Origin of the sequence: Streptomyces sp. enrichment culture (genome assembly GCF_964273145.1) — a bacterium.
In the GTDB taxonomy this organism is placed as follows: domain Bacteria; phylum Actinomycetota; class Actinomycetes; order Streptomycetales; family Streptomycetaceae; genus Streptomyces.
In genome coordinates, this window is record NZ_OZ186873.1 from 1,696,969 (window position 1) to 1,751,465 (window position 54,497).

Sequence of the window (54,497 nt, forward strand, 5' to 3'; positions counted from 1 at the left end):
TTCCGCCGTACTACGGGCCTCGGACACATGTGCAAGACTCTGCAAGCACTTGCCATACGTTTCAGCGCCGGGCGATCATCCGTTGCGGACCGGACGCCCGACCACGACATGGGGGATCGCCATGACGCAGCAGCACGCTTCGGGTCGTTCCGCGGCCCGCACCGGGCGTCCGGCCGGTGCGCGGGGGCGGACACGGCCGCTACAGTCCACTGCTGTGACCACACGGCTTTCCGACATCGCCGCCCAGGCGGGGGTGAGCGAAGCGACCGTCAGCCGCGTCCTCAACGGGAAGCCGGGCGTCGCCGCCACCACCCGCCAGTCCGTGCTGGCCGCCCTCGACGTCCTGGGCTACGAGCGCCCCGTGCGGCTGCGGCAGCGCAGCGAGGGCCTGGTGGGCCTGATCACCCCGGAGCTGGAGAACCCCATATTCCCGGCCCTGGCCCAGGTCATCGGGCAGGCGCTGACCCGGCAGGGGTACACCCCCGTCCTGGCCACCCAGACCCCGGGCGGCTCGACGGAGGACGAGCTGACGGAGATGCTCGTCGACCGCGGCGTCGCCGGCATCATCTACGTCTCCGGGCTGCACGCCGACACCACCGCCGACATGCAGCGCTACGAACGGCTGCGCGCGCGGGGCGTGCCGTTCGTCCTGGTCGACGGCTTCTCGCCGAAGGTGCAGGCGCCGTTCATCTCCCCCGACGACCGGGCGGCGATGACCCTGGCCGTCACCCACCTCGTCTCCCTGGGCCACACCCGCATCGGTCTCGCCCTGGGCCCCAAGCGGTTCGTGCCCGTGCAGCGCAAGATCGAGGGCTTCGTGCGCGCCGTGCAGGACCAGCTCCGCCTGGACCCCGCGACGATCGAGTCCGAGCTGATCCAGCACTCCCTCTACACCCTGGAAGGCGGCCAGGCCGCCGCCACGGCGCTCATCGAGCGGAACTGCACGGCGGTGGTGTGCGCCAGCGACATGATGGCGCTCGGCGCGATACGGACGGCCCGGCAGCACGGCCTGGAGGTGCCCCGGGACATCTCCGTCGTCGGCTTCGACGACTCCCCCCTGATCGCCTTCACCGATCCGCCGCTGACCACCGTCCGCAAACCGGTCCCGGCGATGGGCCAGGCGGCGGTGCGCACGCTGCTGGAGGAGATCGGCGGAACTCCTGCACCGCACAGCGAGTTCGTGTTCATGCCGGAGCTGGTGGTGCGCGGTTCCACGGCGTCCGCTCCCGGCAACCGCCCCTGACGGCCCGCCGGATCGTCCTCGGGGCGGAGGACCCGGCGCCCTCCCCCTGCGTGAGGAGGAAACCACGGGCCTCCGGCCGGTGTAGAACATGCGACCGGAACCCGACCGGGGGATGATCGGTGGACGAAGGCTTTTCTGGCAGACTCTGTGCCTATGGGTGAGACGACCGTGACGACTGCGGAAGGCCTGGAAGAGGCCGTTCCACACTCCGTCGCGGACGAAAAGGGGCGAAGTGTACTGCATCGGCTCCGCACCCCGCGCCGGCCCCGCCTCTGGTTCGAGATCCTGCTGATCGCGGTGAGTTACTGGACGTACTCGCTCATCCGCAACGCCGTACCGGAGCAGCGGGCGCAGGCGCTGCGCAACGCCGACTGGATCTGGAAGGCCGAGCACCAGCTCGGCATCGCCGTCGAGCAGGCCGTCAACCACGCCGCGAACTCGGTGACTTGGCTCATCGTCGGCATGAACTACTACTACGCGACCCTGCACTTCGTGGTGACGCTCGGCGTCCTGGTGTGGCTGTACCGCGGCCATCCCGGCCGCTACGCGGCGACCCGCCTGGTCCTCTTCGCCACCACCGGCGTCGCCCTGGTCGGCTACTACCTCTTTCCGCTGGCCCCGCCCCGGCTGATGAACGGCGGCCGCTTCATCGACACCGTCATGGTCCACCAGACCTGGGGATCGATGGCGTCCGGCGACCTGAAGCACATGTCCAACCAGTACGCCGCGATGCCGTCCATGCACATCGGCTGGTCCCTGTGGTGCGGCCTGACGATCTTCGCCCTGGCGACGGTCCCCTGGGTGCGCGTCCTCGGCCTGCTCTACCCCGCGCTCACCCTCGTGGTGATCGTCGCGACGGCCAACCACTTCTGGCTGGACGCGGTCGGCGGCATGCTCTGCCTCGCCTTCGGCTACGCGGTGGCCCGCCTGTGGTACGGCGCCCTCCCCCACGCCCTGCCCCGCCTGGCCCCCGCGACGGCGCCGGCCGGCCCGCCGCTGCCCACGCGCGCCTGACCGCGGAGGCGGGGAGCCGCCGTGGGCGAGTGTCCCGCGGACACGCGGGCGGGCCCGCACGGGCGGACGCGCCGCGGCCTTGAGGCGGCGGGCGCGGGTCGTGGGGTTGCGGCCGGGCGGCCCCGGCAGCGGGCGGGGGGACGGGCCCCGCGGCGGGCTCGTCGCACCCCGCGGCCCGGTCCCCGCCGGTGCCCCGCGGCACGGGTCACCCCCCGTAGAACAGCTCCTCCATGACCCCCCGGGCCCGCCGCGCGGTCCGCCGGTACGCGTCCAGCATGTCCCCCACGTGCCCGGGCCCGTACCCCAGGTACCGCCCCACGGCCGCCAGCTCCCGGCTCTCGGTGGGGAACGTGTCCCCCGCCCGTCCCCGCACCAGCATCACCGCGTTGCGCACCCGCGTCGCCAGCACCCACGCCTCGTCCAGCACCTCCGCGTGCTCCGGCGAGACGAGCCCCGCCCGCCTCGCCGCGGCCAGCGCCTCACGCGTGCGCGTGGTCCGCAGCCCCGCCTCGGCATGGCCGTGCCGCAGCTGCAGCAGCTGCACGGTCCACTCCACGTCGGACAGCCCGCCCGGCCCCAGCTTGGCGTGCAGCTTCGGGTCGGCCCCGCGCGGCAGCCGCTCGGACTCCATCCGCGCCTTCAGCCGCCGTATCTCCCGTACGGCCTCCTCGCCCAGCCCGCCCGCCGGATACCGCAGCGGATCGACGAGCTCGATGAACCGCCGCCCGAGCTCCTCGTCGCCCGCCACCCACTCCGCCCGCAGCAGGGCGTGCGACTCCCACACCAGCGCCCACCGCCGGTAGTACGCCTCGTACGACTTCAGGGTCCGCACCAGCGGCCCGGACTTGCCCTCGGGCCGCAGGCCGGCGTCGACGAGCAGCGGCGGATCGGCGCTCGGCAGCTGGAGCAGCCGCCGCATCTCGGCGACGACCTTGCCGGCGGCCTCCGCGGCCTCCCGTTCGTCGACGCCGTCCCGCGGCTCGTGCACGAACAGCACGTCCGCGTCCGAGCCGTAGCCCAGCTCGTGCCCGCCGAACCGTCCCATGCCGATGATCGCGAACCGGGTCGGCAGGGCGTCCCCCCACCCGTCCCGGACCACCGCCCGCAACGTGCCCGCCAGCGTCGCCGCCGTCAGGTCCGACACCGCCGCCCCGACCCGGTCCACCAGCGCGCCCGGGTCGGCCTCGGCGGGCCGGGCCTCGGTGCCGTAGGAGCCGAGGATGTCGGCGGCGGCCGTGCGGAACAGCTCCCGGCGCCGCACCCCGCGCGCGGCGGTGACCGCCTGCTCCGCCCCGCCGGCGCGTCCGACGGCGGCGAGGATCTCCTGCTCCAGCTGGGCCCGCCCGCGCGGCGCCGGCCCCCCGCCGTCGCCGAGCAGCGCCACGGCCTCGGGCGCCCGCATCAGCAGGTCGGGGGCGAGCCGCCCGGCGGACAGGACGCGGGCGAGGTTCTCGGCGGCGGCGCCCTCGTCGCGCAGCAGCCGCAGGTACCAGGGCGTCTTGCCGAGCGCGTCCGACACCTTGCGGAAGTTGAGCAGTCCGGCGTCCGGGTCGGCGGAATCGGCGAACCAGCCCAGCAGCACCGGCAGCAGGGTGCGCTGGATGGCCGCCTTCCGGGACACGCCGGAGGCCAGCGCCTCCAGGTGCCGCAGCGCGGCGGCCGGGTCGGCGTAGCCGAGGGCGACCAGCCGCTCCCGGGCCGCCTCGGGACTCAGCCGGGCCTCACCGGGCGCGAGCTGGGCGACCGCGTCCAGCAGCGGCCGGTAGAACAGCTTCTCGTGCAGGCGGCGTACGACGGAGGCGTGCCGCCTCCACTCGCGCAGCAGCGTGCCGACCGGGTCGGTGCGCAGGCCCAGGGAGCGGCCGAGCCGGCGCAGGTCGGCCTCGTCCTCGGGGACGAGGTGGGTGCGGCGCAGCCGGTGCAGCTGGATGCGGTGCTCCATGGACCGCAGGAAGCGGTACGCCTCGTCGAGCAGGGCGGCGTCCGCGCGGGCCACGTACCCGCCCGCGGCCAGCGCCTCCAGCGCCTCCAGGGTCGTACGGCTGCGCAGCGAGGCGTCGGCCCGCCCGTGCACCAGCTGCAGCAGCTGCACGGCGAACTCGACGTCCCGCAGGCCCCCCGGCCCCAGCTTGAGCTGGCGGTCGACCTCGGCGGCGGGGATGTTCTCCACCACCCGGCGGCGCATCTTCTGCACGTCGGCGACGAAGTTCTCCCGCTCGGCGGCCTGCCACACCAGCGGCTCGACACCGGCGAGGTAGGCGGCGCCGAGCTCCGGGTCGCCGGCCACCGGACGGGCCTTGAGCAGCGCCTGGAACTCCCAGGTCTTGGCCCAGCGCTGGTAGTAGGCGAGGTGGCTGCTGAGGGTGCGCACCAGCGGGCCGTTCCTGCCCTCGGGGCGGAGATTGGCGTCGACCGGCCAGATGGAGCCCTCGACGGTCGTCTCGGAGCAGATCCGCATCAGGTGGGAGGCGAGCCGGGTGGCGGCGCGCAGCGCCTTGTCCTCGTCGGCGCCGTCGGCGGCCTCGCCGACGAAGACGACGTCGACGTCGGAGACGTAGTTCAGTTCGCGGCCGCCGCACTTGCCCATCGCGATCACCGCGAGCCGGCACAGCGCGGCGTCGTCGGGCGCGGCGGCCTCGGCGATGCGCAGGGCGGCGCGCAGGGTGGCGGTGGCGAGGTCGGCGAGTTCGGCGGCGGTCTCGGCGACGTCGACGGTGCCGCACACGTCGCGGGCGGCGATGGACAGCAGGCAGCGCCGGTAGGCGACGCGCAGCGCGACGGGGTCGTCGGCCCCGGCGAGACAGCGCTCGAACTCCGCCACGCCGGGGTGGAGATCGCGCGGCTCGTAGGTGACCAGGGCGCGCCAGTCCCCGGGATGCCGGGCCAGGTGGTCGGCGAGGGCCTCGCAGGCGCCGAGGACGCCCAGCAGCCGGTCCCGCAGCGGCTTGGCGGAGGTCAGGGTGTCGAGCAGGGTGCGGCGGTCGGTGGGGCCGGGCTGGGCCTCCAGCAGCCGGACCAGGCCGTGCAGCGCGAGGTCGGGGTCGGCGGTGGCGCCGAGCGCTTCGAGCAGCACCGGGTCGTTGCGCAGCGGCGTCAGCTCCGCGCTGTCCAGGAGCCGCTCGGCGGCGGACGGATCGGTGAAGCCGTGCCGCAGCAGTCGCGTGAAGGTGCTGCTCCTGCGCCCCGGCACCGTCATCCCGGCCTCCCGTCGGATCAAGGTCGTACGCGCCTTCGAGCCTAGCGGCAGTAACGGGGGCGGGCTCCCGCGCGGGGGCCGTGAGTTGCGGGGCGGGACCGCTGCGGCCGACGCCGGGCTGCGGCACCGGAAGGAGGGCTGCGGCGTCGTGGCGGAGGGGCGGTTCCCGCGGTCCCGGACCGCGTCCTCGGCCGTTCGGTGGCGCCGCGCCCCGTTTTCGGCTTCGGTGGGGGGAGCCGCTCGGCCGGACGGGCCGGCGGTCCGCGTGACGCCCGACGTCGACGGAGGAACCGCATCATGGACATGACCCTCGAAGTGATCCCGTTGCCGGTCGGCGACATCGACCGGGCCAGGGACTTCTACCGGGACAGGGTCGGCTTCCACGTCGACGTCGACCGGGAGATCATGCCGGGCATGCGGATCGTGCAGATGACGCCCCCGGGCTCGGGCTGCTCGATCGCGCTGGGCGACACGGTCTGGGAGATGGTCAAGGGACCGCGGCCCGCGCCCGGTTCCTACCAGGGCCTCCAGTTGTGCGTCGCCGACATCGAGGCGGCCCGCGCCGAGCTCGTCGCACGGGGCCTGGAGGTCTCCGAACCGGTGCGGTACAGCCCGGACGACGGCGGCACCTTCATGTACTTCACCGACCCGGACGGCAACGGCTGGTCGATCCAGGAGTACCGGCGCCGGGCGACGGAGCCGCTGCACCGGCTGCTGGCGCAGCTGAGGCGGCCCCGGGAGGACTGAGTCCCTCCGGCCGGACCGCCTCGCGGACCGGGGCGGTCAGGGACGCGCCGGGCGCGCCCCGTCCAGGAGCGCGGGGAAGGCCGCCGCTCCCCGGCGGAAGGCGCGGTCGTACGCCTCCGGGGTCAGGGCGGCGCGGACGGCCGCGGTGACGCGGTCGACGTCGGCGCGCTCGGCGGCGGGTAGGGGAGCGCGGACCGAGTCGCGGGCCGCGGCGGCGGCGCCGAGCAGCCGGGCGGCCTCGGCGGGGGCACCGGCCAGGGCCTCGGCTCCGGCGAGGCCCTCGTAGGCGAGGGCGAGGGCGCGCGGGTCGCCGGTGCGGCGGGCGTGGCCGAGGCCCTCCCGGTGGAGTGCGCGGGCGGTGGCGGCGTCCCCCCGCTGTTCGGCGATGAAGCCGAGCTCGGCCAGGATGAACGCCACTCCGTGGTCGCCCTCCCAGCGGCGGCACCAGTCGAGCCAGGCCAGCAGGTGGGTCTCGGCCTCGTCCAGCCTGCCCTGGCGCCGGGCCACGAGCCCCAGGCCGACCTCGGCGAACTCCTCGCCGCGCTGGTGGCCGTGGGACGCGGCCAGCCGCCTGGCACGTTCGTGGAGGTCGGCCGCGCGGTCGAGGTCGCCGGTGAGGGCGGCGGTGCGGCCCAGCCGGGCCAGCATGCGGGAGGCGTCGTTCCACAGTTCGAGCTCCTGGGCGAGCCGGTGGCCCTCCCGGCGCAGGCGCTCGGCCTCCGCGTAGTCGCCGGCCGTCTCGGCCAGGTCGCCGAGGGTGTGGGCGGCGTGCAGCCGGCCCCAGCCGTCGCCGAGCTGCTCGAAGAGCGCGTGCGCCCGGCGGGCGTCCGCGCGGGCGTGGTCGAGTCTGCCCTGGTAGAAGGAGACCTCGGCGCGGACGGAGAGCGCCGCGGCGGTGCCCCAGCGGTCCCCCAGGGCCTCGAAACCGGCGTACGCCCGGTCGGCGAGGGCGAAGGTGAGGGCCGGGTCGCCGAATCCCGTCCTGCTCAGCGCGGTGAACCACCGGGCATGGGCCAGCGCGTACGGGTCGTCGATCGTGTCGTGGAGCCGCAGCACGGCCCGGACGTCGCTCTCGCGCGTGTCGAACAGGAGCAGGGACATGCCCGCGCGCCAGACCCGGACGGCGGCCGTCCGCCCGGGGCTGCCGCCGACCGACAGCGCGAGGTCCAGCGAGCGGCGTGCCTCGGCGAACCGGCCGCGCAGGAACCAGAACCACGCGAGGGCGTCGACCAGTCGCAGTGCCGCGTCGGGCAGGCCGCGGCGGACGGCGTGGGCGAGGGCGGCGCGGAAGTTGGCGGTCTCGGCCTCCAGGTGTTCCAGCCACCGGCGTTGTCCACGGCCCCGCAGGTGCGCGCGGGCGCGTTCCGCGAAGGCGGTGTAGTGGGCGAGGTGGCGGTCGCGGGTGCGCAGGTCGTCCTCGTCGCCGGCTTCGGCGAGCCGCTGCGCGCCGTAGGCGGCGACCGACTCCAGCAGCCGGTAGCGGTCCTGGCGCCGGCTGACCAGGGACCGGTCGACCAGCCGTGCGAGCAGGCCGAGGACGTCCTCGCGGGGCACGCGCTCGTCGGCGCAGACCGCTTCGGCGGCCTGGAGGGTGCAGCCGTCGGCGCACGCGGCCAGGCGGCGCAGCACGATCCGCTCCGGTTCGGTCAGCAGGCTCCAGCTCCAGTCGATGGTCGCGCGCAGGGTGCGCTGGCGCGCGGGGGCCGCGCGCAGGGGTGCGGTGAGCACGCGGAAGCGGTCGTCGAGCCGGGCCGCGAGGTCGGCCACGGGCAGGGCGCGCACGCGTGCGGCGGCCATCTCCAGGGCGAGCGGGAGGCCGTCGAGGCGGCGGCAGATGGTGGCGACGGCCGCGGCGTTGCCCGGTTCGAGGCGGAAGCCGGGGGCGGCGGCGGTGGCGCGGGCGACGAAGAGCCGTACGGCGCCGGATCGTTCCGGCCGGTCCGTGCCGTCCGGGCCGGGCAGGTCGAGGGGGGCGACGGGGTGGAGGCGTTCACCGGCGACGGCGAGGGGCTCCTGGCTGGTGGCCAGCACCCGCAGGGCGGGCGCGGCCCGCAGGAGCCGTGCGGTCAGTTCGGCGACCGGTTCGACGACGTGCTCGCAGTTGTCCAGCACGAGCAGCGTCTCCCGGTCCACGAGGGCGTCGGCGAGCTGGTCGGGCAGGGGGCGTACGGGGGCGCGCAGGTCGTCGCGCAGGCCGAGCACCGCCGCGACGGCCTCGTGCACCTCGGCCGCGGTGCGGGCCGTGGCCAGCTCCACCAGCCACGCGCCGTCCGGGAGTCGTCCGGCGCGGCGGGCCGCGACCTCCAGGGCGAGCCGGGTCTTGCCGACGCCGCCGGCTCCGGTGAGCGTCACCAGCCGCTCGCAGGCGAGCAGCGCGTCGAGCCGCCGTACGTCCTCCGCGCGGCCGATCAGATCCGTCAGCGGCGCCGGCAGGTTGCCGCGTGGCCGGGGCGCGGGGGCGGGTGCGAGGGAGGCGTCCTGGCGCAGGATCGCCGCGTGCAGATCGGTCAGTTCGCGGCCGGGGTCGACGCCGAGGTCGTCGCGCAGCCGTGTGCGCACCTCGTCGAGGCTCGCCAGCGCCTCGTCCTGGCGGCCCGCGAGGTAGAGGGCGCGGACGTGCGCGGCGCGCAGCCGTTCGCGCAGCGGGTGCGCGGCGACGAGGCCGCCCAGCTCGGCCGCGAGGGCCGTGTGGTCGCCGAGGGCCAGACGTGCCTCGGCGAGCTCCTCCAGCGCGGCCAGCCGCCGCTGCCCGAGGCGCCCGGCCTCGGCGCGCGCGAACTCCTCGTCGGCGTGGCCGGCGAACGCCTCCGCGCCCCGCCACAGTCCGGTGGCCTCGGCCAGCAGCCGGGCCTTGGCGCGCGGGTCCCCGGCCGCGGCCCGGGCGCGCTCCAGCAGCGCCTCGAAGCGTCCGGCGTCCACCGCGTCGTCGTCCACCCGCAGCAGGTAGCCCGGCGGCCGGGACTCGATCAGGTCGCGGCCGCCCGGTTCGGCCTCCTCCAGCATGCGCCGCAGCAGCGACACCTTGGAGCGCAGCGTGCGGACGCCGTTCACCGGGGGCCTTTCACCCCACAGGGCCTCGACGAGCCGGTCGACCGGGACGGTGCGGCCCCGGTGCACCAGCAGCGCGGCCAGGAGGGCGCGGACCCTGGCCTCGCGCACCCGGACGGGCCGTCCGTCCGACGTCCACACCTCCAGGGGGCCCAGTACTCCGAAGCGCACCCGGTCACGATACCCACCGCCTCGCCGCAGCCTTTCCGGAGACCGACCGGAACCCCTCCCGCGCACAGTGGGGTCATGACGAACACACCCGACACCGCAACCGTCACCGGCACCGGGCACGAACCCGTCACCGTCATCGGGCTGGGCCTGATGGGCCGGGCCCTGGCCGCCGCCTTCCTCGAGGCGGGCCACCCGACCACCGTGTGGAACCGCACGCCCGCCAAGGCGGAGGAGCTGGTCGCCCGGGGGGCCGTGCTCGCGCCGTCCGTGGCCGACGCCCTGAGGGCCTCTCCCCTGGTCGTCGTCTGCCTCGGCGACACGGCCGCCGTGCGCGAGACGATCCGGCCGCACCGGGCCGAGCTGGCCGGACGGACCTTCGTCAACCTGACCTCCGGGACCGCGCAGGAGGCCCGCGAGATGGCGACGTGGACCACCGCGCACCTGGACGGCGCGATCATGTCGATCCCCGAGACCATCGGCCGTCCGGAGGCGTTCCTGCTGTTCAGCGGGGTTCCGGAGGTGTTCGAACGGCACCGTGACACCCTGAGCCGGCTCGGCGGCGTGACGTTCTTCGGCGCCGATCCCGGCCTCGCGTCCCTGTACGACGTGGCCCTGCTCGGCGTCATGTGGGGCACGCTCAACGCCTTCCTGCACGGAGCCGCGCTGCTGGGCACGGCCAAGGTCGACGCGTCCGCGTTCGCGCCGTTCGCGAACCGGTGGGTGAGCAGCGTGACCGGGTTCATCAGCGCCTACGCCGAGCAGATCGACCGCGGTGCCTACCCGGCCGAGGACGCCGCCCTGGAGACCCACCTGGCCACCATGAAGTACCTGGTGCGGGAGAGCGCCGCCGCCGGGATCGACACCGACTGGCCCGCCCGTATCCAGAGCCTGGCCGAGCGCGCCATCGACGCGGGGCACGCCGGGACGAGCTACGCCAGTCTCGTCGAGGTCTTCCGCGGCCGGGCCTAGACGTGCCGCCCGCCCCGGCCCGCCTCCCGAGGAGCCGAACCGTACGAGCGGTACGGGGAGGGGGGCCGGGCCGGGGCCCTCAGACGCTCTCCCGCCACCCGTTGGTGACCGGCAGCCGCCGGTCCTTGCCGAACCCCTTGGGCGAGATCTTCGTCCCCGGTGGGTACTGCCGGCGCTTGTACTCGGCGGTGTCGACCATCCGGAGCGTCCTGGTGACCAGCTCCCGGTCGAACCCGGCGGCGACGATCTCGTCCGCGCCCCTGTCCCGGTCGACGTACAGCTCCAGGATGGCGTCGAGGACGGGGTAGTCGGGCAGCGAGTCCGTGTCGACCTGCCCCGGGCGCAGCTCCGCGCTCGGCGGCTTGGTGATCGAGTTCTCGGGGATCGGCGGCGTCTGCCCCCGCTCCCGCGCCGCCCGGTTGCGCCACTCGGCCAGCCGGAACACCGAGGTCTTGTAGACGTCCTTGATGGGTCCGTACGCGCCCACCGAGTCGCCGTACAGCGTCGAGTAGCCGACCGCCAGCTCCGACTTGTTGCCGGGGGCGAGCACGAGGTGGCCCTCCTGGTTGGAGAGCGCCATGAGCAGCGTCCCGCGCAGCCGCGACTGGAGGTTCTCCTCCGCCAGTCCGGTCAGGCCCAGGGCGCCCATGTACGCGTCGAACATGGGCTCGATCGACACGGTGCGGTAGTTCAGCCCGGTCCGCCGCGCCAGTTCCGCCGCGTCGTCCCTGGAGTGCGCGGACGAGTACCTCGACGGCATCGACACGCCGTGCACGTTCCGCGCGCCCACCGCGTCGCAGGCGATCGCCGCGACGAGCGCGGAGTCGATCCCGCCGGACAGCCCGACCAGCACCGACCGGAAGCCGTTCTTCTCGACGTACGCCCGCAGGCCCGCGACCAGCGCCGAGTAGACCTCCTCGTCGTCCTCCAGCCGCGGCGCGTGCTCCCCGGCCGGCTCCGGCTCGTAGGCGGGCAGCGGCTGCGGCGACAGCACGACCCGGTCGACGCGCAGCCCGTCGTCCACCACGCCGTCCGGCGCGTCGGGCGCCGCGGCCGGCAGCTCCAGGTCCAGGACCACGCACTCCTCGGCGAACTGCGGGGCGCGCGCCACGACCTGCCCGTCCCGGTCGACGACGATGGAGTCGCCGTCGAAGACCAGGTCGTCCTGTCCGCCGGTCATCGCCAGGTAGGCGGTGGTGCACCCGGCCTCCCGGGCCCGCTTGCGCACCAGTTCCAGCCGGGTGTCGTCCTTGTCGCGCTCGTACGGCGAGGCGTTGATCGACACCAGCAGCCCGGCCCGCGCGGACCGCGCCGCCGGCACCCGCCCCCCGTCCTGCCACAGGTCCTCGCAGACGGCGAACGCCACGTCGATCCCGTGCACCCGCAGCACGGGCATCGTGTCGCCGGGCACGAAGTAGCGGAACTCGTCGAAGACGCCGTAGTTCGGCAGGTGGTGCTTGGCGAAGGCGAGCACCACCTCGCCCCGGTGCAGCACCGCGCCCGCGTTCTGCGGCGCTCCCGCGGGCTGGCCGTACCTCGGCTGGGCGCTCTCGCAGCGGTCGAGGTAGCCGACGACGACCGGCAGCTCCCCCAGGCCCTCCCCGGCCAGCCGCGCGGCCAGCTCCCTCAGGGTGCGGCGGGAGGCCTCCACGAAGGACGACCTGAGGGCCAGGTCCTCGACGGGGTACCCGGTCAGCGCCATCTCCGGGAACACCGCCAGGTGCGCCCCCCGCCCGGCCGAGTGCCGGGTCCAGCGGACGATCGACTCGGCGTTGCGGGCCAGGTCGCCGACGCGGGAGTCGATCTGGTTCAGGGCGAGGCGTAGTTGAGGCACCCGCCCAGTGTAATCGTCAAAGCGACGCGATGTCCTGCGGATGCGGATCCGCACGGCGGGCGCCGCGCGCTCACGGCGCCGGGCGGGCGCCCCGCTCCCGAAGCATCCGCGCCATCAGCTTGATCTCCGACCCCTGCCCGTCCACCATGCCCTGCGCGAGTCGCTTCTCCGCGCCCACCGCGCACCGGGCGGCGCAGGCCTCGGCCATGTGGACGCCGCCCCGGTGGTGCGCGGTCATCAGCTGGAGGTAGTACACCTCCGCCGCCTTCCCGTCGAGCGCGGCCAGCCGCTCCATCTCGGCGTCCGTGGCCATCCCCGGCATCAGCGCTCCGTCCTCCCCGGCGCCGGCCCCGCCCATCCCCATCCACGCCATGGGCGGGCCGGAGGACACCTTCGGCAGCCCCCACAGGTCGAGCCAGCCCAGCAGCATGCCCCGCTGGTTGGCCTGCGTCTGGGCGATGTCGTAGGCGAGGCGCCGCACCTCCTCGTCCCCGGTGCGGTCCCGCACGATGTACGACATCTCCACGGCCTGCTGGTGGTGCACCGCCATGTCCCGCGCGAACCCGGCGTCCGCCGAGTCGGCGGCGGGCACGCGCGCGGCGCCGTCGTCCCCGGCGACCGCGTAGGTGAGCGCGCCGGCCGCGACGAGCACCGCCGCCGCGGCGCCCGCGATCCACCCGGCGTGCCTCACCGCGACAGCCCGCCGGTGCAGGGGGCGCCCGGCTCGGGCGTCTGCTCGCCCTGGACGAACTTCTCGAAGAACGCGTCGACGGCCGGGTCGCTCGCGCCCGTCACCGTGCGCTGGTGCCCCCACGCGGTGAGCATGATCGGGTCCTTCTGCTCGTCGTCGGGGCTCATCAGCGAGTACGGCGTCTTCCTCACCTTGGCCGCCAGCGCCTCGACGTCCGCCTCGGGCGCCCGGTCGGTGTACGTCACCCAGACCGCGCCGTGCTCCAGCGAGTGCACGGCGTTCTCGCGGGGGAGGGCCTCGGTGTAGACGTCGCCGTCGCAGTTCATCCAGACCTGGTTGTGGTCGCCGCCGACCGGGGGCTCGGCCGGGTAGGCCACCTTCTTGGCGACGTGGTTGCGGGAGAGCGTGCCCTCCCACTTGCGCACGCCGTCCTCGCCGGTGACGAAGCGGCCCGCGGCCTTGCCGTCGGCCGCCGCGCCGCCGGGGCCGGGGTCGTCGGACTGCGACCGGACCAGGAAGACCCCGCCGGCGACGAGCCCGGCGGCGACCACGGCGGCGGTCACGACGGCGAGCGTCCGGTTCCGGCGCTCGCGCGCCCGCTCGGCACGCTGCATCTCCTCTATTCGCGCCTTGCGCGTCGCGGTGCTGCTGTTCTTGGCGGAACCCATGGGGTGTGCCCTTCCGGGAACGGGGAGACCGGTGAGTCCGCTGATCGTAAGGGGCCCGGAGGGGTCTGGCGTAGGGTCCGCGTGGGATCCGACGCGGGCGGAACCCGGGAATGGCCCGATCGCACGCCTGCCTCTACGCTGCCGGGGGGCGCCCCGGCCATTACGGTTGCCGGCCCGAGCAGGCAAGATGGCGGCAGAGCGGGACATCCGCCACGAGCACGGCCGCCGGCTCGGTGTTCAGACCGGAGTCGGCCGACCGATCGAGGTCCGCAACGCGCGCGAAACGGCCGTGTGGTGGGATGCCCAGGTGCCCGACCGCCTCCCGCGGTACCGGACAGGCGGCCTGACCAGCAAGGATGGGAAGCGGAAGATGGACAAGCAACAGGAGTTCGTGCTCCGGACACTGGAGGAGCGCGACATCCGGTTCGTACGCCTGTGGTTCACGGACGTGCTGGGCTTCCTCAAGTCCGTCGCCGTGGCCCCGGCCGAACTGGAGCAGGCCTTCGACGAGGGCATCGGCTTCGACGGCTCCGCGATCGAGGGCTTCGCCCGCGTCTACGAGTCCGACATGATCGCCAAGCCGGACCCGTCCACCTTCCAGGTCCTGCCGTGGCGGGCCGAGGCGCCGGGCACGGCCCGCATGTTCTGCGACATCCTCATGCCGGACGGCTCCCCGTCCTTCGCCGACCCGCGCTACGTCCTCAAGCGGGCCCTGGCCCGCGCCTCGGACCAGGGCTTCACCTTCTACACCCACCCCGAGATCGAGTTCTTCCTGCTGAAGGACAAGCCGGTCGACGGCTCGGTGCCGACCCCCGCCGACAACTCGGGCTACTTCGACCACACCCCGCAGAACATCGGCATGGACTTCCGCCGCCAGGCGATCACCATGCTGGAGTCCATGGGCATCTCGGTGGAGTTCTCCCACCACGAGGGCGCCCCCGGCCAGCAGGAGATCGACCTGCGCTACGCGGACGCGCTCTCCACCGCCGACAACATCATGACGTTCCGCCTGGTCATGAAGCAGGTGGCGCTGGAGCAGGGCGTCCAGGCCACCTTCATGCCGAAGCCGTTCTCCGAGCACCCCGGCAGCGGCATGCACACCCACCTGTCCCTCTTCGAGGGCGACCGCAACGCCTTCTACGAGTCGGGCGCCGAGTACCAGCTCTCCAAGGTGGGCCGCTCCTTCATCGCGGGCCTGCTGCGGCACGCCGCCGAGATCTCCGCCGTCACCAACCAGTGGGTGAACTCCTACAAGCGCATCTGGGGCGGCTCCGAGCGCACCGCCGGCGCGGGCGGCGAGGCCCCCTCGTACATCTGCTGGGGCCACAACAACCGCTCGGCCCTGGTCCGCGTGCCCATGTACAAGCCGGGCAAGACCGGCTCGGCCCGCGTCGAGGTCCGCTCCCTGGACTCCGGCGCCAACCCGTACCTGTCCTACGCCGTCCTGCTGGCCGCCGGCCTCAAGGGCATCGAGGAGGGCTACGAGCTCCCGCCGGGCGCCGAGGACGACGTGTGGGCCCTGTCCGACGCCGAGCGCCGCGCCCTGGGCATCGAGCCGCTCCCCCAGAACCTCGGCGAGGCCCTGACCCTGATGGAGCGCAGCGACCTGGTCGCCGAGACCCTCGGCGAGCACGTCTTCGACTTCTTCCTGCGCAACAAGCGCGCCGAGTGGCACGAGTACCGCTCCGAGGTCACCGCCTTCGAACGGCGCAAGAACCTGCCGGTGCTGTAGGCGGGCGGGGTCGGCGGCGCGGTCCGCCGGCCCCGTTCTCGTTCACGGCCGCGGTCGCGGTCGCTGCTCCGACGGTCCGTGCCGGCCGCTGCGGGAGCCACTCGGGGCTCGGCGGCCCGAAGCCGAGTGTGTCCGCCGCCTCAGGCCGTCGCCCCGCTCCGGTCCGGCCCCAGGATCCGGTCGATGTGGTGGTCGAGCGTGCGTCCGGCGGCTTGCGGGGAGCGGTGTCCGAGGGCGATGTCCACTCCGAGGCTGGTAGCGAGCGACCAGCAGATGTCGGCGTCGGTGTGCTCCTCACCGTGAAGCTCGCCGCCGCGCTCCTGCCGGGCCGCGGTGATGAGTCCGGCGGTGAAGGAGAGCAGTTCGTCATCGCCCGGGGCCAGGACCCCGGCCATCGTCGGGTCGGAGACGGCCCGTCCCGCCGCCGCCAGGGAGAACCGCATGAGCCGCATGCTCTCCTCGTCAGGGCTGATCAGGGCATGGAGGCAGGTGCGGAGCACGGTTTCCGGGCTCGTGGTGTCGGCCGCCTTGACGGCGTTCTCGATGTTCGTGTTCACGGCTCGGACGGCCCGGTCGAGCGCGTCGCGGACCAAGGCCTGCATCGAGGGGTAGTAGTGCTGCACATGCCCCATCGAGACGCCCGCCTCGTCGGCCACCTTGCGCAGGGTCACCTGCTCCAGGCCGCCCCGGACCGTGAGCGACCAGACGGCCTCGACCAGGTGTCTCCTGCGTTCCTCGTGGTCCACGATCTTCGGCACGGCGCCTCCTCCACCTTTCACCATGCACCTGCATTGCGAACGGCGCTTCCCCCGCTTTACAGTGCAAGTGCACTGTAACCGTGTCGGCGTCGGCCGCAGCGCAGGGGTGCGGGCGTTCTCCGCCGTGCCGTTTCCGCACGGTGGCGACGTCGCGGGACCGAAGGGCATCGCATGAAGTACGGCCTTCTCGAGGGTCTCGGTGTGGTCCTTCTCGCCCTCGGCGGGCAAGGGGCGATCCGCCTGCTCGTCGACCGTGACGACGCCGGCCTGTTCGGCCGGCTGCCGGGCGGGTTCGCGGTCGGCGTCACGGTCTACGTCCTGGCCGTGGCGATCGGCACGGCCGTCGCGGCCTGGGCCCACCGTGCGGCGAGGACGGCCGGACGCGGCGGCTGACGGGCCGGATCGGCGCCCGGGGCGGCGCGGAACGCCTCGACCGTGTAGGCGGCGAAGCGGCGGGAGGCCGTGAGCCGGTGGGCGGGCGAGGTGTTCGGGCGGGTCGTGCTCGTGCCGTGACCGGGGCGGTCAGTGCTGCGCGGTCATCGCGACGAAGTCTGCCCATGCGGCGGGGGTGAGGGTGAGGCGGGGACCGTCGGGGCGCTTGGAGTCGCGGACGTGGACGGCGGCGCCGGGGGTCGTGGCGACCTCGACGCAGTCGCTGGGATTACTGCTGTCGCTGTAGCTGCTCTTGAACCAGGTCAGATCGGCGGCGTCGGCGGCCGTGCGGTTCATGTCTCCCCCAGCATTTGTTCGATGAAGGCCAGTGACTCACGGGCGGTCAGGGCCTCGGCCCGGATGATGCCATAACGAAGTTCCAGGATCCTCAGCTGACGGGGATCGGAGACCGGGCGGTTGCCGAACTCGTCATCGGCCCGGCCGACCGCCGTGCCGTCCCCGAACTTCAGCACCTGGATCCGCCCTCCCGTTCCCGGGTGGTCCCCGCGGGACGTCGGCATCACCTGGACTTCGACGTGCCGCAGACGTGCGACGTGCAGAAGGTGTTCGAGTTGCCTGCGCAGCACCATCCTGCCCCCGACGGGGCGTCTGAGGGTCACCTCTTCCTGGACAAAACTGAGTTCCGGAGCGGGAACGCGGTCGAAGACCGCCTTGCGGGCCATCCGGGCGGCGACCGCCCGCTCCAGTTCGTCCGCCGACAGGGTCGGCCGCCGCGTGCTCAGGAGCGCTCGCGCGTACTCCTCCGTCTGCAAGAGCCCGTGCAAGTTGTGGCTGCCGTACGAGAGGAGCTCCACCGCCCGGGACTCCAGCTCGGCCAGGTCCCGCACCTTCTTCGGGTACCGGACCTTCGCCACGTCCTCCTTCATCGCCGCGAGCAGCCCGCCCGCGCCCAGTACCTCGTCGGCCCTCTCCAGGTACTCGGGGCGGGGGATGCGCCTGCCGCCCTCGATCTTGTAGACGAGGTCCTCCCCGTACCCGACCGCCGCCCCGAACTCGCCGGCGCGCATCCCCGCCGCCTCCCGGCGCAGTTTCAGTTGCCGTCCCACCGTGGCGACGACGGCCAGGGCCCACTCGTCGTCCGGGTCCACCTCCCAGCCCGGCTCGTCCGCCTCGGCCCCGGGCCGTTCCGTCTCCGCCTCGGCCGTCATCCCGGCCCCCTCTCCGCCGTACCCGCCGTGTCAGGACCCGCCTCACGGTAGAAGGACGGGCCACCCCGCGTGGCGGGATGGCCCGGTCCGGTACCCCGAAGGGTGAGGCGTCAGCGGCGCGCGGTCTGCGGGGACTCCGGGACGTGCCCGGCGACCACGCGTTCCCGCCCGGCCCGCGGGGCCCGCCGGTCGACGGCGTACGCGAGGGCGGCCACCGCGAGGCCGAGGACCGCGAGGGCGGCGCCGGCCAGGGCGGGGGAGGTGACGCCGAAGCCGGCCGCCAGGGCGAGGCCGCCGATCCAGGCGCCGCCGGCGTTGGCCAGGTTGAACGCGGCCTGGTTGGCGGAGGAGGCCAGGGAGGGGGCCGCGGCGGCCTTCTCCATGACCATCAGCTGGAGCGGGGAGCCGGTGACGAAGGCGGCCATGCCGAGCAGGGCGACCGCCAGCGCCGCCGTGACCGGTGTGCGCATCAGCACGGGGAAGAGGGCCAGGACCGCGGCCAGGGACAGCAGGCCGCCGAAGAGCGTGACCCGCAGGGAGTGGTCGGCGAGGCGGCCGCCCAGCAGGTTGCCCGCGGTGGCGCCCACGCCGAACAGGGCCAGCAGCAGGGTGACGCTGGTGTCGGCGTACCCGGCGGTGTCCGTGAGCATCGGCGTGATGTAGCTGTAGGCCGAGAAGAGCGCGCCGAAGCCCGCGACGGTGGTGCCGAGGGCCAGCCAGACGGGCAGGGAGCGCAGGGCGGCCAGTTCGCCGCGCAGGCCCGTGGCGGGGGCGTGGGCGCGGTCGTGGGGGACGAGGAGGGCGAGGGAGGCGATCGCCACCAGGCCGATCGCGCTGACGCCGAGGAAGGTCGCCCGCCAGCCGAGGTGCTGGCCCATGGCGGTGGCCGCGGGCACGCCGACGATGTTGGCGACCGTCAGGCCGAGGAACATCAGGGAGACGGAGCGGGCCTTGCGTTCGGGGGCCACCATGCCGGTGGCGACCACGGCGCCGACGCCGAAGAAGGCGCCGTGCGGCAGGCCGCTGACGAAGCGGGCGGCCAGCAGGGCGCCGTTGCCGGGCGCGACGGCCGACAGGGCGTTGCCCGCCACGAAGAGGGCCATCAGGCCGATGAGGACGGTACGGCGGGACATCCGGGCGGTGACCGCCGCGAGCAGCGGGGCGCCGATGACGACGCCCAGCGCGTACGCCGAGACCAGGTGGCCGGCGGCGGGGATCGAGATGTCCAGGTCGTCCGCGACGTCGGGCAGCAGGCCCATCATCACGAACTCGGTCGTGCCGATGCCGAAGGCGCCCACGGCAAGGGCGAGCAGGGCCAGGGGCATGAAGGGTCGTGCCTTTCGAGAGCGGGGTCCGTACGTTCGTATGTTCCCGTACGGAACAAAGCGTCTCAGGCCGAGTATTCCGCGAGGTTACGGGGCGGTTGCCGTGGGCTACCGGATACGGGGTGACCTGGGGTTTCAGGACGCGGATGTGTCGACCTTCACACGGGCGGCGACCGGGAGGTGGTCGCTGCCGGTGGCCGGCAGGGTCCAGCTGGTCTGCGGCTCGACGCCCGTGACGAGGATCTGGTCGATGCGGGCCATCGGGAACGCCGCCGGCCAGCTGAAGCCGAAGCCGTCGCCGGCCGCGCCCTGCGTGGAACGCAGCTGGGAGGTGATGGCGTTCAGCGCGCGGTCGTTCATGGTGCCGTTGAGGTCGCCCAGGAGGATCTTCCTGTCGAGCGGCTCGTCGGCGATGGCCTCGCCCAGCGCGTTGGCGCTCTTGTCCCGCTGCCGGGCGGTGAAGCCGGCCTCCAGCTTCACCCGGACGGAGGGGAGGTGGGCGACGTAGACGGCGACCGGCCCGGCGGGGGTGGCCACCGTGGCCCGCATCGCGCGCTTCCAGCCCAGGCGGATGTCGACGGCGCCGACGTCGCTCATCGGGTACTTGCTCCACAGCCCGACCGTGCCGACGACCGCGTGGTAGCGGTACGTCGACGCCAGCGCGCCCTCGTAGGTGGGAACCGCGGACGCCTTCAGCTCCTCCAGGGCGAGCACGTCCGCGCCGGAGGCGGCCACGGCCCGGGCGGTGCCGGCGGGGTCCGCGTTGCCGGCGTTGACGTTGTGCGTGGCCACCGTCAGGTCGCCGCCGGCGGCGGTCTTGTCGGCGAACAGGCCGCCGAAAAGGTTCAGCCACACGACCGCCGGGAGCAGGACCGCGATCAGCGCCGTCGCCGAGCGGCGCAGCAGGGCGACCGCCAGGAGGACGGGGACCATCAGGCCCAGCCACGGCAGGAAGGTCTCCGTGAGGCTGCCGAGGTTGCCGACGGCGTTCGGGATGTGGGCGTGCGCCGCCATGACGACCGCGAGGAGGACGGCCACGGCGGCGGTGAACAGGCCGCGGCGCCAGATCCGGCGGTCGCCCCTCCAGCCCCTGGCCAACCGGTCGAACAGGCGCCGAATCCGGGGGCCCCGGTGCTCGGGCCCCGAGCCGCCGTTGTCCGTCTCCGTCATGTACGCCTGCTGCGCCATACCGTCGCCTCACTGCCTGCCGTGCACACCGTCGCCCCCCGTGCCACAAGACCCTAGGGGATGATCGGCTCCGTTCCCGCCGTCCGTGACGGCCGTACGGTCAGGAGGACGTGGATGCCGGTGCGCGGAGTTGCAGCGGACGGTACGACGTGCGGTGCTTGTGACGAAACGCGCACATTCGAGGAGCGGGCCGCCGGTTCGCGCCGGGGGTGCCCTGGTCCTCGCCGGCACGAGGTGCCACCATGGAAGGGATCCGGGGACGCCGTCAGGGCGCCTCGAGATGACGTGAAGGAGCCGTTGCAATGACGCAGCTTTCGGCTGCCCGGAACAAGTCCGCCGACGGCAGCAAGGCGCTGTACGGGGGCAAGGGCACCCGCCGCATCACCGTCCGCGACATCGCCGCCGCCAAGGAGCGCGGCGAGAAGTGGCCGATGCTCACCGCCTACGACGCGATGACCGCGTCCGTGTTCGACGAGGCCGGCATCCCGGTCGTCCTCGTCGGCGACTCGGCGGGCAACTGCCACCTCGGGTACGACACCACCGTGCCCGTCACCCTCGACGAGATGACCATGCTGTCGGCGGCCGTCGTGCGGGGCACCGGGCGTGCCCTGATCGTCGCCGACCTGCCGTTCGGCTCGTACCAGGAGGGGCCGGTGCAGGCGCTGCGCTCGGCGACCCGGCTGGTGAAGGAGGCGGGCGTCGGCGCCGTGAAGCTGGAGGGCGGCGAGCGCTCGCACCCGCAGATCGAACTGCTGGTGGAGTCCGGCATCCCGGTGATGGCCCACATCGGGCTCACCCCGCAGTCCGTCAACGCCATGGGCTACCGCGTCCAGGGGCGCGGCGAGGAGGCGGCCCAGCAACTGCTGCGGGACGCCAAGGCCGTGCAGGACGCCGGTGCCTTCGCCGTGGTGCTGGAGCTGGTGCCGGCCGAGCTCGCGGCCGAGGTGACGCGGACCCTGCACATCCCGACCGTCGGCATCGGGGCGGGGCCGGGGACGGACGCGCAGGTGCTGGTGTGGACCGACATGCTCGGGCTGACCGGCGGCCGGGTGCCGAAGTTCGTGAAGCAGTACGCCGACCTGCGCCGGGTGATGGGCGACGCGGCGAAGGCGTTCGCCGAGGACGTCGTCGGCGGAACGTTCCCGCAGGAGGAGCACTCCGTCCACTGAGCCATCGCGGTACGACGCCGGGGCCCCGCCGATCCTCCCCCGTCGGCGGGGCCCCGGTGTGCCGGCGGGCCGTCGGTGGCCGCGGGCGGCTGTCGGCGGTCTGTCGGCGGTCTGTCGGCGGTGGCTGACACCGTCGTGGGCATGAAGCGAATCGACGGCAAACCCCCGGCCGCGGGCAGCGCGGTCACCGTGCGGGGGCTGGTCAAGCACTACGGCGAGACCAGGGCACTGGACGGCGTCGACCTGGACGTCCGCGAGGGCACCGTGATGGGCGTGCTCGGTCCCAACGGCGCCGGCAAGACCACCCTCGTGCGCATCCTGTCCACCCTCATCGCCCCCGACGCCGGGCGGGCCACGGTCGCCGGCTACGACGTCGTGCGGCAGCCCCGGCAGCTCCGGCGGGTCATCGGTCTCACCGGGCAGTACGCCTCCGTGGACGAGAAGCTCCCCGGCTGGGAGAACCTCTACATGATCGGGCGGCTGCTGGACCTGCCCCGCAAGGCGGCGCGGGCGCGCGCCGACGAGCTGCTGGAGCGGTTCTCGCTCACCGAGGCGGCCAAGCGGCCCGCCTCCACGTACTCCGGCGGCATGCGCCGGCGCCTGGACCTGGCCGCCTCCATGATCGGCCGCCCGGCCGTGCTCTACCTGGACGAGCCCACCACCGGCCTGGACCCGCGCACCCGCAACGAGGTGTGGGAGGAGGTCGAGCGCATGGTCGGCGACGGCGTCACCGTGCTGCTCACCACCCAGTACATGGAGGAGGCCGAGCAGCTCGCCTCCGAGCTGACCGTGGTGGACCGCGGCAAGGTCATCGCGGGCGGCGGCATCGAGGAGCTGAAGGCCAAGGTGGGCGGCCGCACCCTGCGGGTCCGCCCCGCCGACCCGCTGCAGCTGCGCCCGCTGGCCGGTTTCCTGGACGAGCTGGGCGTCACCGGGCTCGCCTCCCCCACCGTGGACGCCGAGCGCGGTTCGGTGCTGGTGCCGATCCTCAGCGACGAGCAGCTCACCGCCGTGGTCGGCGCGGTCACCGCGCGCGGCATCACGCTCGCCTCCATCACCACCGAACTGCCCAGCCTGGACGAGGTGTTCCTGTCCCTCACCGGCCACCGCGCCAGTGCCCCGCAGGACCCCGCGCCCGCCGCCGGCCGCGAGGAGGTCCCCGCGTGAGCACCATCACCGTGAACGCCGCCCAGGCGGCCGACGCCCGGATCCCCCTGCGCGGGCACCTGCGCCACACCGGCGCGCTGATCCGCCGCAACCTGCTGTGGATCCGGCAGGACCCGGAGTCGATGTTCGACGCGCTGCTGATGCCGGTCGTCTTCACGCTCTTGTTCGTGTACGTCTTCGGCGGCTCGATCGGGCAGGCGCTGGGCGGCGGGCAGGACGGCTACGTGCAGTACGTGATCCCCGGCATGATCGCGATGATGAGCATGACGCTGTCCCAGGGCGTCGGCACCGGTTTCAGCCAGGACTTCAACTCCGGTGTCATGGACCGGTTCCGGTCGCTGCCCATCGGGCGGGGCTCGGTGCTGTTCGCGAAGGTCTCGGTGGAACTGGGGCGGATGCTGTTCGCCACCACCGTGCTGATGATCGTCTCCGTGCTGGTGGGCTTCGACATCGAGAGCTGGGCCGGGCTGTTCGCCGCCGTGGGGCTGTCCGCGGTGTTCGCCTCGTCCATCATGTGGGTCTTCCTCACGCTGGGCGTGATCCTGAAGAACGCCCAGTCCGTGCAGGCGATGGGCTTCCTGGTGCTGTTCCCGCTGCAGTTCGGCTCGTCGATCTTCGCCCCGACGGCGTCGATGCCGGGCTGGCTGCAGGCCTTCACCGACTACAACCCGCTGTCCACGCTGGCGGACGCCGCCCGCGGGCTGATGGTGGGCGGCCCGGTCGCGCACGACCTGTGGGTGACCCTGGGCTGGTCGGTGGCGATCACGGCGGTGATGGCGCCGGTCGCGATCCACAAGTTCCGCACCAAGAGCTGACGGGTCACACCAGGGCGGCGGCCTGTTCCGGGGACAGGGTGCCGCCCTCGGCGTACGCGGCCTCGTACGCCTCAGGGCCCAGCACGGCACGGGCCCGGTCCGCGGCCAGTTCCCTCGAGTGCCGCTCCCGGCACGACTCGACGTGGCCGGGCGGCAGCATCGCGCGGGCTGCGCCCAGGCAGCGGGCGGCGTCCCGGGCCCGGTGTCCGCCGTCGGCGCCGGCCAGCGACAGCGCGGCGACGACCAGGTAGGAGGCGCGCATGTGCGGCGCGACGGCCGCGGCCAGCGGGTCCTCGGCCCGTGCCAGCGCCTGCCTGGCCTTCTCCAGCGCCTCCTCGTACCGCCCCTCCAGGGCGCCCACCCAGGACTCCATCGCGAGGATGAGCGCGTCGAAGACGACGAAGTGGGTGATGGTGAACTGCTCACGCAGCAGCCTCAGTTGCTCGCCCGCCTCGGCGGTGCGGCCGGTCGTGCCGAGCCACCCGGCGAGGAACAGCCGCGCGGCGGGCATCGCCCCGCTGTACGGGCTGCCGTCGGAGCGGTCGATCACCTCGCGCAGCACGCGCTCCCCGCGCTCGCCCTCCCCCGCCTCCAGCAGCGCGCTGCCGAGCCGGGCGCCGAGGACGTCCACCTGGGCGCGGGCGCCGAGCCGCTCGGCGTGTTCGACGGCGGCCTCGTAGTCGGCGGCGGCACGGGTGTACTCGCCCTTGTGTTCGTGGGCCTCGGCGCGGGCGGCGAGGGCCTCCGCGGTGCCCCAGGCGTCGCCGAGCCGCCGGAAGATCTCCAGCGACTCGTCGGCGTCGCGGGCGGCGTCGCCCGCCCAGTCGGCGCGGTTGGCCAGGAAGTTGGCGCGCATCTGGAGCACCCCGGCCAGCTCCCACTCGAAGCCGGGCGTCTCGCGGCAGGTGCGGACGGAGGCGTCCATGACGGTGCGCAGCCGGGTCATGTCGCCGGTGAGCATCACGGCGTAGTACCAGAGCACGCCGGGGCTGCGGCAGGTCTGCGGCAGGCCGGGTTCGTAGGTGCGGGTGATGCGCCGGAGCTTCTCCTGGGCCCGCGGGTTCTGCCAGGCGTCCAGTTCGGTGTCCATGCAGGCCAGGTGGGCCAGGTGCACCCCGCGGCGGGCCTCGGCGAGGACCTCCCCGGTCATCGGGGGCGGCGCGGCCGTGCACCGCTCCCACACCGGGGCGGCGGGGCGGACCGGCTCGGCGAACGGGTCCGGGCCGAGCGCCATGACCTCGCTGCACCAGGTGCGGGCCTCGATCCGCAGGTCGCGCATCTGCCAGTACCAGGCGAGGGACAGCACCAGGCACAGCGCCTCCTGCTCGTCGCGCGCGGCGACGGCGCGGCGCAGGGCGGTGCGCAGGTTCTCGTACTCCCGCTCCAGCCGCCCGATGGCGGCGAGCTGCCGCGGACCGCGCAGCAGCGGATCGGTGGTGCGGGCGAGTTCGCGGTAGTACGTCAGGTGGGCGCGTTCGGCGTGCGCGCGCCCACCGGTCTCGTCGAGGCGTTCGGCCGCGTACTCGGCGACCGTCTCCAGGAGGCGGTAGCGCATCCCGCCGTCGTCCGAGGGGGCGGCCACCACCAGCGACTTGTCGACGAGGGAGCCGAGGGCCTCCAGCGCGGCGGGCCCGCACACGGCCTCGGCGGCGTCGAGGCCGCAGCCGCCCGCGAAGACCGACAGGCGGCTCAGCACCTCGCGTTCGTCCTCGTCGAGCAGGTCCCAGGACCAGTCGACGACCGCGCGCAGGGTCTGCTGGCGGGGCAGCACGGTGCGGCTGCCGTTGGTCAGCAGCCGGAAGCGGTCGTCGAGCCGGTCGGCTATCTGACGGGGTGTCAGCAGGCGCAGGCGGGCGGCGGCCAGTTCGATGGCCAGGGGCAGGCCGTCCAGGCGGCGGCAGATCTCGGCGCAGGCGCCGGGGTCGTCCTCGACGCGGAAGCCGGGGCGGGCGGCGGCGCCCCGGTCGGCCAGGAGCCTCAGCGCCGCCGGTTCGGGCAGCGGCTCCACCGGACGCAGCAACTCCCCCGGCACGCCCAGGGGTTCGCGGCTGGTGGCCAGGACGGTGAGGTGCGGGCAGCGGGCGAGCAGCTCCTCGGCGAGGCGGGCGGCGGCCTCGACGACGTGCTCGCAGTTGTCCAGGACGATCAGCATGCGGCGCCGGCCGCAGTGCTCGACGAGGCGGTCGACGGGGTCGCCGCCCCGGTCGGTGGCGACCCGTATCTCCTCGGCGCCGGCGCCGTACAGCACGGTCTCGCGGGCGCCGACGGCGGTCAGGACGGCCTCGGGGACGGCGTCCGGGTCGTCGACCGGCGCCAGCTCGGCCAGCCACGCGCCGTCCCGGGCCACCTCCCCCGCCGCCTCGGCGGCCTCCTGCGACAGGCGGGTCTTGCCGGAGCCGCCGGGCCCGAGCAGGGTGACGAGGCGGGTGGTGGCGAGGTCGGCCCGGATCGTCTCGATGTCGGCGTCCCGGCCGACGAAGGAGGTCAGGCGGGCGGGGAGGTTGCCGGGCGGGCGGGCGGCCCGGCCGCGCGGGGCGGCGGGCGCGGGCGCGGGGTCCGGCTGGAGCAGTTCGCCGTGCAGGGCCCGCAGCTCGGAGCCCGGGTCGGTGCCGAGCCGGTCCGCGAGCAGCCGCCGTACGTCCTCGTAGGCGGCCAGCGCCTCGGCGGCGCGGCCGGTGGCGCGCAGGGCGCGCAGCCGCAGGGCCTGGAGGGGTTCGTCCAGGGGGTGGGCGTCGCACAGGGCGGTCAGCTCGGGCAGGGCCCGCTCGGCGTGGCCGAGGGCGAGCGCGGCGGTGTGGCGGGCGCGCAGCGCGTCCAGGTGCCGGACCTCCCAGCGGGCCGCCTCGGCGGTGCGGCCGGGCAGGTCGGCCAGGGCGGGGTCCCGCCACAGGGCGAGGGCGTCGTCGAGCCGTTCGGCCGCCTTGGCGGCATCGCCGTCGGCCAGGGCGCGCAGGCCCTCGCCGGTCAGCCGCTCGAAGCGGTGCAGGTCGACGTCGTCGGGGGCGGCGGTGAGCCGGTAGCCGCCGCCGGCGGAGGCGACCGCGTCCGCGCCGAGCGTCCGGCGCAGCCGCCCGACCAGCGCCTGGAGGGCCCCGGTCGCGTCGGCGGGCGGGTCGTCGCCCCACACCTCCTCCACCAGCAGGCCCGCCGGCACGGCCCGGCCGGGCCGCAGGGCGAGCACGGTCAGCAGGGCGCGCAGCCGCGCCCCGCCGACCGGGACGGCGGTGCCGTCGGGGCGGAGTGCCTGGGTGGTGCCGAGGACGCGGTAGCGCACGGGGTCCATTGTGTCCGGGGACGCCCCGGCACCGCGCGCGGGTTTCCCACGCGCGCGGACCGGGAGGGGCCGAGGGCGAGGGGGCGGTCGCCGGCCGGGACGGCGTCCCCCGCCGAACGCGCCGGGCCGGTGCCCGGCCCGGCGGTCCCTGCCCGGTCCGGCCGGCGATCCGCCGGGCCGCGGCGGTGCGGGCGCGGGCGGCCGGTGCCGGGGCGGGCCCGCTCCCCGTGAGCCGGGGGCGTACGCTCCTGAGGGCCTCCACCGCTTCCCGCACGGGCCCGGCCCGGCTGCCGGCGGTCGTCACGGCCGCCCCCGGGCGTCTCGGCCGCGGTGCGAGGAGCGGCAGGAACCTCCGGCCGTCCGCGGCACGTTCTCCTCCCGCCACCGGTACGGCCGGTGCCGCGCCGTCCCCCACGTCAGGAGTCCCGCCCGATGACCACCGCCACCACCCGCCACGGCGAGCGACGCGTCAGCCCCGTCTTCGTCGGGATCCTGGCCGTCGCCGCGGTCACCGGCTGGGCCACCTGGACCGGGTTCGCCGAGCAGCCGGGCCTGGCCGTGTTCCTGTTCGTGACGGCCGCGTGGGTCGTCTCCCTGTGCCTGCACGAGTACGCGCACGCGCGCACCGCCCTGCACGGCGGCGACATCTCGGTCGGCGCGAAGGGCTATCTGACGCTGAACCCGCTGAAGTACACGCACGCGCTGCTGAGCGTCGTGCTGCCGGTGATCTTCGTGATCATGGGCGGGATCGGTCTGCCGGGCGGGGCGGTGTTCATCGAGCGCGAGCGCGTCCGGGGCCGTTGGCGGCACAGCCTGATCTCCGCGGCGGGCCCGCTGACGAACGTGGTGTTCGCCCTGGTGTGCACGGCCCCGTTCTGGCTGGGCGCGCTGGACGGCGTGCCGCGCGACGTCCGGCTCGCGCTGGCCTTCCTGGCGCTGCTCCAGGTCACGGCCGCGATCCTGAACTTCCTGCCGGTGCCGGGCCTGGACGGCTACGGGGTGATCGAGCCCTGGCTGTCGTACCGGGTGCGGCGGCAGCTGGAGCCGTTCGCGCCGTTCGGTCTGCTGCTGGTGTTCGCGCTGCTGTGGGTGCCGTCGCTGAACGGCGCGTTCTTCGGCGCGGTCGACACGGTCCTGCGCGCGCTCGGGATCGGCGACTTCGACACGTACTGCGGATTCGAGCTGTACCGCTTCTGGCAGACGGACGAGATCTGCTCGGTCGTGCCGTGACCGGCGGCCGGGCGGCGGGCGCGGTCAGCCCGTGGCCGAGGAGGAGCGGCGGGCGTCCCGGCCGCGCTTGAGGTAGTACCAGCACATGTTGGACGACACGCCGGCCAGCAGCACCCACACGACGCCCATCGGCACGCTGCCCCGCACGAACGAGACGACGGCGGCGGCGACGGCGAGCACGCAGACGGTCAGGGCGTAGAGGGCGAGGCGGGGCATGGGGTCGGCTCCTGTCGGGGGACACGGGTGACACGGTTCGCGTCCCCAGTGTCCCCCATCGCCTCATACGTCCGTGACCCGGAGCCCCGCGTGCGCCTTGTAGCGGCGGTTGACGGAGATCAGGTTGGCGACCAGCGACTCGACCTGGTGGGCGTTGCGCAGCCGTCCGGCGAAGATGCCCCGCATGCCGGGGATGCGTCCGGCGAGGGCCTGCACGATCTCCACGTCGGCGCGCGCCTCGCCCAGCACCATGACGTCGGTGTCGATCTCCTCGATCGCCGGGTCCTGGAGCAGCACGGCGGACAGGTGGTGGAAGGCGGCGGTGACCCGGCTGTCCGGCAGCAGCGCGGCGGCCTGCTCGGCGGCGCTGCCCTCCTCCGGCTTGAGGGCGTAGGCGCCCTTCTTGTCGAAGCCGAGCGGGTTGACGCAGTCGACGACGAGCTTGCCGGCGAGCTCCTCGCGCAGCGACCGGAGGGTCTCGCCGTGCCCCTCCCAGGGCACGGCGACGATCACGACGTCGCTGCGGCGGGCGGTCTCGGCGTTGTCGGCGCCCTCGACGCCGTGCCCGAGCTCCTCGGCGGCGGCCCGCGCGCGCTCGGCGGCCCGCGAGCCGATGATCACCTTCTGGCCGGCCTTGGCGAACCGGTAGGCCAGGCCCTTGCCCTGCGGCCCGGTCCCGCCCAGCACGCCGACGACCAGCCCGGAGACGTCGGGCAGGTCCCAGGGATCCTTGGCGGGGGCCTTCTGCGCACCCTGTGCGGCACTGTCGGTAGAGGTCATGGGCCGACTCTACGTCCGCCCCGCCGCGCCCACCGGATCGGGTGAGCCGTGTGCCGGGTCCCGGCACCGGACGGGGGAATCCGGGGCGAACCGCCGGTTCCGGGCCGCCGGTTGCGGCAGCATGCGCCCATGGACGCCGTACGGGTCGCGCTGCTGCGCGAGGTGCTCGCCGGGACCGAGTGGCTGGGGGCCACCCGCGCCTTCGCGGGGGCGCTGCGGGGATCGGTGGTGTCGCACGGGGGCGGGCTGCTGCTGGTGGGCACGGAGCGGTACGAGCCGTGGCACCTGGCCGCCCACCTGGTGGACGAGGCGGCGTGGTCGGGGACGCCGGAGCTGGCCCCGACCCTGGTGCGGCACGATCCGCGCCCGGCGGACCCGCCGCACCTGGCGGTGGGGCTGGGGCGGCTGGCGGCGGCCCGGCGCGGTGAGACGCTGCTGGTGGTGGCGCCGGAGGAGCCGGGCGCCCCGCTCCTCGAACGTGTGCATGACGCCCGGCGGGCGGGGGCGACGGTGCTGGCCCTGGACTCCGGGCAGGGCGACCTGGCGGCCATGGCGCACGAGGAGCTGGCGGTGCCGGAGGGCGCCGAGCTGGACCTGGACACCGTGCAGCACCTGGTCAGCGCCGCGGCGGGCGAGAACGTGCTGCCCGCGCCCCGGGGCCGGCGGCGCCTGCGGGACCGCCTGTCCCGGCTGGCGGACCGGCTGACGGCACCGCCGCCCGGGTGCTGGTAGCGGTGGGAGGAACGGCCGCCCGGGCGGGGGCGCCGGCGGGCCGGTCAGTCCTCGTCCGCGCGGGCCGCGGGGGCGTCGTGCCAGCGCGGGTCGTTCTCCCACTGGAGGTTGCGCTCGCGGGCGGTCTCCATCGCGTGCTGGGCCTCCGTGCGGGAGGCGTACGGTCCGAAGCGGTCCTTGCCCGGGCAGTCGGGCCCCTCCTCGACCTTCTTGTGCTCCAGGCAGTAGTACCACTCGCCCGGTTTTCCGGCCGTGCGCTTCTTGAACAGGGCCATGGGCGGCTCCTTTCGCCGGGGACATGGTCTCGTATGCCCGCTGGTTAGACTCGCTGTCATGTCTGGCCAGTCGCTGCTCGTACCAGGGGAGCTGTCTCCCACCCGTTCCGTGCCCGGAAACATCCGCCGCCCCGAGTACGTCGGCAAGCCGGCGCCCACGCCGTACACCGGCCCGGAGGTGCAGACGCCCGAGACGATCGAGGCGATGCGCGTCGCCGGGCGGATCGCGGCGCGGGCGATGGCCGAGGCCGCCAAGCTCATCGCGCCGGGCGTGACCACGGACGAACTGGACCGCGTCGCGCACGAGTACATGTGCGACCACGGCGCCTACCCCTCCACGCTCGGCTACCGCGGCTTCCCCAAGTCGCTGTGCACCTCGGTCAACGAGGTGATCTGCCACGGCATCCCGGACTCCACGGTGCTGCGCGACGGCGACATCGTCAACCTGGACGTGACGGCGTACATCGGCGGCGTGCACGGCGACAACAACGCCACCTACCTGGTCGGGGACGTCGACGAGGAGAGCCGCCTGCTGGTCGAGCGCACCCGCGAGGCGCTCGACCGGGCGATCAAGGCGGTCAAGCCGGGCCGCCAGATCAACGTCATCGGCCGGGTCATCGAGTCGTACGCCAAGCGCTTCGGATACGGCGTCGTGCGCGACTTCACCGGCCACGGCATCAACACCTCCTTCCACTCCGGGCTGATCGTGCCGCACTACGACAGCCCGCACGCGACGACCGTCATGAAGCCCGGGATGACGTTCACGATCGAGCCGATGCTGACGCTCGGCACGCACGAGTACGACGTGTGGGACGACGGCTGGACGGTCGTGACGAAGGACCGCAAGCGCACCGCCCAGTTCGAGCACACGCTGGTGGTGACGGAGACCGGGGCGGACATCCTCACGCTGCCGTGACCCGCCGGCCCCGGTGAGCGCCCGACGCGCCCCGACGACCCGCTCTCCCTCCGGGAGGGCGGGTTTTTCGCGTCCGATCGGGGTACGGTTTTACCGACAGCCTGTCGGAAACGTTCCGACCAACCGTCGGCAACAGCATTGACTTAGGCAAGGCTAACCAAAGAAGATCGGGCTCATGGACTCCTTCTCGACGCTCATCCGCACCGCCTCCCACGAGCAGCACACGGAGGCCGAGACCTCGACGTTCATGGGCGACCTGCTGGGCGGACGGCTGGGCGTCGACGCCTACGCCCGGTACACCGAGCAGCTGTGGTTCGTGTACGAGGCGCTGGAGGCCGGGGCCGGCCGGCTGGCGTCCGATCCGGTGGCCGGGCCCTTCATCCGGCCCGAGCTGATGCGCCTGGCCTCGCTCGAGCGCGACCTGGAGCACCTGCGGGGCGCCGGCTGGCGTGCGTCCCTGTCCGCGCTGCCGGCCACGCGGGCCTACGCGGACCGGGTGCGCGAGTGCGCCGAGCGCTGGCCCGGCGGTTACGTCGCCCACCACTACACCCGCTACCTCGGCGACCTGTCCGGCGGCCAGATCATCCGCGGCAGGGCGGAGCGGGCGTGGGGCTTCGCGAGGAAGGGCGACGGCGTCCGCTTCTACGTCTTCGAGGAGATCGCCAACCCGGCCGCGTTCAAGCGGGAGTACCGGCGGACGCTGGACGCGATCCGCGTGGACGACCTGGAGAAGCAGCGGGTGGTGGCGGAGTGCAAGAAGGCGTTCGCCCTGAACACCGCCGTCTTCCGGGCGCTGGGCGAGGAGTTCCCGCTGTCGGCGTGACGCCGGGCGCGGGCGCCACCGCCGCGGGGGCGCCCGGCGGTCCCCACCCGGCCGCCCGGCGGTCCCCACCCGGGCCCCCGCCCGGCCGCCCGGCCGCGGTGCCGCCGGGATCTGCGAGCCCTCGCCCGGGGCCGTCCGCGAACGCCGTCTCGCCGGAGCGCGGGTCCGGCGGCCGGCTCCTGCCGTTCCCCGCGCTCCGGCAGCGCCGGTCCGTCGCGGACGCGGCGCCCGGCCGCCGCGTCCGCCGCTGGTCGCGCGCGGGACGCGCGGGGACGTCGTGGCGGGTCAAGGGGCGTTCGGACACCGCGTGGACGGGTGACGGGTCCGTCAGGTCACGGTGTGGCCGCTGTACCCGGACCGGGCGCCCGCGCCCGGCCCCGCCCCGGTAGGGTTCGCCTCCGGGAAGGGGAAGGTGAAGAGACCTGATGAGCAGGGATCGCGGCTCTCTACGGCTTTGCAGGCTCGACCGGAGCGTGCTGGTGGCGGCCTCCGTGACCGCTTTGTCGTTGACGGCGAGCGGCTGCGTGGTGGTGCACGGCGAGCGCGAGGTGCTCCCGGCGGCCACCCGCGCCGAAGCCGCCGAGGCGCTCCGGCAGTTCACCGCCGCGTACAACGCGGCGGACAAGGCGTACGACAGTTCGCTGGACGCCGACCACACCACCGGCGCCCTCGCCGCCATCGACGCGGCCCGGCTGAAGGCGGGCAGGGCCAACAACCCGGGCGGCAACCCCACGCACACACCGCTGGAACTGACGGACGCGAAGTTCACGATCCCGAAGAAGGCGGGCTGGCCGCGCTGGTTCCTGGCCGACGCCCGCGGCAACAAGGGCGGCGACGCCCGCTGGCTGCTGGTGTTCACCCGCGACGGCCTGGACGAGCCCTGGGAGGTGGCGTACCTGACGCTGGCCGCCGCCGGGGACGTGCCGGAGTTCAAGACGGACAAGGACGGGTGGGCCGAGGCCGTCCCCGCCAACTCCACCGACCTCGCCGTCCCGCCCGCCGACCTGAGCCGGGGCTACACCACCTACCTGAAGGACGGCGGGGACACCTTCGCGGACGGCGCCCACACCAGCGGCTGGCGGGAGCTGCGGAAGAAGTGGGCGGTCCGGCCGGGCCTGGCGCGGCAGTACATCGACGAACCGCTGACGAACGGCGACTACGCGCCGCTGGCGCTGCGCACCGCCGACGGCGGCGCGCTGGTCTTCTTCAGCACCCGCCACTTCGAGAAGCAGACCGCGGCGCAGGGCGCCTCCGTGCCCACGCCCAACAAGGACGTGCTGGCGCTGACGACCGGTGAGATCAAGCAGTCCCTGACGATGGAGTTCGTCTCCAACGAGGTCGCCCTCGATCCGGCGAAGGGCTCGGGCGAGGAGCGGGTGACGGTGGTGGGCAGGATCCAGGGGCTGACGTCGGCGCGGGGCGGTTAGGGCGCGTAGCGAATCGTGATCACCGGGTGATCCGGGTGAAGTCTTCGACCCGGATCACCGCGGCGCGCGGGTGGAAGCCGACGCGGGGGCTGCCCCCAGCCGGGTACGCGGGGTGCGCCGGTCGGGGACCACGCGCGGGCGGCCCGGTACGCGGTGCCGGCGTCCCGCCCCCGCGCCCGGGGCACTTCGCCGTCCGCCCCCGAGGCCTCGTCGCCCGCGGCGGGACGGAACCGTCCGCAACGGCATCCCCGGCTTGTCCTTCCGGAAGGAACGAGAGCGACTCGTACAACCCTCCTCCCCCACCGCGAGTCCGTTCGAGCGGTGCGCACGGGTGTGCGTACCGCTCGGCTCATCAGGAAGGACTTCCTTGACTCCCCCGCGCACCACCCGACGCCGTCTCGGCGCCTCCGTCGCCGCCGTTCTCGCCGTGACGGCCGGCGTCGGCGCCCTGGTCCCGTCCGGGGCCGTGGCCTCACCCGCCGCAGTGACCGCGGCCACCAGCACCACCGGCGAAACACATCTGCCCCTCGGCGCCGAGATCGTCAGCACCGGCGACACCGGTTACCTCACGTCCCGCAGGGACGACACCGGCGCCACGGTCCTGGAGTGGCACGGGTACGCCGACGGCTCGGTGCTGCCGATCGACAAGGGCACCGTGGGCCACGACAGCAACTCCGACATCGTCGTGACCGGCGACGGCGGCAGCACGGTCTTCCTGCGGGACATGCGGGCGGGCGCCACCTGGTCCGCCTCCTTCGACCTCGCGTCCGAGTTCAAGCCCGGGGCGAAGCTCGTCGGCGTGGCCGGCGAGAACCTCTTCGTGAGCGTTCCGACCACCCAGGACTACCACGAGCTGTGGCAGCTGGCCCGGGTCGACGGCGCCGCCAGGAAAACGAAGCTCTCCTCCAACTCCTACGGCCTGGACTACAAGGTCGTCGCCTCCGCGGGCCGCGATCTGCTCGTCCTGGGCAGCAACCGGGTGTTCCCGAGTTCGGCGACCTTCCGGACCGAGTACTGGAAGGCGTACGCGAGCATCGACGGTGGCGAGGTCACCGGCTGGCGCGGCAAGGAGAACATCGCCCCGTGGACCCAGGCGTCGACGGGCGCCTTCACCGCCGACTACGAGGCCCGGGTCGAGTACCGGGCCGGGGCCGGCGAACTCGTCGTGGACGGGAAGTACATCGGCCGCCGGAGATTCGCCGTGGACAGCTCCATGAGCGGCGTCGTCATCGCCGGCATCGCCGGGGAGACTCTGCTCTACGGAGTCCCGGGCAGGGCCACCGACGAGACGCCCAGCCCGCTGTACGCCCGGAACGTCAAGGACGCCACCGCCGCGCCGTACACGCTCCTGGAGCACTTCTCCAGCGTGGCCCACGCCCCGGACGGCAGCCTGCTCGTGCGCGGTGCCACGGCCGACGCCGACGGGCTGTTCCGGATCACCGGCGGGACCGGTGGCACCCCGAGCGTCACGCTCGTGGCGGACACGGGCCGGGTCCTGCCCGTCGAGGTGACCGAGTCGAAGGTTCCCGCCGCGGTGGACCTGGAGGAGGCGGGCACCACGGTCCCGATGGAGTGGACCCTGTCCCGCTCGAACGCCACCGTGGACCTCACGCTCACGCACACGGCCACCGGGAAGAAGCTCACCCGACACCTGTCCTCGCCGGTCTCCGACCGCCGCTTCGCCTTCGTCTGGGACGGCGTCCTGGACGGCATCAGCGCCCCGAACGGGGCCTACACCTGGCAGATCACCGCCGCCCCGGCCGACGGCGCCGGTGATCCGGCGACCGCCTCGGGAAGCCTCCTGGTCTCGCGCCGGGCCAACCCGCACGACTTCAACGACAACGGCTCGACGGACGTCCTCGCGCGGGACGCCTCGGGCGTGCTGTGGCGGGACGACCTCTTCGACTGGCCGTCGGGCGGCCAGGTCACCACCGCCAAGCGGACGAAGGTCGGCGGCGGCTGGCAGGTCTACAACCAGATCGAGGCCACGGGGAACCTCGGCGGCGCCCCGGCCGGCGACCTCGTCGCCCGCGACACCTCGGGCGTGCTGTGGATATACCTGGGCAAGGGCGACGGCACCTTCGCGTCCCGCACCCGGGTCGGCGGCGGCTGGCAGGTCTACAACAAGATCACCGGTGGCAGCGACCTCACCGGTGACGGGCGCCCCGACCTCCTCGCCGCCGACACCTCCGGCGTCCTGTGGCTCTACCGGGGCACCGGCAGCTGGTCCGCCCCCTTCGCCACCCGCACCCGGGTCGGCGGCGGCTGGCAGGTCTACCACCAGATCACCGCCGTCGGCGACATCGCGGGCGGCGCGGCCGGCGACCTCGTCGCCCGGGACGCCTCCGGCGTCCTCTGGCTCTACCAGGGCAACGGCACGGGCAACTTCACCACCCGCGTCAGGATCGGCGGCGGCTGGAACGCCTTCTCCCACCTCGTCGGCGCCGGCGACGTCACCGGCGACGGCCGGCCCGACCTGGTCGCCTACGGGCCGGACGGCACGTACGTCTACCGCTCGACCGGCTCGACGACGGCCCCGTTCAGCCGGCAGACGACCACCCTGTACGCGGGCGAGGGAACCAAGTTCGACAACGTCGTCTAGGCGGTGTGGTGGGCAGGGGTTCACCCGCCGGGGAGCGGCGTCCGGTGCGCGCTTCCCGGTGTGCCGCCCGGAAGCCCTCGCACCGGACGTGCGGGGGCTTTCGGCCGGTGCGGCGGGAGCGCGTGCCGGGTGTCGCGACGGGGTGGACGCCGCCTGTGCCGGGGCCGTGCCGGCCGGTGTGGCTCCGCTGCCGGAGCGGTGGGTCGCGGGCCGCTCAGTGGCGCAGGGGCCAGGCCGTGTCCGCGTGGCCGGAGTCCTCGGCCGCGTACCGGGCGCAGGCGTCGGTCAGCGCCTCCAGCAGGGTCAGCGGGTCCGGCAGCGGGTGCTCCGGGCCGCGGGTCCAGTGCACCCTCTGGTGCTCGCCGGGCAGCCGGGCGGGCGGTACGAGGACGTAGGAGCCGCGGCAGTGCCAGCGCAGGCCCGGATGCTCGTCCATGGTCTCCGGGTGGCAGTCCAGCTCGCACGGCCACCACTCGTCCTCGTCCTCGGGGGTGCCGCGGGTGAGGGTGAAGAACAGCATGCGGCCGTCGTCGCTCTCGGCGACCGGGCCGACGTCGACGCCGGCGTCGAGCAGCCGGGCGAGCGCCTCCCGGCCGGCCTCCAGGGGGACGTCGAGGACGTCGTGCACCATGCCGGTCGCGGTGATGAAGTTGGCCTGCGGCTGCTGCCGGGCCCAGTGCTCGACCTGCGCGCGGTCGGTCGTGGACTGCGTCTGCCAGGCGAACGAGATCGGGTGCCGGGCCGGGGTGGGACAGCCGACCCGGTCGCAGGAGCACATGTAGCCGACCGGGTGCGCGGCGGGCGCCAGCGGCAGTCCCGCGCCGGCGGCGGCGAGCAGCAGGGCCTCCCGGCCGCCGTCACCGGCGGCCTCCTTCGGGCGGCGTCCGCGCAGCCACTGGGAGATTTTGCCCTGCAGGCCGCCTCGGCCGCCGAACTCCGCGCTCATCTATCCCCTCGCCTCGCCGTCGTGCGGAACAGCATGCCCTATGGTCCCACCATCCCGAGCGCCGGGGGGCCGGTGCTCACATTCGGGGCAGGTCGGACACGGGGTACCCCACCGGGCGGGATCCATCCCGCCCGGGGCGCGGGCGCCACCGCGGCCGGACACCCCCGCCGGGCCCCCGCCCCGCCCGGGCGTCCCGCCGGGTCAGCGCGGCGCGAGACCGTGGAGGGCGTAGTCGACGAGCGTGTCGGTGTACGCGTGGGAGATGGGGGCCGTGTGCTGGAGCCAGCGCTGGGCGAGCGGCGAGACGAAGAGCTCCAGGGCGATGCGCGGGTCGACGTCCGGGCGGACCTGGCCGGCCTCCTGGGCGGAGCGCAGCCGGTCCACGTAGAGCTGGAGGGAGGGCTCCAGCAGCTTGGCGACGAAGACCCGGCCGAGCTCCTCGTTGACGACGCCCTCGGCGGCCAGGGCGCGGGAGGGGGCCTCGAACTTCGGGTCGCGCAGTTCGTCGACGGTGGCCCGCAGCACGGCCTTGAGGTCGGCGGCGAGGTCGCCGGTGTCCGGGATCGCGTACGACTGCGGCTCACCGGCCCATCCGGCGGGCCGCTCCGCGGACGGGCCGGCGGACTGCTCCGCGGCCCGGGCCGCCTGGTCGCTCAGGTCGAGGAAGGCCTCCAGCAGGACGTCCGCCTTCGACGACCACCAGCGGTAGATCGTCTGCTTCCCGACGCCGGCGCGGGCGGCGATGCCCTCGATGGTGGTCTTCGGATAGCCGACCTCCACGACGAGCGCGAGGGCGGCCTCGTAGATGGCACGGCGGGACCTCTCGCTGCGGCGGGAGGTGTCGGGGCGGCGGGGCGCGTCGGGGCGGGGCGGGGTCTTCTGGTCGGCCATGGGCCGAATGTATCAGGTTGACAAGACGGAGCGTCTCGCCACACAGTGGAGCGGACGAATAAGCGAGACGATACGTATCGTCCGCTTGAGATGCCGGGCACCGGCCGGAAGGAGTTCCGTCATGACCCGAGGTGGAGCCGGAAACATGCTGGGCGTCGGCGGCACCCGCCGGCACCTCGGCCGCAAGGCCCTGCGCGGCGGCGGGGGCGGGGGCGGCCGGGCCGGCGGCGGTCTCGACGACCCCCAGGCCCAGAAGCGGGAGCTGCTGCGCAAGCTGCGGGAGAAGCGAGAGGAGAACGGGAGGGGCGGCGGGAGCGGCAAGAACGGCGGGCCGTCCTGAGCGGGGATTCCGGGGCGGCGCGGACGTCGCTGGGCCGGGCGGTCGCCCTACCGGTGGTCCGCCGGCGGCCAGGGGTCGCCCCAGTCCGCGTCACGGGCCGCCTTGTAGAGATCACCGTGGCGTTTGGTGACCGTGGCCCGGCGGAGCGCCGGTTCGGTCTCGCAGAGGTCGAGCAGGACCTGGCCCTTGCGGATCTGCGGCCTGCGGACCACGCGGGACGGGGCCGGCGCGACCGGGAAGCGGGCCGCCGCGACGTAGCTGAACTTCTCGTCCTCGTAGGCGAGGGAACCGCCCTTGACCTGGCGGTGCAGGGAGGAGCGGCTGACCCGGGCCGAGAAGTGGCACCAGTCCGCGCCGGGCGCGATGGGGCAGGAGTCGCTGTGCGGGCAGGGGGCGGCGACCCGGAAGCCCGCGGCGACCAGGCGGTCGCGGGCCTCGATGACCCGGGCGTAGCCGTCGGGGGTGCCCGGCTCGACGATCACGACGGCCTGCGCGGCGGACGCGGCGGCGTCGACGAGGGCGGCGCGGTCGGGTGCGCTCAGCTCGTTGAGGACGTAGGAGACGGTGACCAGGTCGGTGCTCTCCAGGGTGAGCGCCGCCCCGATGCGGGAGCGCCGCCACGTGACGTCCTCGAGAGCGGGGTCGGCGGCGGCGATCTCCCGGCCGAGGGCGAGCGCCGGCTCGGCCCAGTCGAGCACGGTGACCGGGCGGACACCGCCCCACGTGGCGCTGACGGCCCAGGTCGCCGCGCCGGTCCCGCCGCCGACGTCGACATGGCTGCCGGGCGCCCAGGCAGGCGCGGCCCGTGCGAACGCCGCGAGCGCCGACCGCACCGCCTCGAAGGTCGCGGGCATCCGGTAGGCGGCGTAGGCGACCACGTCCGCGCGGTCCCGGAGGATCGGCGCGTCGGTCGGGGTGGCGCCCCGGTAGTTGGCGATCAGCCGCTCCACGGCCTGCGCGGCCTGCCGCGGCGGCAGCCCGTCGAGCAGCCCGGCGAGGGCGGCACGCAGGGTCTCGGCTGGGGATGCGGGGGCGGTCACCCGGTGATTCTACGGGGGTGACGCCCGCACGAGCGCCGCCCCCTTTCGAGGGCCCCGCCCCCGGGGCACTGCCCTCACCTCCCCCTCACCTCCCCCTCACCGCCCGCGCCACCCGGCTGCCCGCCGCCGCGCGCGGCGCGTTGTCCGGCCGGCGCCGGCGGGGGTGCACCGTGTTCGCCAGCAGCACGAGGAACGTGTCCGTCGCCCGGTCCAGGACCAGCATCGTGCCCGTGAAGCCGGTGTGCCCGGCCGCTCCCCGCCCCGCCAGCTCCCCCATGAACCAGGGCTGGTCGAGGGCGAAGCCCAGCCCCGGCGGGGCCAGGAGCAGCTCCACGGAGTCGGGGCCGAGGAGGCGCGCGGTCCCGTACGCGCCGCCCGCCAGCAGGGCGCGGCAGAACACGGCCAGGTCCCGCCCGGTGGAGAACAGCCCCGCGTGACCGGCCACGCCGCCCAGCGCCCACGCGTTCTCGTCGTGGACGACCCCGCGCAGCATCCCCCGGTCCGCCTTGGCCCACGGCCGCCGCTGGTCCTCGGTGGCCGCCGCGCCCGGACACGGGCCGAAGCGCGTCGCGGTCATGCCCAGCGGGCGGGTGATCCCGTCCCGGACGAGGACGTCGAGGGTGCGGCCGGTGACGCGTTCCAGGACGTGCTGGAGGATCAGCATGTTCAGGTCGGAGTAGCGGTACGCGCCGGGCACGCCCACCGGTGGCTCCGCCCGCAGCCGGGCCAGCCGTTCCCCGTCGTCGGCGCAGTCGTACAGGGGGAGTTCGGGCCGCAGGCCGGAGGTGTGCGTGAGCAGCTGCCGTACGGTGACGCCGTGCCGGGCGGCGGCGTGGAACTCCGGGAGGTGGACGCCGACCCCGGTGTCGAGGCCGAGCGTGCCCCGCTCGATCTGCTGCACGGCGGCGACGGACGTGAACAGCTTGGTGAGGGAGGCCAGGTCGAAGGGCGTGCCGACGGTCATCGGCACGCGGGAGGCGGCCGGCAGCTCCACGCCCGCGTCGGTCCGCGGGTCGTACGCGGCGTACCGCACGGCCCAGCCCGCCGCCTCCTCCAGGGGTGTGACCCAGATAGGGGTCAAAGGGGCAACGAACTGATCTTGAAGACCTGGCGGGCATCCGGTCTCACGCGGTGCTGTCGGCTTCCTCGGCGAGGATGCGGTAGACGGTGGCGACCGAGGGGTGTTCGCCCTTGTTCTTACCCGAGGTGATGACGAGCTTCTGGGCGATCTGCGGGACGGGGACGCCGTTGGTCCGCAAGGACCGGGCGTAGGCTGCCATGTCGTCGTCGACGACCTTGGGCCTGCCTCCGTGTCGGCCGCGTTCGCGGGCGGATGCCTGGCCTTCGAGGGACTTCTCCCGGATGTACTCGCGCTCGGACTCGGCCATGCCGGCGAAGAACGCGAACAGGGCGGCGCCGTGTCCGGACGGGTCGTAGACGCCCTGGAGGGGGCCGGTGAGGAGTTCCAGTTCGATGCCGTGGTGGCGCAGGTCCTCGGCGATGGCCAGTAGTTCGGCGGCGCCGCGTCCGAGGCGCTTCATCTCGTGCACGGTGAGGATGACACGCTGGTGGGGGACGGCCTTCTTGATGGTACGGGCGAAGTCCATCGCCTTGACGAACTCCGGCCTCACCTTGATGCGGGTGCTGATCTTCTCGGAGAACACCGGGTCGCACCCGGCCTCGGCAAGCGCGTCGAGCTGGCTCTGGAGCTCCTGCTGGGCGGTGCTGCACCTCGCGTAACCCACCCTGGTGGGCTTCGTCGCGGCCTCCGGCACGGCGGCGTTGACGGCGGGGCCCCTCTCCCACGCGCGGCCGGGGCCGCGGTCGGCGGGGGTCTTCACCTCCAGCTCGGCGCGGAGGTGGGGGACGAGCATGAAGCGCGGGGTGTGGTACTTCGGGGCGACTTTGCCGCCGCGGGTGCGGCAGGTGCTTCCGGCGGGCACGTCACAGGTGGGGCAGTCGAACTGTTCGACGGCGGCGGCCGGTTCGGCGGGGTCTGGCATGTCGCAGAACCTGTCGCGAGGGGCTTTGTGCGAAGGCTGTTTTGCGAGAGGTTGTGAGGACGAGGATCAGGGGCAAACCGGACATGGTCCGGCGGGGGTCTCCGGTCTCTCAGAACTACTCATTTCTGGGAACGCCGTTCTGGGGTATGCGCCGCCAATTCTCCGTTGCGCCCTTCACAGGGGCGCTATTACGTCATACGATGCATCGCATGACGAATCAAAGACGTGATCGGGAGGGACTGGCGCGGTTCGGTGAACCGGGTGCCCTGGTGCTGCTCTCACTCAGCGACGGGCCAAAACACGGTTACGCCATCACCGCTGACGTGAAGGAGCAGACCGGGGTGCAACTGGGTCCGGGCACGCTGTACGGCTCGTTGAGCAAGCTCGTCGACCGCGGGCTGATCGTCGCACTGCCCAGCGAAGAGCGCCGGCGCCCGTACGAGATCACCCCGGCCGGGCGGGAGGCCCTGGCGGCGCACCTGGAGAGCTGGTCGCGCGTAGTGAGCACCGGAAGGCGGCGACTGGGATGGACATGAGGGATCTGCTCGTGGCGCTGCACCCGAAGCCGTGGCGCGTGCGCTACAGCGAAGAGTTCCGCGCCCTCCTCGACGACACCGACCTCACTCCGCGCACTCTGCTCGATGTGGTAGCCCACGCCGTCACCCAGCAGGTGCGGGCACGCTTCACACTGGTGCTGGTCATCGTGGCGATCGTGACGTCCACCATCGTCTCCCGCCTCGCGCTGCAGGCCGGACTGACGGACAACATCCTGTGGGCCCCCACTACACCGCGTCGAGCGCTGGCACTGTCGGCCACCCTCGCTCCCTGGGCCGGGCTGCTGGTCCGCACCTATCGTCGCCGTAAGCTGGCCGGGAAGGACTGAGCCCGTGCTCATCGCCGTCATCTGCGTCTTTCTCGCGCTTGTGGTCTGCTCAGTGGTGTGCGTGGTCTCGCCGAGGTCCCGGCGCTGGGTCCTCAGAGTGGCCGCGATGCTTGTCGGTGGACTTCTGGCGGTTTACCTGGTTGCCCGGGGAATCGCCGAGTTCTTCATCCTCGACTACTCCGATCCAGAGAGCTATGCACAGGACTGGGGCGGCCCACACCTGCTGGGCGTCCTCGCCGTGCACTCCGGCCCCGGTCTGCTCGTCCTGGGCGCAGCAGCTGCCTATCTCCTTCGGCGCCGCGCCCACCAGCGTGCCGCCGTGCAACAGCCACAAGACCACCAGTCCACCGAGGTATAGGAACCGACGAGTGACTGGCCCGAGCCGCCCACGCGCCGACTGCGACGGCCCCGCCGGGCACTCAAGTCTTCAAGATCGACTCATTGCCCCTTTGACGCGTATCTGGGTCACACCCCCTCCACGGCCAGTACCGGGCCGCGCCCGGCGACCACGACGGCACCCGCGGCCCAGGGGCGTTCACCGGTGGTGAGGACGCGGACGTCCTCGACGAGACGGCGCAGCTGCCGGGGATCGAGTCCGGCCCGCTCCGGTGTGTCGCTGCGCAGTCCCGGCACGCTCAGCCGCCCTCCCCGATCCTCTCGGCCTTCCCGGCGTTCCCGGCGTTCCCGGCGTTCTCGGCGTTCTCGGCGTTCTCGGCGTTCTCGGCGCTTCCCGCGCGGACGGGCTCCCCGCCCGCCGCGGTGGTCCGCCCCTCGCGGGGACGGCACATTCCCGCGAAACAGGCCAGTGCCACCAGCGCCGCGACCAACTGGACGACGGCCATCGGCACGGCGGTGTCCTCCCCGGCGATGCCCACGAGCGGGGAGGCGATCGCGCCGATGAGGAAGGAGGAGGTGCCCAGCAGCGCGGAGGCGGAGCCGGCGGCATGCCGTACCCGCATCAGGGCGAGGGTCTGGGTGTTGGGCAGGGTGATGCCCATGGCCGACATCAGCACGAACAGCGCGGCGGCGACCGGTACGAGCCCCACCTCGCCGAAGACGCCCAGGGACATCAGCAGCAGCGCGGTGGCGGCGGCGATGACGACCGCGAGGCCGATGCCGAGCACCCGGTCCAGGCCGACCCTGCCGACCAGCACCTTGCCGTTGACCTGTCCGACGGCGACCAGGCCGATGGAGTTGAGGCCGAACAGCAGGCTGAACGTCTGCGGGGAGGCGCCGTAGATCTCCTGGATCACGTACGGCGAGGCGGAGACGTAGGCGAACAGCGAGGCGAAGGCGAAGCCGCCGGCGAGCATGTATCCGGTGAAGGCGCGGTCGGCGAGCAGGGTCCGCATCGAGCCGAGGGCGTCGCGGACGCCGCCGCCGTGACGTTCGGCCGGCGGCAGGGTCTCGGGGAGCTTCGCCCAGACGATCCCGCCCAGCAGCGCCCCGACCACCGTGAGGATGACGAACACGCCCCGCCAGTCCGTCACCCGCAGGACCTGTCCGCCCACGAGCGGCGCGACGATGGGGGCCACGCCCGAGATCAGCATGAGGGTGGAGAAGAAGCGGGCCATGGCCACGCCGTCGTACAGGTCGCGGGCGACGGCCCGGGCGATGACGATGCCGGCCGCGCCCGCGAGGCCCTGCACCAGGCGGAGGGCGACGAGGAGTTCGACGGTGGGCGCGAGCGCGCACAGCACGGTGGCGACGACGTAGACGGCGAGGCCTGCGAGCAGCGGGCGCCGCCGTCCCCACCGGTCGCTCATCGGGCCGACCACGATCTGCCCGAGGGCCATGCCGGCCAGGCAGGCGGTGAGGGTGAGCTGGACGGTGGCGGCGGGTGCGCGCAGGGCCTCGCTGACCTCCGGCAGCGCGGGCAGGTACATGTCCATCGCCAGCGGGGGCGTGGCGGTGAGGCCGCCGAGGATCAATGTGACGAGCAGACTGGTGCGGCGGGCGCCGCGCAGCGCGTCGACGGCCGGTTCCGCCGCCGGCCCGGTCTTCTTCCGTGATGTCCCGTGTGGGGTCTTTTGCACTGTCTCCTGTGGCGTGTTCGGTATCGATGCCCCGCGTTCGGGCATGTGCCCCTCCCTTTTCGACGGATCCGGCACCTATGCTCTCAGCTCGTGCCGGGGACCCACAGGACGACCTGTGGGGATGTGTATGAACGTGTACGAACGTGAGCGAGGGCGGGGACGGGATGTCGGAACGGACAGTGCGCTGGGGAATCCTGGCGACCGGTGGGATCGCGGCGGCGTTCGCGGCGGACCTCGTCGACCTGCCGGACGCGGAGGTCGTGGCGGTGGCCTCGCGGACGGAGGAGTCGGCGCGGGCGTTCGCCGAACGGTTCGGGGTGCCGCGGGCGTACGGCGACTGGGCGGGACTGGCGGCGGACGAGGACGTCGACGTCGTGTACGTGGCGACCCCGCACGCGGCGCACCGGGCGGCGGCCGGCCTGTGCCTGGAGGCGGGCCGGAACGTGCTGTGCGAGAAGCCGTTCACGCTGAACGCGCGCGAGGCCGCGGAGCTGGTGACGCTGGCTCGGGCGCGTGGCCGCTTCCTGATGGAGGCGATGTGGATGTACTGCAATCCGCTGGTGCGCCGGCTGAAGGAGCTGGTGGAGGACGGGGCGATAGGCGAAGTGCGCACGGTGCAGGCCGACTTCGGGCTGTCCGGGCCCTTCCCGCCCTCGCACCGGCTGCGGGACCCGCAGCAGGGCGGGGGCGCGCTGCTCGACCTCGGCGTGTATCCGGTGTCGTTCGCGCAGTTGCTGCTCGGGGAGCCGTCGGACGTGGCGGCGCGAGCGGTGCTCTCGCCGGAGGGCGTCGACCTCCAGACGGGTGCGCTGCTCTCCTGGGAGAGCGGCGCCCTCGCCTCGGTGCACTGCTCCATCGTCGGGGGTACGGCGACGTCGGCGTCGGTCACCGGCTCGCTGGGCCGCATCGACCTCCCGTCCGGCTTCTTCGACCCGGACCGGTTCGTGCTGCACCGCGACGGCCGCGATCCGCAGGAGTTCGCGGCCGGTCCGGCCGACGGTCCCCGGGCCGGCTTCCGGCACGAGGCCCGGGAGGTGATGCGGGCGCTGCGCGCCGGGGAGACCGAGTCCCCGCTCGTCCCGCTCGACGGCACCCTCGCCGTGATGCGGACGCTCGACGCGATCCGTGACCGCGTCGGCGTCCGCTATCCGGCCGAGGCCGCCGAAGCCGGGGCCGGCGGCGCCGGCGCGGCGGAGGGCGCCGTCGTCACGCCGGCTTGAGGCCCTGGTCGCCCACCTCCGTCACGAAGGAGGCGGCGGTGGTGAGCGGCGCGCCCTGCGTGGTCACGTGGGACACCGTCTTGTAGTCGGCCCGCGCCAGTTCCCGGCCGAGGGACACCGTCACGTAGCCGCGCAGTCCGCTGAAGAACCTCAGGTGCGGGTTGGCGGTCATGAGGGTGTTCCAGTTGGACGGCTTCTCCGAACCGTCGCGGCCGCTGGTGACGGACGTGGTGACGAGCTCCGTGCCGATGGTCCTGGAGCCGGGGTCGGAGAAGTCGCGCTTGATGTCGAAGGCGTAGTGCACGTGCACGTCGCCGGTGAGGACCATCAGGTTCTCGACGCCGGCGGCCTGCGCGCCGGCCAGCACCCGTTCGCGGGAGGCCGGGTAGCCGTCCCAGGAGTCCATGGAGACCTTGGACGGCAGGGTGGTGGAGTTGTACCGCCGGGAGAAGGTGACCTGCTGGGGCACCACGTTCCACACCGCGTCCGACCGGTGCCAGCCGTTGATCAGCCAGCGCTCCTGGGCGTCGCCGGTCAGGGTGCGGGCCGGGTCCTCCGACTCGGGGCCGGGGTACTGCCAGCCGTCGCCGTAGGCCTGGTCGGAGCGGTACTGGCGGGTGTCGAGCACGTCGAACTGCGCCAGCCGGCCCCAGTGCAGGCGGCGGTAGAGCTTCAGGTCGGGGCCCTCGGGCAGCTGGGGGCGGCGCAGCGGCATGTTCTCCCAGTAGGCCCGGTAGGCGGCGGCCCGGCGCAGCAGGAACTCCTCCGGCGGGACGCTGTTCTCGGGGGTCTCGTCGGCGTAGTTGTTCTCGGTCTCGTGGTCGTCCCAGGTGACGACGAAGGGGTGCGCGGCGTGCGCGGCCCGCAGGTCGGGGTCCGACTTGTACAGGGCGTACCGCAGGCGGTAGTCCTCCAGCGTCACCGTCTCGCGGTTGAACACCGCGGGCAGGGTGCCGGTGGGGTAGGCGCGGGAGCCGCCCGCGGAGTTGACGGCGTACTCGTAGAGGTAGTCGCCGAGGTGGAAGACGACGTCCACGTCCTCCTCGGCCAGGTGCTTGTAGGCCGTGTAGTAGCCCTCGTCGTACTTCTGGCAGGAGACCAGGGCGAAGTCGAGGCCGGCGGCCCGGTTGCCGCGGGCGGGGGCGGTGCGGGTGCGGCCGGCCGGGCTGATCCAGCCGCCCACGCGGAAGCGGTAGTAGTACACGTGGCCGGGCGCGAGGTGGCCGACCTCGACGTGCACGGTGTGGTCGTACTCCGGGTGGGCGGTGGCCCGGCCTCGTCTGACGACCCGGCGGAACCGCTCGTCCAGGGCCAGTTCCCAGGTGACGGTGACGCGTTGGGCGGGCAGTCCGCCGTCGGGCTGGTACGGGGCGGGGGCCAGGCGGGTCCACAGCAGGACGGAGTCGGGCAGCGGGTCGCCGGAGGCGACGCCGAGGGTGAACGGGTCGTCGGTGATCCGGGCGGCGTCGAGTTCGGCGGCGCCCGCGACGCCCGCGGCCGGCAGGTTCACCGCGAAGGCGAGCGCGGCGGCGGCGCCGGTGGTGGTCAGGAAGCGGCGGCGGCCGAAGTGCCGTGCGGCGGCGCGCAGTTCCGGGGTGTGCTGTGACGGACGGTCTGCGGGTGTCATCCGGTCCTCCCCTGGCGAACCTCATGAATAGGTGCAAGGGGCATTGGATTCGCCGGAGACGACCGCCGATTGGCACGTACACAACATCCGCATGGCGGTCGGATGAGTTCCGGATGGCGGACCCTCCCGTACGCTGCGGGCGCATGAATGCCATGCAAACGAACCGGCCGGACACCGGCTCCCGGATCGCCGTGGTGACCGGCGCGGGGTCCGGCATCGGCCGCGCGGTCGCCGTCGAACTGCTGCGCGCGGGCTGGTCGCTGGCCCTGGCGGGCCGCCGCCCCGGGACGCTGGAGGAGACGGCCGCCCTCGTGCCGGACGGCACCGCCCTCACCGTCCGCGCCGACGTGTCACGGCCCGAGGACGTGACGGCCCTGTTCGACGCCGTGCGCGACCGCTTCGGACGGCTGGACCTGCTGTTCAACAACGCGGGGACGTTCGGGCCGGGCGGCGTGCCGGTCGAGGAGCTGTCCTACGACGCCTGGCGGCACGTGGTGGACACCAACCTCAACGGGGCGTTCCTGTGCGCGCAGGCGGCGTACCGGCAGATGAAGGAGCAGGACCCGCGCGGCGGCCGGATCATCAACAACGGTTCGGTCTCGGCGCACGCACCCCGTCCGCACTCGGTGGCGTACACCGCGACCAAGCACGCGCTGACGGGACTGACCAAGTCGCTGTCGCTGGACGGCCGGCGCCACGGCATCGCGGTGGGCCAGATCGACATCGGCAACGCGGCGACCGACATGACGGCGCGGATGCGGACGGGCGCCCTCCAGGCCAACGGCGAGATGGCACCGGAGCCGGTGATGGACGTCGCCGACGTGGCCCGCACGGTGCGGCACATGGCGGAGCTGCCACTGGAGGCCAACGTGCAGTTCGCGACGGTACTGGCGACGGCGATGCCGTACATCGGACGGGGCTGAGGCGGCGCCGCCCCGCCCCGCGGACGCGCGCCCTCTTCGATCCACACAAGCGGATTTCTAACTTCCGCCCCGTTTCGGCCGGTGACAGGCTTATGCTCGACCCCCTCGCACCAAAGCTTCACACTCGGAACACCGTTTTCCCGCAAGCCATACCGAGGGGGGAGACGGCAGCCGTCCCACCGCCCCGGCCGGGGAGGGGACCCGCGGGACCGCGGGCACGCGCCGGTGCGCGGGACGGCTGCCGCACACGCCGCCCCGTCGCGTCCCGCCCCGCCCCGTCCCGCCGTATCGCGTCGCACGAGGGCGCGTGGGGGCGCGCGGGCGGTTGCCGGTAGGCGGGACGGGGAGGCGGCCCTTCGGAGTCGTGCGAGGGCGCGCCGGACGGCCCGTACGGGCTCCTCACCGTCCGCCCCCCAGCCCGGCGGCTGCCCGTCGGCGTCCCGTCACTCCCCGCCGATCGCCCGGCACCCGAAACCGGGGGCGCTCACCTCGGTACCGCCGCGTCCCAGCATGCGCGCGGTTTCCATGCCCGGAACGCCAGGAGCCGGAGCGCGCCAGGGCAAGGCCCTCGGGAACCCTTTTCCGCGGTGCCGGGCCCTCGGGTCTCCGGATCCGGAACCGGACCCCCGGCTCTCGGCTCCGGCCGTCAGGCCTGACCGGTCTCGAAGCGGGAGATCCGGCCGTCCTCGTCGACGGTGAAGCTCCACCGGGTGCGCATCTCGCCCCAGGTGTCGTTGCGGTAGTGGGCGAGCAGGGCCCGGCCGCCGTCGGACTCCCGGTCGACCTCCAGATGGCCGTTGGAGGAGAAGATCTCCCGGTCGATCCAGTCGTCGAGGTCGCGGTCCAGGCCGTCGTCGGCCATGGTGGCGCCGGGCGCGAGCAGCGCCAGGAAGGCCTCGCGGTCATGGGCGTTGACGGCGGCGACGAAGGCGCGGACGGCGGGGTCGCTGAGACGGGTGGTCTGAATCGTCATGCCGGTCAGCGTCACACCGGCCACCGGGCCCCGCCACCCGAACGGCACCCAGGGCGAGCCCGCCGGGCGCCTGCGGTGCGACGGTGGAGGGGCGAGGGAACCGCCGTCCGCCGAGGGAGCCGACGTGAACCGTTACGACCGACGTGATCTGGGACTGCTGCTGCTCCGTCTGGGCACCGGCGGCGTGCTGGCCGCGCACGGGGCGCAGAAGCTGTTCGGCTGGTTCGGGGGCGGCGGCATCGAGGGCACCGGCCAGGCCATGGAGTCGATGGGCTACGCGCCGGGCCGGGCGAGCGCCATGGCCGCGGGTCTGGCGGAGACGGGCGGGGGCGTGCTGCTCGCTCTCGGCCTGGCCACCCCGGCCGCGGGCGCGGCGGCGGCCGGCGCGATGGCGGGCGCCGCCGCGGTGCACGCCCCGAACGGCTTCTTCGCCCAGGCCGGGGGGTACGAGTACGCGGCGTCCCTCGGCCTGACCGCCGCCGGCCTCGCCGTCACCGGGCCCGGCCGCCTCTCCGTGGACCACGCGTTCGGCCACGCGGTCAACCGCGGCTGGATGGTGCCGGCGGCGTTCGCGGCGGTGGCCGCGGGCACGGCGCTGGTGATCGGGGCGCGGAGCCGGCGGCTGCGGCGGGCGGCGGAGGGCGCGCAGGAACCCCTGTTCGAGGAATGACCCGCCGGTTCCCCCGCGCACCCGGCCGCCCGCGTGGCAGGCTGCCCCGCATGAGCGACCGCACCAGCCCCCTCCCCGCCCCTGCCCCCGCCCCGGCCGGCCCCGGCCTCTGGGACACCGTCGACGCCCTGTGGCGGTGGCTGGAGGCGAGCCGGCCGGCCGACGGCCAAGAGGAGGTGCTGCTGCGCGTGCTGAAACTGTCGGAGGAGGTCGGCGAGGTCTCCCAGGCGGTGATCGGCGCGACCGGCCAGAACCCGCGCAAGGGCGTCACCCACACGTGGGAGGACGTCCAGTCCGAGCTCTGCGACGTGGCGATCACGGCACTGGTGGCCCTGCGCACACTCACCCCCGAGGCACGGGAGGTCTTCACCCGCCACCTCGACCGGGTCAGGGAACGCTCGCTGGGCGGCTGAGCGGGGGGCGGGGGCGGGCCGCGGGGGGCTTGCTTGCCGTTCCCCGTACCGCCGTACGGCAGGGTGCCGGTGACGCCGGGAGGGGTCCGAGGGCCGTACGGCCGGGCCCGGCCCGGAGGTCGGCGGGGGAAGCGGGAGGCAGACGAGTCGGGCTGTACGCCGGGTTCTGTTCCGGTGGGTCCTCGCGGGCCCGCCGGCGACGGCCATCCATCTAGGACCGGCGTTGCCGCCGGCCTCGTGCGGTCTACCCGCGGACTCGGGCGGGCAGCCCTCGAACGTCCGCGCAGAAACACCGGGGGTGTTTCCTTTTGACCTTGCTCCGGGTGGGGTTTACCTAGCTGCCCAGGTCACCCTGGGCACTGGTGGTCTCTTACACCACCGTTTCACCCTTACCGAGGACCGAGGTCCCCGGCGGTCTGCTTTCTGTGGCACTGTCCCGCGGGTCACCCCGGGTGGCCGTTAGCCACCACCCTGCCCTGTGGAGCCCGGACGTTCCTCGGGAAGCCCCCTGAGGGGACTCCACGCGGCCGTCCGCCCGGCTCGTCTGCCGTGCCGACCATGGTACCCGGCGGACCTCCCGCCCCGGACCGGCGGTGGCCGCCGCGAGGACCGGGGCGGTCGGGGGCAGCGGCGGGCGGTTCGCCCCTTGACCTTGCCGCGACGTCAACGTCTGTACTGGGGTCATGCGGATCGGAGAACTCGCCGGCGCCGTCGGCGTCACCACGCGGACCGTGCGGCACTACCACCATCTCGGCCTGCTGCCCGAACCGGAGCGGCGGCCCAACGGCTACCGGCACTACACGCTGCGGCACGCCGTCGTCCTCGCCCGCATCCGCCGGCTGACCGAGCTGGGCCTGGGTCTGGCCGAGGTGCGGGACGTGCTCGCGGACGACGCCGGGAAGGACCTGGAGGAGGTGCTCACCGAGCTGGACGAGGACCTCGCCCGGCAGGAGGCGGACCTGCGCGCGCGGCGGGCCGGGCTGCGCGCGCTGCTGGAGGCGGAGGGCGGGCTGCCCGCCGAGGGGCCCGTCTCGCCGGAGCTGGCCGCGCTCCTCGCCGGGACGGCCCACCTGTCGGACTCCCCCATGGCGGCCAAGGATCGCGAGATCATCGCGTTCCTGGAGACCGCGGCGCCGGAGCGGGCCCGGCAGCGGATGGCGTCGGCGCTGGGTGAGGCCCTGGGGAGCCCGGAGGCGGTGGCGCGGGCGGGCGCGGCGTACGCGCTGCTCGACGCGCTCGCGGACGCGGCGCCGGACGACCCGCGTGTCGAGGAGGCGGCCCGGGCGCTGGCCGGCTGCGTTCCGCCCGGCCTGGTCCCGGACCCGGTGGTCCTCGACCACGACGGCGGTTTCCTGCGCGCCTTCTACGCCGATTTCGCCCCGGCCCAGGCGGAGGCCGTCCGCCGTGCGCTGGAGACGGTGGCCCGGAGGACGGGTGGCGCCGGGGAGGACGAGGGGCCCGGGAAACCCGGGAAACCCGGGAAACCCGGGAAACCCGGGAAAGGGGAGGGGGCATGAGGGTGGCCCGCGCGCTCGTCCGGCACGAACTGCGGATGCTGGCGAGTCTCGCGCTGTGGGCGGCGCGGCGCACGCACGGCACCGGGGGCGGGCGGGCGTTCGGGTACGCGCGGGGGCAGGGCGCGACGACGTGGGGGCTCGCGTTCGTGTGCGCGGTCGAGACGGTGGGGATGTCCGTGCTGCTGCGGGACCTGCCGGTCGCGCACGCGGTGGTGCTGGTCCTGGACCTGTACACCCTGCTCTTCGTCGTCGGCCTGCACGCGGCGTCCGTGGTCCGTCCGCACGTGCTCGGCTCCGGCTTCCTGCGGATCCGTCAGGGTCTCCACACGGACCTGCGCGTCCCGCTGGAGCGGATCGCCTCCGTCCGCCGGGAGCTGCGGACCACGCACCGGCGGGCCGAGGGCGAGCTCGACCTGGTCGTGGACTCCCGGACCTCCGTCACGCTGGAACTCGCCGAGCCCGTCACCCACGTGTCCCTCCTCGGCCGCCGCCGCCCGGTGCGGACGGTCCGTTTCCACGCCGACGACGCCGACGACCTGGTCCGCGCCCTGGCCGTGGGGACCGGCACCCACCGGTGAGCGCCCCGTACGCTGGCACGGAGCTCGATCGAAGGAGTACCTGTGCTTGTCCTGCTGCCGCCGTCCGAGGGGAAGGCGCCGTCCGGTTCCGGGGCCCCGCTGAAGCCGGAGTCGCTGTCGCTGCCGGGGCTGGCCGCGGCCCGCGCGGCGGTCCTCGACGAGCTGGTCGAGCTGTGCGCCGGCGACGAGGACAAGGCGCGCGAGGTGCTGGGGCTGAGCGAGGGGCTGCGCGGCGAGGTCGCGAAGAACGCGGAGCTGCGCACGGCGGGGGCGCGTCCCGCCGGGGAGGTCTACACGGGGGTGCTGTACGACGCGCTGGACCTGGCCTCTCTCGACGCGGACGCCCGGCGGCGGGCCGCCGGCTGTCTGCTGGTGTTCTCGGGGCTGTGGGGCGCGGTCCGGGTGACCGACGAGATCCCCTCCTACCGCTGCTCGATGGGCGTGAGGCTGCCCGGTCTCGGTCCGCTGGCCGCGTACTGGCGGGTGCCGATGGCGCGGGTGCTGCCGGAGGCGGCCGGGGACGGGCTGGTGCTGGACCTGAGGTCGTCGGCGTACGCGGCGGCGTGGAGGCCGGCGGGCGAGGTGGCCGGGCGGACGGCGACCGTACGGGTGCTGCACGCGCCGACCCGGAAGGTGGTCAGCCACTTCAACAAGGCGACCAAGGGGCGGATCGTGCGGAGCCTGCTCACGTCCGGGGCGGCGCCCGGGGGTCCGGCGGAGCTGGTGGAGGTGTTGCGGGACCTCGGGTACGAGGTGGAGGCCGAGGCGCCCGCGAAGGCGGGGAAGCCGTGGTCGCTGGATGTGCTGGTGACCGAGGTCCACTGACCGGCACCACCACGCGTTGCACATTGTGCAACGACCTTTGCGCAGGGTGCATGCCTGTGGGCACGATGAGGCCATGACCTCACCAGTGCCCCGGCTCTCCCCCGCCGCGTCCCCCGCCGCGGCCCCCGGCCCGGCCGTCTCCGTCCTGGACCTCGCGCCCGTCGTGCCCGTCGTCGTCCTGGACGACGCGGCCGACGCCGTACCGCTCGCGCGGGCGCTGGTCGCCGGGGGACTGCCCGCGATCGAGGTGACCCTGCGCACGCCGGCCGCGCTCGACGCGATCCGGGCGATCTCCGAGGGCGTCCCGCGGGCCGTGGTCGGCGCGGGCACGGTGATCACGCCGGGCCAGGCGGCGGACGCGGTGGCGGCCGGGGCGCGCTTCCTGGTCAGTCCGGGCTGGACGGACGCGCTGCTGGAGGCCATGCGTGCCTCGGGCGTGCCGTTCCTGCCGGGGGTGTCGACCACCTCGGAGGTGGTGGCGCTGCTGGAGCGCGGGGTGCGGGAGATGAAGTTCTTCCCCGCCGAGGCCGCGGGCGGCACGACGTACCTGAAGTCGCTGGCCGGTCCGCTGCCGCAGGCCCGTTTCTGCCCGACCGGCGGGATCGGCGCCCACTCGGCGCCCGCGTACCTGGCGCTGCCCAACGTCGGCTGTGTCGGCGGGAGCTGGATGCTGCCGGGGGACGCGGTCGCCGCCCGGGACTGGGAGCGCGTGCAGGAGCTGGCGCGGGAGGCGGCGGCGCTGCGCTCAGCGCAGGTGTGAGGTGTCGTTGAACAGCCGGACGCTGGCGCCGCCGTCCCGGTAGTACGCCACCGCCGACAGCGAGGCCGCCGACAGCTCCATGCGGAACAGGGCCTCGGGCGGGGCGCCCAGGGCGAGCCGGACGAACGTCTTGATCGGCGTCACGTGGGAGACCAGCAGGACGGTGCGGCCCGCGTACCGCGCGACCAGCCTGTCGCGGGTGGCGGCGATGCGGGCGCCGGTCGCCGCGAAGCTCTCGCCGCCGCCGGTCGGCTCGGCGTCCGGGGAGGCCAGCCAGGCGTTCAGGTCGTCCGGCCAGCGCTCGCGCACCTCGGCGAAGGTGAGCCCCTCCCAGGCGCCGAAGTCGGTCTCGCGCAGGCCGTCCTCGACGGTGACCTCCAGCCCGAGGCGGGCGGCGACGATCGCGGCGGTCTGACGGGTGCGGGCCAGCGGCGAGGTCACGATCGCCTCGATCGTGCCGCGCCGGGCGAGGGCCGCGGCGGCCCGCTCGGCCTGCTCCCGGCCGGCGTCGGACAGGGAGGGGTCACTGCCGCCGCTGCCGGAGAACCGCTTCTGCGGGGTGAGCGGGGTCTCCCCGTGCCGCAGCAGGACGAAGGTGGCGGGGGCTCCCATGTCGGGGGGACCCCAGCCGGGGGCGGCGACCGTCCGGGCGGCCCGTACGTCCGTCCGGACGGCCTCGGACCGATCGGCGGTATCGGAGGGGCCGGCGGTGTCGGAGGGGCCGGCGTCCTCGGCCGGCTCCGACGGGCGCCACCGCTCGCCGCGGCCGCCCGCGTCCATCGCCTCGTTGGCCAGCCGGTCCGCGTGCTTGTTGCTCTCGCGCGGGATCCACTCGTACGTCACCCGCCCGGGCGGGAAGACGCGCGCCGCCTCGGCCGCGAGCGGCTTCATGGCGGGGTGCTTGACCTTCCAGCGGCCCGACATCTGCTCGACGACCAGCTTGGAGTCCATCCGGACGCGGACGGCGGCCGACGGGTCCAGTTCGCGGGCGGCGCGCAGGCCGGCCAGCAGGCCGCGGTACTCGGCGACGTTGTTGGTGGCGACGCCGAGGTACTCGGCCGTTTCGGCGAGGATCTCCCCCGTCACCGCGTCCCGCACCACCGCGCCGTACCCCGCGGGTCCCGGGTTGCCCCGCGACCCGCCGTCGGCCTCGACGACGAACTCCCGCACCGCCACCGGCCCCTACAGTCCGGAGTCGGCGGTGCGCACCAGGATGCGGCGGCAGTTCTCGCACCGCAGCA

General features: G+C 74.2%; 51 protein-coding genes, 1 other RNA gene and 1 pseudogene (1 of these 53 running past the window's edge). 27 read left to right on the forward strand and 26 right to left on the reverse strand.

The annotated features are described in order from the left end of the window. The first annotated feature begins 214 nt into the window (after positions 1-214). Together ACSU6Z_RS07720 and ACSU6Z_RS07725 are read left to right on the forward strand one after the other, a co-directional pair. Positions 215-1,243, forward strand: coding sequence for a LacI family DNA-binding transcriptional regulator (locus ACSU6Z_RS07720; protein ID WP_437044119.1), 1,029 nt, complete (start codon positions 215-217; stop codon positions 1,241-1,243). 153 nt (positions 1,244-1,396) lie between these two features. Continuing rightward, the gene (locus ACSU6Z_RS07725; protein ID WP_437044121.1) at positions 1,397-2,257 is read left to right on the forward strand and encodes a phosphatase PAP2 family protein; all 861 of its coding nucleotides are present in this window, start codon (positions 1,397-1,399) and stop codon (positions 2,255-2,257) included. 205 nt (positions 2,258-2,462) lie between these two features. Here the strand turns inward: ACSU6Z_RS07725 and ACSU6Z_RS07730 are convergent, their stop codons facing one another. Beyond that, positions 2,463-5,453: a bifunctional [glutamine synthetase] adenylyltransferase/[glutamine synthetase]-adenylyl-L-tyrosine phosphorylase gene (locus ACSU6Z_RS07730; protein WP_437044123.1), complete on the reverse strand. Its 2,991-nt coding sequence runs from the start codon at positions 5,451-5,453 to the stop codon at positions 2,463-2,465. Positions 5,454-5,750: 297 nt separating this feature from the next. Between ACSU6Z_RS07730 and ACSU6Z_RS07735 the strand changes: the two genes are divergently transcribed. Beyond that, a complete protein-coding gene (locus ACSU6Z_RS07735; RefSeq protein ID WP_437044125.1) occupies positions 5,751-6,200 on the forward strand; it encodes a VOC family protein in 450 nt (149 codons plus the stop codon). A 36-nt stretch (positions 6,201-6,236) separates the two neighbouring features. Here the strand turns inward: ACSU6Z_RS07735 and ACSU6Z_RS07740 are convergent, their stop codons facing one another. Then, positions 6,237-9,419: a BTAD domain-containing putative transcriptional regulator gene (locus ACSU6Z_RS07740; RefSeq protein ID WP_437044127.1), complete on the reverse strand. Its 3,183-nt coding sequence runs from the start codon at positions 9,417-9,419 to the stop codon at positions 6,237-6,239. 75 nt (positions 9,420-9,494) lie between these two features. On the opposite strand from ACSU6Z_RS07740, the gene ACSU6Z_RS07745 reads away from it, so the two are divergent. After that, entirely contained in the window at positions 9,495-10,388 is an 894-nt protein-coding gene (locus tag ACSU6Z_RS07745; RefSeq protein ID WP_437044129.1) for an NAD(P)-dependent oxidoreductase, read from the forward strand. A gap of 79 nt (positions 10,389-10,467) precedes the next feature. Here the strand turns inward: ACSU6Z_RS07745 and ACSU6Z_RS07750 are convergent, their stop codons facing one another. From ACSU6Z_RS07750 to ACSU6Z_RS07760, 3 genes are all read right to left on the reverse strand, one after another. Beyond that, entirely contained in the window at positions 10,468-12,222 is a 1,755-nt protein-coding gene (locus ACSU6Z_RS07750) for an NAD+ synthase (protein ID WP_437044131.1), read from the reverse strand. Positions 12,223-12,292: 70 nt separating this feature from the next. Next, positions 12,293-12,913 carry a DUF305 domain-containing protein gene (locus ACSU6Z_RS07755; protein ID WP_437044133.1) on the reverse strand — a complete coding sequence of 207 codons (621 nt, stop codon included), beginning with the start codon at positions 12,911-12,913 and terminating at the stop codon, positions 12,293-12,295. Continuing rightward, positions 12,910-13,581, reverse strand: coding sequence for a DUF3105 domain-containing protein (locus ACSU6Z_RS07760; RefSeq protein ID WP_437044135.1), 672 nt, complete (start codon positions 13,579-13,581; stop codon positions 12,910-12,912). Before ACSU6Z_RS07760 ends, ACSU6Z_RS07755 begins: the two co-directional genes overlap by 4 nt. 370 nt (positions 13,582-13,951) lie before the next feature. On the opposite strand from ACSU6Z_RS07760, the gene glnA reads away from it, so the two are divergent. After that, the gene (glnA, locus tag ACSU6Z_RS07765; RefSeq protein WP_437044137.1) at positions 13,952-15,313 is read left to right on the forward strand and encodes a type I glutamate--ammonia ligase; all 1,362 of its coding nucleotides are present in this window, start codon (positions 13,952-13,954) and stop codon (positions 15,311-15,313) included. Positions 15,314-15,453: 140 nt separating this feature from the next. On the opposite strand, the gene ACSU6Z_RS07770 is transcribed toward glnA, so the two are convergent. Continuing rightward, positions 15,454-16,071 carry a TetR/AcrR family transcriptional regulator gene (locus ACSU6Z_RS07770; protein WP_437044139.1) on the reverse strand — a complete coding sequence of 206 codons (618 nt, stop codon included), beginning with the start codon at positions 16,069-16,071 and terminating at the stop codon, positions 15,454-15,456. Positions 16,072-16,242: 171 nt separating this feature from the next. On the opposite strand from ACSU6Z_RS07770, the gene ACSU6Z_RS07775 reads away from it, so the two are divergent. Next, on the forward strand, positions 16,243-16,464 hold the full coding sequence (locus ACSU6Z_RS07775) for a hypothetical protein (protein ID WP_437044141.1): 222 nt from the start codon (positions 16,243-16,245) through the stop codon (positions 16,462-16,464). Positions 16,465-16,593: 129 nt separating this feature from the next. On the opposite strand, the gene ACSU6Z_RS07780 is transcribed toward ACSU6Z_RS07775, so the two are convergent. The 4 genes from ACSU6Z_RS07780 to ACSU6Z_RS07795 form a co-directional block, all read right to left on the reverse strand. Next, a complete protein-coding gene (locus ACSU6Z_RS07780) occupies positions 16,594-16,800 on the reverse strand; it encodes a DUF397 domain-containing protein (RefSeq protein WP_437044144.1) in 207 nt (68 codons plus the stop codon). After that, complete coding sequence (locus ACSU6Z_RS07785) at positions 16,797-17,672, reverse strand: helix-turn-helix domain-containing protein (RefSeq protein ID WP_437044146.1); 876 nt, start codon at positions 17,670-17,672, stop codon at positions 16,797-16,799. Before ACSU6Z_RS07785 ends, ACSU6Z_RS07780 begins: the two co-directional genes overlap by 4 nt. A 110-nt stretch (positions 17,673-17,782) precedes the next feature. Next, complete coding sequence (locus tag ACSU6Z_RS07790; RefSeq protein ID WP_437044148.1) at positions 17,783-18,997, reverse strand: MFS transporter; 1,215 nt, start codon at positions 18,995-18,997, stop codon at positions 17,783-17,785. Between the two features lie 135 nt (positions 18,998-19,132). Then, the gene (locus ACSU6Z_RS07795; protein WP_437044150.1) at positions 19,133-20,185 is read right to left on the reverse strand and encodes an endonuclease/exonuclease/phosphatase family protein; all 1,053 of its coding nucleotides are present in this window, start codon (positions 20,183-20,185) and stop codon (positions 19,133-19,135) included. A 302-nt stretch (positions 20,186-20,487) separates the two neighbouring features. Between ACSU6Z_RS07795 and panB the strand changes: the two genes are divergently transcribed. The 3 genes from panB to ACSU6Z_RS07810 all read left to right on the forward strand — a co-directional run bounded on the left by panB (position 20,488) and on the right by ACSU6Z_RS07810 (position 23,336). Then, positions 20,488-21,354 carry a 3-methyl-2-oxobutanoate hydroxymethyltransferase gene (gene panB / locus ACSU6Z_RS07800; protein WP_437044152.1) on the forward strand — a complete coding sequence of 289 codons (867 nt, stop codon included), beginning with the start codon at positions 20,488-20,490 and terminating at the stop codon, positions 21,352-21,354. Positions 21,355-21,495: 141 nt separating this feature from the next. After that, complete coding sequence (locus ACSU6Z_RS07805) at positions 21,496-22,521, forward strand: ATP-binding cassette domain-containing protein (RefSeq protein WP_437044154.1); 1,026 nt, start codon at positions 21,496-21,498, stop codon at positions 22,519-22,521. After that, a complete protein-coding gene (locus tag ACSU6Z_RS07810; RefSeq protein WP_437044156.1) occupies positions 22,518-23,336 on the forward strand; it encodes an ABC transporter permease in 819 nt (272 codons plus the stop codon). The genes ACSU6Z_RS07805 and ACSU6Z_RS07810 overlap by 4 nt, the downstream gene beginning before the upstream one ends. A gap of 4 nt (positions 23,337-23,340) precedes the next feature. Here ACSU6Z_RS07810 and ACSU6Z_RS07815 read toward each other — a convergent pair whose 3' ends face one another. Beyond that, complete coding sequence (locus ACSU6Z_RS07815) at positions 23,341-26,619, reverse strand: BTAD domain-containing putative transcriptional regulator (protein WP_437044158.1); 3,279 nt, start codon at positions 26,617-26,619, stop codon at positions 23,341-23,343. A 423-nt stretch (positions 26,620-27,042) separates the two neighbouring features. Between ACSU6Z_RS07815 and ACSU6Z_RS07820 the strand changes: the two genes are divergently transcribed. Continuing rightward, the gene (locus ACSU6Z_RS07820; RefSeq protein ID WP_437044160.1) at positions 27,043-27,840 is read left to right on the forward strand and encodes a site-2 protease family protein; all 798 of its coding nucleotides are present in this window, start codon (positions 27,043-27,045) and stop codon (positions 27,838-27,840) included. Positions 27,841-27,864: 24 nt separating this feature from the next. On the opposite strand, the gene ACSU6Z_RS07825 is transcribed toward ACSU6Z_RS07820, so the two are convergent. Next, on the reverse strand, positions 27,865-28,056 hold the full coding sequence (locus ACSU6Z_RS07825) for a hypothetical protein (RefSeq protein ID WP_437044162.1): 192 nt from the start codon (positions 28,054-28,056) through the stop codon (positions 27,865-27,867). A gap of 63 nt (positions 28,057-28,119) precedes the next feature. Beyond that, positions 28,120-28,836, reverse strand: coding sequence for an NADPH-dependent F420 reductase (npdG, locus tag ACSU6Z_RS07830; protein ID WP_437044164.1), 717 nt, complete (start codon positions 28,834-28,836; stop codon positions 28,120-28,122). 129 nt (positions 28,837-28,965) lie between these two features. Here npdG and ACSU6Z_RS07835 point away from each other — a divergent pair, with 129 nt between their 5' ends. Continuing rightward, a complete protein-coding gene (locus tag ACSU6Z_RS07835) occupies positions 28,966-29,568 on the forward strand; it encodes a hypothetical protein (protein WP_437044166.1) in 603 nt (200 codons plus the stop codon). Positions 29,569-29,612: 44 nt separating this feature from the next. On the opposite strand, the gene ACSU6Z_RS07840 is transcribed toward ACSU6Z_RS07835, so the two are convergent. Further along, complete coding sequence (locus ACSU6Z_RS07840) at positions 29,613-29,843, reverse strand: hypothetical protein (protein ID WP_437044168.1); 231 nt, start codon at positions 29,841-29,843, stop codon at positions 29,613-29,615. Positions 29,844-29,901: 58 nt separating this feature from the next. Here ACSU6Z_RS07840 and map point away from each other — a divergent pair, with 58 nt between their 5' ends. From map to ACSU6Z_RS07860, 4 genes are all read left to right on the forward strand, one after another. Continuing rightward, complete coding sequence (gene map, locus ACSU6Z_RS07845) at positions 29,902-30,759, forward strand: type I methionyl aminopeptidase (RefSeq protein WP_437044170.1); 858 nt, start codon at positions 29,902-29,904, stop codon at positions 30,757-30,759. Between the two features lie 175 nt (positions 30,760-30,934). Further along, a complete protein-coding gene (locus tag ACSU6Z_RS07850; RefSeq protein ID WP_437044172.1) occupies positions 30,935-31,582 on the forward strand; it encodes a heme oxygenase (biliverdin-producing) in 648 nt (215 codons plus the stop codon). Between the two features lie 425 nt (positions 31,583-32,007). Beyond that, the gene (locus tag ACSU6Z_RS07855) at positions 32,008-33,009 is read left to right on the forward strand and encodes a hypothetical protein (protein ID WP_437044174.1); all 1,002 of its coding nucleotides are present in this window, start codon (positions 32,008-32,010) and stop codon (positions 33,007-33,009) included. 367 nt (positions 33,010-33,376) lie between these two features. Next, a complete protein-coding gene (locus tag ACSU6Z_RS07860; RefSeq protein WP_437044177.1) occupies positions 33,377-35,611 on the forward strand; it encodes an FG-GAP repeat domain-containing protein in 2,235 nt (744 codons plus the stop codon). Positions 35,612-35,825: 214 nt separating this feature from the next. Here ACSU6Z_RS07860 and ACSU6Z_RS07865 read toward each other — a convergent pair whose 3' ends face one another. Beyond that, positions 35,826-36,557, reverse strand: a complete 732-nt coding sequence (locus tag ACSU6Z_RS07865; protein ID WP_437044179.1) for a bifunctional DNA primase/polymerase — start codon at positions 36,555-36,557, stop codon at positions 35,826-35,828. Positions 36,558-36,758: 201 nt separating this feature from the next. Further along, positions 36,759-37,448 carry a TetR/AcrR family transcriptional regulator gene (locus tag ACSU6Z_RS07870; RefSeq protein ID WP_437044181.1) on the reverse strand — a complete coding sequence of 230 codons (690 nt, stop codon included), beginning with the start codon at positions 37,446-37,448 and terminating at the stop codon, positions 36,759-36,761. 121 nt (positions 37,449-37,569) lie between these two features. On the opposite strand from ACSU6Z_RS07870, the gene ACSU6Z_RS07875 reads away from it, so the two are divergent. Continuing rightward, entirely contained in the window at positions 37,570-37,788 is a 219-nt protein-coding gene (locus tag ACSU6Z_RS07875) for a DUF6243 family protein (RefSeq protein WP_437044183.1), read from the forward strand. Between the two features lie 47 nt (positions 37,789-37,835). Here the strand turns inward: ACSU6Z_RS07875 and ACSU6Z_RS07880 are convergent, their stop codons facing one another. The 3 genes from ACSU6Z_RS07880 to ACSU6Z_RS07890 form a co-directional block, all read right to left on the reverse strand. Then, a complete protein-coding gene (locus ACSU6Z_RS07880) occupies positions 37,836-38,828 on the reverse strand; it encodes a small ribosomal subunit Rsm22 family protein (RefSeq protein WP_437044185.1) in 993 nt (330 codons plus the stop codon). Between the two features lie 85 nt (positions 38,829-38,913). Further along, on the reverse strand, positions 38,914-39,909 hold the full coding sequence (locus ACSU6Z_RS07885) for a serine hydrolase domain-containing protein (RefSeq protein ID WP_437044187.1): 996 nt from the start codon (positions 39,907-39,909) through the stop codon (positions 38,914-38,916). A gap of 43 nt (positions 39,910-39,952) precedes the next feature. Continuing rightward, positions 39,953-40,831: a recombinase family protein gene (locus tag ACSU6Z_RS07890; protein WP_437044189.1), complete on the reverse strand. Its 879-nt coding sequence runs from the start codon at positions 40,829-40,831 to the stop codon at positions 39,953-39,955. Between the two features lie 209 nt (positions 40,832-41,040). Here ACSU6Z_RS07890 and ACSU6Z_RS07895 point away from each other — a divergent pair, with 209 nt between their 5' ends. The 3 genes from ACSU6Z_RS07895 to ACSU6Z_RS07905 are packed head-to-tail and all read left to right on the forward strand — an operon-like array spanning position 41,041 to position 42,072. Further along, a complete protein-coding gene (locus ACSU6Z_RS07895) occupies positions 41,041-41,367 on the forward strand; it encodes a PadR family transcriptional regulator (RefSeq protein WP_437044191.1) in 327 nt (108 codons plus the stop codon). Beyond that, entirely contained in the window at positions 41,358-41,714 is a 357-nt protein-coding gene (locus ACSU6Z_RS07900) for a hypothetical protein (protein WP_437044193.1), read from the forward strand. The genes ACSU6Z_RS07895 and ACSU6Z_RS07900 overlap by 10 nt, the downstream gene beginning before the upstream one ends. A gap of 4 nt (positions 41,715-41,718) precedes the next feature. After that, on the forward strand, positions 41,719-42,072 hold the full coding sequence (locus ACSU6Z_RS07905) for a hypothetical protein (protein WP_437044195.1): 354 nt from the start codon (positions 41,719-41,721) through the stop codon (positions 42,070-42,072). Positions 42,073-42,188: 116 nt separating this feature from the next. Here the strand turns inward: ACSU6Z_RS07905 and ACSU6Z_RS07910 are convergent. Continuing rightward, positions 42,189-42,353 (reverse strand): annotated as a pseudogene (locus ACSU6Z_RS07910) (esterase); the annotation flags it as partial. Continuing rightward, a complete protein-coding gene (locus ACSU6Z_RS07915; protein WP_437044197.1) occupies positions 42,350-43,795 on the reverse strand; it encodes a multidrug effflux MFS transporter in 1,446 nt (481 codons plus the stop codon). The gene ACSU6Z_RS07915 and the pseudogene ACSU6Z_RS07910, both read right to left, overlap by 4 nt. Before the next feature lie 119 nt (positions 43,796-43,914). Between ACSU6Z_RS07915 and ACSU6Z_RS07920 the strand changes: the two genes are divergently transcribed. After that, positions 43,915-44,970 (forward strand): Gfo/Idh/MocA family protein, encoded by a 1,056-nt coding sequence (locus tag ACSU6Z_RS07920; protein ID WP_437044199.1) that lies wholly within the window; start codon positions 43,915-43,917, stop codon positions 44,968-44,970. On the opposite strand, the gene ACSU6Z_RS07925 is transcribed toward ACSU6Z_RS07920, so the two are convergent. Next, a complete protein-coding gene (locus tag ACSU6Z_RS07925) occupies positions 44,957-46,597 on the reverse strand; it encodes an alkaline phosphatase D family protein (RefSeq protein WP_437044201.1) in 1,641 nt (546 codons plus the stop codon). The genes ACSU6Z_RS07920 and ACSU6Z_RS07925 overlap by 14 nt on opposite strands. A 143-nt stretch (positions 46,598-46,740) precedes the next feature. On the opposite strand from ACSU6Z_RS07925, the gene ACSU6Z_RS07930 reads away from it, so the two are divergent. Beyond that, positions 46,741-47,520 (forward strand): SDR family oxidoreductase, encoded by a 780-nt coding sequence (locus ACSU6Z_RS07930; protein ID WP_437044203.1) that lies wholly within the window; start codon positions 46,741-46,743, stop codon positions 47,518-47,520. 646 nt (positions 47,521-48,166) lie between these two features. Here ACSU6Z_RS07930 and ACSU6Z_RS07935 read toward each other — a convergent pair. Further along, positions 48,167-48,493 (reverse strand): nuclear transport factor 2 family protein, encoded by a 327-nt coding sequence (locus ACSU6Z_RS07935; RefSeq protein ID WP_365644302.1) that lies wholly within the window; start codon positions 48,491-48,493, stop codon positions 48,167-48,169. 124 nt (positions 48,494-48,617) lie between these two features. Here ACSU6Z_RS07935 and ACSU6Z_RS07940 point away from each other — a divergent pair, with 124 nt between their 5' ends. Both ACSU6Z_RS07940 and ACSU6Z_RS07945 read left to right on the forward strand, forming a co-directional pair. Further along, complete coding sequence (locus tag ACSU6Z_RS07940) at positions 48,618-49,163, forward strand: DoxX family protein (protein ID WP_437044205.1); 546 nt, start codon at positions 48,618-48,620, stop codon at positions 49,161-49,163. 50 nt (positions 49,164-49,213) lie between these two features. Beyond that, positions 49,214-49,576: a MazG-like family protein gene (locus ACSU6Z_RS07945; protein WP_437044207.1), complete on the forward strand. Its 363-nt coding sequence runs from the start codon at positions 49,214-49,216 to the stop codon at positions 49,574-49,576. Between the two features lie 139 nt (positions 49,577-49,715). Here ACSU6Z_RS07945 and rnpB read toward each other — a convergent pair. Next, positions 49,716-50,119, reverse strand: an RNA gene (gene rnpB / locus ACSU6Z_RS07950) — RNase P RNA component class A. 140 nt (positions 50,120-50,259) lie between these two features. On the opposite strand from rnpB, the gene ACSU6Z_RS07955 reads away from it, so the two are divergent. The 4 genes from ACSU6Z_RS07955 to eda all read left to right on the forward strand — a co-directional run bounded on the left by ACSU6Z_RS07955 (position 50,260) and on the right by eda (position 53,256). Further along, the gene (locus ACSU6Z_RS07955; protein WP_437044209.1) at positions 50,260-51,093 is read left to right on the forward strand and encodes a MerR family transcriptional regulator; all 834 of its coding nucleotides are present in this window, start codon (positions 50,260-50,262) and stop codon (positions 51,091-51,093) included. Beyond that, positions 51,090-51,671, forward strand: coding sequence for a hypothetical protein (locus ACSU6Z_RS07960; protein WP_437044211.1), 582 nt, complete (start codon positions 51,090-51,092; stop codon positions 51,669-51,671). The genes ACSU6Z_RS07955 and ACSU6Z_RS07960 overlap by 4 nt, the downstream gene beginning before the upstream one ends. Before the next feature lie 42 nt (positions 51,672-51,713). Further along, positions 51,714-52,496: a peroxide stress protein YaaA gene (gene yaaA, locus ACSU6Z_RS07965; protein ID WP_437044213.1), complete on the forward strand. Its 783-nt coding sequence runs from the start codon at positions 51,714-51,716 to the stop codon at positions 52,494-52,496. Positions 52,497-52,569: 73 nt separating this feature from the next. Continuing rightward, entirely contained in the window at positions 52,570-53,256 is a 687-nt protein-coding gene (gene eda, locus ACSU6Z_RS07970) for a bifunctional 4-hydroxy-2-oxoglutarate aldolase/2-dehydro-3-deoxy-phosphogluconate aldolase (RefSeq protein WP_437044215.1), read from the forward strand. On the opposite strand, the gene ACSU6Z_RS07975 is transcribed toward eda, so the two are convergent. Together ACSU6Z_RS07975 and ACSU6Z_RS07980 are read right to left on the reverse strand one after the other, a co-directional pair. Next, the gene (locus ACSU6Z_RS07975) at positions 53,242-54,426 is read right to left on the reverse strand and encodes a bifunctional RNase H/acid phosphatase (RefSeq protein WP_437050224.1); all 1,185 of its coding nucleotides are present in this window, start codon (positions 54,424-54,426) and stop codon (positions 53,242-53,244) included. The genes eda and ACSU6Z_RS07975 overlap by 15 nt on opposite strands. Before the next feature lie 12 nt (positions 54,427-54,438). Further along, positions 54,439-54,497 carry the final stretch of a zinc ribbon domain-containing protein gene (locus ACSU6Z_RS07980; protein ID WP_437050226.1) on the reverse strand. It continues 685 nt past the right edge of the window, so 59 of the gene's 744 nt are visible here — the last part of the coding sequence; its start codon lies beyond the right edge, outside the window — the gene reads right to left on this strand; its stop codon occupies positions 54,439-54,441.

Excerpts from the sequence above, each read along its gene's own strand:
- ACSU6Z_RS07735 (WP_437044125.1), top strand. The coding sequence starts at position 5,751 with ATGGACATGACCCTCGAAGTGATCCCGTTGCCGGTCGGCGACATCGAC.
- ACSU6Z_RS07945 (WP_437044207.1), top strand. The coding sequence starts at position 49,214 with ATGAGCGACCGCACCAGCCCCCTCCCCGCCCCTGCCCCCGCCCCGGCC.
- ACSU6Z_RS07870 (WP_437044181.1), bottom strand. The coding sequence starts at position 37,448 with ATGGCCGACCAGAAGACCCCGCCCCGCCCCGACGCGCCCCGCCGCCCC.
- map (WP_437044170.1), top strand. The coding sequence starts at position 29,902 with ATGTCTGGCCAGTCGCTGCTCGTACCAGGGGAGCTGTCTCCCACCCGT.
- glnA (WP_437044137.1), top strand. The coding sequence starts at position 13,952 with ATGGACAAGCAACAGGAGTTCGTGCTCCGGACACTGGAGGAGCGCGAC.
- ACSU6Z_RS07760 (WP_437044135.1), bottom strand. The coding sequence starts at position 13,581 with ATGGGTTCCGCCAAGAACAGCAGCACCGCGACGCGCAAGGCGCGAATA.
- ACSU6Z_RS07745 (WP_437044129.1), top strand. The coding sequence starts at position 9,495 with ATGACGAACACACCCGACACCGCAACCGTCACCGGCACCGGGCACGAA.
- ACSU6Z_RS07795 (WP_437044150.1), bottom strand. The coding sequence starts at position 20,185 with ATGGCGCAGCAGGCGTACATGACGGAGACGGACAACGGCGGCTCGGGG.
- ACSU6Z_RS07875 (WP_437044183.1), top strand. The coding sequence starts at position 37,570 with ATGACCCGAGGTGGAGCCGGAAACATGCTGGGCGTCGGCGGCACCCGC.
- ACSU6Z_RS07920 (WP_437044199.1), top strand. The coding sequence starts at position 43,915 with ATGTCGGAACGGACAGTGCGCTGGGGAATCCTGGCGACCGGTGGGATC.
- ACSU6Z_RS07890 (WP_437044189.1), bottom strand. The coding sequence starts at position 40,831 with ATGCCAGACCCCGCCGAACCGGCCGCCGCCGTCGAACAGTTCGACTGC.
- ACSU6Z_RS07895 (WP_437044191.1), top strand. The coding sequence starts at position 41,041 with ATGACGAATCAAAGACGTGATCGGGAGGGACTGGCGCGGTTCGGTGAA.
- ACSU6Z_RS07825 (WP_437044162.1), bottom strand. The coding sequence starts at position 28,056 with ATGCCCCGCCTCGCCCTCTACGCCCTGACCGTCTGCGTGCTCGCCGTC.
- ACSU6Z_RS07840 (WP_437044168.1), bottom strand. The coding sequence starts at position 29,843 with ATGGCCCTGTTCAAGAAGCGCACGGCCGGAAAACCGGGCGAGTGGTAC.
- ACSU6Z_RS07960 (WP_437044211.1), top strand. The coding sequence starts at position 51,090 with ATGAGGGTGGCCCGCGCGCTCGTCCGGCACGAACTGCGGATGCTGGCG.
- ACSU6Z_RS07820 (WP_437044160.1), top strand. The coding sequence starts at position 27,043 with ATGACCACCGCCACCACCCGCCACGGCGAGCGACGCGTCAGCCCCGTC.
- ACSU6Z_RS07935 (WP_365644302.1), bottom strand. The coding sequence starts at position 48,493 with ATGACGATTCAGACCACCCGTCTCAGCGACCCCGCCGTCCGCGCCTTC.
- ACSU6Z_RS07785 (WP_437044146.1), bottom strand. The coding sequence starts at position 17,672 with ATGACGGCCGAGGCGGAGACGGAACGGCCCGGGGCCGAGGCGGACGAG.
- ACSU6Z_RS07725 (WP_437044121.1), top strand. The coding sequence starts at position 1,397 with ATGGGTGAGACGACCGTGACGACTGCGGAAGGCCTGGAAGAGGCCGTT.
- ACSU6Z_RS07855 (WP_437044174.1), top strand. The coding sequence starts at position 32,008 with ATGAGCAGGGATCGCGGCTCTCTACGGCTTTGCAGGCTCGACCGGAGC.
- panB (WP_437044152.1), top strand. The coding sequence starts at position 20,488 with ATGACGCAGCTTTCGGCTGCCCGGAACAAGTCCGCCGACGGCAGCAAG.
- npdG (WP_437044164.1), bottom strand. The coding sequence starts at position 28,836 with ATGACCTCTACCGACAGTGCCGCACAGGGTGCGCAGAAGGCCCCCGCC.
- ACSU6Z_RS07790 (WP_437044148.1), bottom strand. The coding sequence starts at position 18,997 with ATGCCCCTGGCCCTGCTCGCCCTTGCCGTGGGCGCCTTCGGCATCGGC.
- ACSU6Z_RS07925 (WP_437044201.1), bottom strand. The coding sequence starts at position 46,597 with ATGACACCCGCAGACCGTCCGTCACAGCACACCCCGGAACTGCGCGCC.
- eda (WP_437044215.1), top strand. The coding sequence starts at position 52,570 with ATGACCTCACCAGTGCCCCGGCTCTCCCCCGCCGCGTCCCCCGCCGCG.
- ACSU6Z_RS07730 (WP_437044123.1), bottom strand. The coding sequence starts at position 5,453 with ATGACGGTGCCGGGGCGCAGGAGCAGCACCTTCACGCGACTGCTGCGG.
- ACSU6Z_RS07915 (WP_437044197.1), bottom strand. The coding sequence starts at position 43,795 with ATGCCCGAACGCGGGGCATCGATACCGAACACGCCACAGGAGACAGTG.
- ACSU6Z_RS07815 (WP_437044158.1), bottom strand. The coding sequence starts at position 26,619 with ATGGACCCCGTGCGCTACCGCGTCCTCGGCACCACCCAGGCACTCCGC.
- ACSU6Z_RS07850 (WP_437044172.1), top strand. The coding sequence starts at position 30,935 with ATGGACTCCTTCTCGACGCTCATCCGCACCGCCTCCCACGAGCAGCAC.
- ACSU6Z_RS07900 (WP_437044193.1), top strand. The coding sequence starts at position 41,358 with ATGGACATGAGGGATCTGCTCGTGGCGCTGCACCCGAAGCCGTGGCGC.
- ACSU6Z_RS07775 (WP_437044141.1), top strand. The coding sequence starts at position 16,243 with ATGAAGTACGGCCTTCTCGAGGGTCTCGGTGTGGTCCTTCTCGCCCTC.
- ACSU6Z_RS07780 (WP_437044144.1), bottom strand. The coding sequence starts at position 16,800 with ATGAACCGCACGGCCGCCGACGCCGCCGATCTGACCTGGTTCAAGAGC.
- ACSU6Z_RS07835 (WP_437044166.1), top strand. The coding sequence starts at position 28,966 with ATGGACGCCGTACGGGTCGCGCTGCTGCGCGAGGTGCTCGCCGGGACC.
- ACSU6Z_RS07955 (WP_437044209.1), top strand. The coding sequence starts at position 50,260 with ATGCGGATCGGAGAACTCGCCGGCGCCGTCGGCGTCACCACGCGGACC.
- ACSU6Z_RS07805 (WP_437044154.1), top strand. The coding sequence starts at position 21,496 with ATGAAGCGAATCGACGGCAAACCCCCGGCCGCGGGCAGCGCGGTCACC.
- ACSU6Z_RS07930 (WP_437044203.1), top strand. The coding sequence starts at position 46,741 with ATGAATGCCATGCAAACGAACCGGCCGGACACCGGCTCCCGGATCGCC.
- ACSU6Z_RS07865 (WP_437044179.1), bottom strand. The coding sequence starts at position 36,557 with ATGAGCGCGGAGTTCGGCGGCCGAGGCGGCCTGCAGGGCAAAATCTCC.